The sequence below is a fragment of the Methylocystis silviterrae genome, assembly GCF_013350005.1.
GTDB classification, from domain to species: Bacteria; Pseudomonadota; Alphaproteobacteria; order Rhizobiales; family Beijerinckiaceae; genus Methylocystis; species Methylocystis silviterrae.
This window is the reverse complement of record NZ_JABVWW010000005.1, coordinates 55,061-111,476: the sequence shown is the minus strand read 5'-3', so window position 1 is coordinate 111,476 and position 56,416 is coordinate 55,061. Positions and strand designations below refer to the sequence as shown.

At 64.3% G+C, this 56,416-nt stretch carries 52 protein-coding genes and 1 tRNA gene (2 of these 53 cut by a window edge); 21 read left to right on the top strand and 32 right to left on the bottom strand.

What is annotated here, in order from left to right:
• From trpB to HUN39_RS07485, 5 genes are all read right to left on the bottom strand, one after another.
• Positions 1-629, bottom strand: partial view of a tryptophan synthase subunit beta gene (gene trpB, locus HUN39_RS07505; RefSeq protein WP_175093851.1) — the 5' portion only. Its footprint begins 610 nt before the window's first position; only the first 629 of its 1,239 coding nucleotides appear in the window; the start codon lies at positions 627-629; the stop codon falls past the left edge of the window.
• A 48-nt stretch (positions 630-677) separates the two neighbouring features.
• Complete coding sequence (locus HUN39_RS07500; protein WP_175093850.1) at positions 678-1,322, bottom strand: phosphoribosylanthranilate isomerase; 645 nt, start codon at positions 1,320-1,322, stop codon at positions 678-680.
• Between the two features lie 119 nt (positions 1,323-1,441).
• A complete protein-coding gene (locus tag HUN39_RS07495) occupies positions 1,442-2,854 on the bottom strand; it encodes a mannose-1-phosphate guanylyltransferase/mannose-6-phosphate isomerase (RefSeq protein WP_175093849.1) in 1,413 nt (470 codons plus the stop codon).
• A 103-nt stretch (positions 2,855-2,957) separates the two neighbouring features.
• The gene (locus tag HUN39_RS07490) at positions 2,958-6,119 is read right to left on the bottom strand and encodes a helicase-related protein (protein WP_175093848.1); all 3,162 of its coding nucleotides are present in this window, start codon (positions 6,117-6,119) and stop codon (positions 2,958-2,960) included.
• Positions 6,120-6,848: 729 nt separating this feature from the next.
• A tRNA-Gly gene (locus HUN39_RS07485) sits at positions 6,849-6,922 on the bottom strand.
• 163 nt (positions 6,923-7,085) lie between these two features.
• Here HUN39_RS07485 and HUN39_RS07480 point away from each other — a divergent pair.
• A complete protein-coding gene (locus HUN39_RS07480; protein WP_175093847.1) occupies positions 7,086-7,451 on the top strand; it encodes a TIGR02300 family protein in 366 nt (121 codons plus the stop codon).
• 83 nt (positions 7,452-7,534) lie between these two features.
• Here HUN39_RS07480 and HUN39_RS07475 read toward each other — a convergent pair whose 3' ends face one another.
• Positions 7,535-7,942 (bottom strand): MucR family transcriptional regulator, encoded by a 408-nt coding sequence (locus HUN39_RS07475; protein ID WP_175093846.1) that lies wholly within the window; start codon positions 7,940-7,942, stop codon positions 7,535-7,537.
• A 287-nt stretch (positions 7,943-8,229) separates the two neighbouring features.
• Between HUN39_RS07475 and acuI the strand changes: the two genes are divergently transcribed.
• Positions 8,230-9,231 carry an acrylyl-CoA reductase (NADPH) gene (acuI, locus tag HUN39_RS07470; RefSeq protein WP_175093845.1) on the top strand — a complete coding sequence of 334 codons (1,002 nt, stop codon included), beginning with the start codon at positions 8,230-8,232 and terminating at the stop codon, positions 9,229-9,231.
• Positions 9,232-9,464: 233 nt separating this feature from the next.
• Positions 9,465-9,932, top strand: coding sequence for a transcription elongation factor GreA (gene greA, locus HUN39_RS07465; protein ID WP_175093844.1), 468 nt, complete (start codon positions 9,465-9,467; stop codon positions 9,930-9,932).
• A gap of 39 nt (positions 9,933-9,971) precedes the next feature.
• On the opposite strand, the gene HUN39_RS07460 is transcribed toward greA, so the two are convergent.
• Positions 9,972-10,655, bottom strand: coding sequence for an AAA family ATPase (locus HUN39_RS07460; protein WP_175093843.1), 684 nt, complete (start codon positions 10,653-10,655; stop codon positions 9,972-9,974).
• Positions 10,656-10,969: 314 nt separating this feature from the next.
• On the opposite strand from HUN39_RS07460, the gene HUN39_RS07455 reads away from it, so the two are divergent.
• The 5 genes from HUN39_RS07455 to HUN39_RS07435 all read left to right on the top strand — a co-directional run bounded on the left by HUN39_RS07455 (position 10,970) and on the right by HUN39_RS07435 (position 19,042).
• Complete coding sequence (locus HUN39_RS07455; protein ID WP_175093842.1) at positions 10,970-12,280, top strand: replication-associated recombination protein A; 1,311 nt, start codon at positions 10,970-10,972, stop codon at positions 12,278-12,280.
• Positions 12,281-12,496: 216 nt separating this feature from the next.
• Complete coding sequence (locus HUN39_RS07450) at positions 12,497-13,696, top strand: efflux RND transporter periplasmic adaptor subunit (protein ID WP_175093841.1); 1,200 nt, start codon at positions 12,497-12,499, stop codon at positions 13,694-13,696.
• Between the two features lie 88 nt (positions 13,697-13,784).
• Complete coding sequence (locus tag HUN39_RS07445) at positions 13,785-17,000, top strand: efflux RND transporter permease subunit (protein ID WP_175093840.1); 3,216 nt, start codon at positions 13,785-13,787, stop codon at positions 16,998-17,000.
• Positions 17,001-17,009: 9 nt separating this feature from the next.
• A complete protein-coding gene (locus tag HUN39_RS07440) occupies positions 17,010-18,410 on the top strand; it encodes a TolC family outer membrane protein (RefSeq protein WP_210266900.1) in 1,401 nt (466 codons plus the stop codon).
• A 155-nt stretch (positions 18,411-18,565) separates the two neighbouring features.
• Positions 18,566-19,042: a hypothetical protein gene (locus tag HUN39_RS07435; RefSeq protein WP_175093838.1), complete on the top strand. Its 477-nt coding sequence runs from the start codon at positions 18,566-18,568 to the stop codon at positions 19,040-19,042.
• Positions 19,043-19,107: 65 nt separating this feature from the next.
• Here HUN39_RS07435 and HUN39_RS07430 read toward each other — a convergent pair whose 3' ends face one another.
• The 6 genes from HUN39_RS07430 to HUN39_RS07405 all read right to left on the bottom strand — a co-directional run bounded on the left by HUN39_RS07430 (position 19,108) and on the right by HUN39_RS07405 (position 26,295).
• Complete coding sequence (locus tag HUN39_RS07430) at positions 19,108-19,347, bottom strand: hypothetical protein (RefSeq protein ID WP_175093837.1); 240 nt, start codon at positions 19,345-19,347, stop codon at positions 19,108-19,110.
• A 331-nt stretch (positions 19,348-19,678) separates the two neighbouring features.
• Positions 19,679-19,960 carry a hypothetical protein gene (locus tag HUN39_RS07425; protein ID WP_175093836.1) on the bottom strand — a complete coding sequence of 94 codons (282 nt, stop codon included), beginning with the start codon at positions 19,958-19,960 and terminating at the stop codon, positions 19,679-19,681.
• Positions 19,961-20,112: 152 nt separating this feature from the next.
• A complete protein-coding gene (acnA, locus tag HUN39_RS07420; RefSeq protein ID WP_175093835.1) occupies positions 20,113-22,824 on the bottom strand; it encodes an aconitate hydratase AcnA in 2,712 nt (903 codons plus the stop codon).
• A gap of 92 nt (positions 22,825-22,916) precedes the next feature.
• A complete protein-coding gene (locus HUN39_RS07415) occupies positions 22,917-24,353 on the bottom strand; it encodes an MDR family MFS transporter (RefSeq protein WP_175093834.1) in 1,437 nt (478 codons plus the stop codon).
• Between the two features lie 71 nt (positions 24,354-24,424).
• Complete coding sequence (locus HUN39_RS07410) at positions 24,425-26,002, bottom strand: RecQ family ATP-dependent DNA helicase (protein ID WP_175093833.1); 1,578 nt, start codon at positions 26,000-26,002, stop codon at positions 24,425-24,427.
• On the bottom strand, positions 25,999-26,295 hold the full coding sequence (locus HUN39_RS07405; protein ID WP_175093832.1) for a hypothetical protein: 297 nt from the start codon (positions 26,293-26,295) through the stop codon (positions 25,999-26,001). Before HUN39_RS07405 ends, HUN39_RS07410 begins: the two co-directional genes overlap by 4 nt.
• A gap of 217 nt (positions 26,296-26,512) precedes the next feature.
• Here HUN39_RS07405 and ffh point away from each other — a divergent pair, with 217 nt between their 5' ends.
• The 3 genes from ffh (at position 26,513) to rimM (ending at position 29,212) form a co-directional block, all read left to right on the top strand.
• Positions 26,513-28,051, top strand: a complete 1,539-nt coding sequence (gene ffh / locus HUN39_RS07400) for a signal recognition particle protein (protein ID WP_175093831.1) — start codon at positions 26,513-26,515, stop codon at positions 28,049-28,051.
• 60 nt (positions 28,052-28,111) lie between these two features.
• The gene (gene rpsP / locus HUN39_RS07395; protein WP_175093830.1) at positions 28,112-28,471 is read left to right on the top strand and encodes a 30S ribosomal protein S16; all 360 of its coding nucleotides are present in this window, start codon (positions 28,112-28,114) and stop codon (positions 28,469-28,471) included.
• Positions 28,472-28,675: 204 nt separating this feature from the next.
• Positions 28,676-29,212: a ribosome maturation factor RimM gene (gene rimM / locus HUN39_RS07390; RefSeq protein WP_175093829.1), complete on the top strand. Its 537-nt coding sequence runs from the start codon at positions 28,676-28,678 to the stop codon at positions 29,210-29,212.
• Between the two features lie 22 nt (positions 29,213-29,234).
• Here the strand turns inward: rimM and HUN39_RS07385 are convergent, their stop codons facing one another.
• On the bottom strand, positions 29,235-29,846 hold the full coding sequence (locus tag HUN39_RS07385; RefSeq protein WP_232365972.1) for a hypothetical protein: 612 nt from the start codon (positions 29,844-29,846) through the stop codon (positions 29,235-29,237).
• Between the two features lie 106 nt (positions 29,847-29,952).
• Between HUN39_RS07385 and trmD the strand changes: the two genes are divergently transcribed.
• Together trmD and HUN39_RS07375 are read left to right on the top strand one after the other, a co-directional pair.
• A complete protein-coding gene (gene trmD / locus HUN39_RS07380) occupies positions 29,953-30,660 on the top strand; it encodes a tRNA (guanosine(37)-N1)-methyltransferase TrmD (protein ID WP_175093827.1) in 708 nt (235 codons plus the stop codon).
• Positions 30,661-30,770: 110 nt separating this feature from the next.
• Positions 30,771-31,310 carry a Dps family protein gene (locus tag HUN39_RS07375; protein ID WP_175093826.1) on the top strand — a complete coding sequence of 180 codons (540 nt, stop codon included), beginning with the start codon at positions 30,771-30,773 and terminating at the stop codon, positions 31,308-31,310.
• A gap of 25 nt (positions 31,311-31,335) precedes the next feature.
• Here HUN39_RS07375 and HUN39_RS07370 read toward each other — a convergent pair whose 3' ends face one another.
• The 12 genes from HUN39_RS07370 to HUN39_RS19625 form a co-directional block, all read right to left on the bottom strand.
• The gene (locus tag HUN39_RS07370) at positions 31,336-32,217 is read right to left on the bottom strand and encodes a 3-hydroxybutyryl-CoA dehydrogenase (protein WP_014891576.1); all 882 of its coding nucleotides are present in this window, start codon (positions 32,215-32,217) and stop codon (positions 31,336-31,338) included.
• Between the two features lie 202 nt (positions 32,218-32,419).
• The gene (locus HUN39_RS07365; RefSeq protein WP_175093825.1) at positions 32,420-33,364 is read right to left on the bottom strand and encodes an electron transfer flavoprotein subunit alpha/FixB family protein; all 945 of its coding nucleotides are present in this window, start codon (positions 33,362-33,364) and stop codon (positions 32,420-32,422) included.
• Between the two features lie 2 nt (positions 33,365-33,366).
• Entirely contained in the window at positions 33,367-34,113 is a 747-nt protein-coding gene (locus HUN39_RS07360; protein WP_175093824.1) for an electron transfer flavoprotein subunit beta/FixA family protein, read from the bottom strand.
• A gap of 144 nt (positions 34,114-34,257) precedes the next feature.
• Positions 34,258-35,076: a rhomboid family intramembrane serine protease gene (locus HUN39_RS07355; RefSeq protein ID WP_175093823.1), complete on the bottom strand. Its 819-nt coding sequence runs from the start codon at positions 35,074-35,076 to the stop codon at positions 34,258-34,260.
• 54 nt (positions 35,077-35,130) lie between these two features.
• Positions 35,131-36,558: a lipopolysaccharide biosynthesis protein gene (locus tag HUN39_RS07350; RefSeq protein WP_175093822.1), complete on the bottom strand. Its 1,428-nt coding sequence runs from the start codon at positions 36,556-36,558 to the stop codon at positions 35,131-35,133.
• Positions 36,559-36,790: 232 nt separating this feature from the next.
• Positions 36,791-39,895: an isoleucine--tRNA ligase gene (gene ileS / locus HUN39_RS07345; RefSeq protein WP_175093821.1), complete on the bottom strand. Its 3,105-nt coding sequence runs from the start codon at positions 39,893-39,895 to the stop codon at positions 36,791-36,793.
• A 329-nt stretch (positions 39,896-40,224) separates the two neighbouring features.
• Complete coding sequence (locus tag HUN39_RS07340; RefSeq protein WP_175093820.1) at positions 40,225-40,497, bottom strand: hypothetical protein; 273 nt, start codon at positions 40,495-40,497, stop codon at positions 40,225-40,227.
• A 64-nt stretch (positions 40,498-40,561) separates the two neighbouring features.
• Complete coding sequence (locus HUN39_RS07335) at positions 40,562-41,533, bottom strand: bifunctional riboflavin kinase/FAD synthetase (protein WP_175093819.1); 972 nt, start codon at positions 41,531-41,533, stop codon at positions 40,562-40,564.
• Positions 41,534-41,550: 17 nt separating this feature from the next.
• Entirely contained in the window at positions 41,551-42,036 is a 486-nt protein-coding gene (locus HUN39_RS07330; protein ID WP_175093818.1) for a MaoC family dehydratase, read from the bottom strand.
• Between the two features lie 61 nt (positions 42,037-42,097).
• Positions 42,098-43,006 carry a TIGR01459 family HAD-type hydrolase gene (locus tag HUN39_RS07325; RefSeq protein ID WP_175093817.1) on the bottom strand — a complete coding sequence of 303 codons (909 nt, stop codon included), beginning with the start codon at positions 43,004-43,006 and terminating at the stop codon, positions 42,098-42,100.
• The gene (locus HUN39_RS07320) at positions 43,003-43,647 is read right to left on the bottom strand and encodes a carbonic anhydrase (protein ID WP_408631396.1); all 645 of its coding nucleotides are present in this window, start codon (positions 43,645-43,647) and stop codon (positions 43,003-43,005) included. The genes HUN39_RS07325 and HUN39_RS07320 overlap by 4 nt, the downstream gene beginning before the upstream one ends.
• On the bottom strand, positions 43,572-43,874 hold the full coding sequence (locus tag HUN39_RS19625; protein ID WP_408631395.1) for a pentapeptide repeat-containing protein: 303 nt from the start codon (positions 43,872-43,874) through the stop codon (positions 43,572-43,574). The genes HUN39_RS07320 and HUN39_RS19625 overlap by 76 nt, the downstream gene beginning before the upstream one ends.
• A 93-nt stretch (positions 43,875-43,967) precedes the next feature.
• Here HUN39_RS19625 and HUN39_RS07315 point away from each other — a divergent pair, with 93 nt between their 5' ends.
• From HUN39_RS07315 to HUN39_RS07305, 3 genes are all read left to right on the top strand, one after another.
• Complete coding sequence (locus HUN39_RS07315) at positions 43,968-44,837, top strand: HpcH/HpaI aldolase/citrate lyase family protein (RefSeq protein ID WP_175093815.1); 870 nt, start codon at positions 43,968-43,970, stop codon at positions 44,835-44,837.
• A 66-nt stretch (positions 44,838-44,903) separates the two neighbouring features.
• Positions 44,904-46,250 (top strand): COG4223 family protein, encoded by a 1,347-nt coding sequence (locus tag HUN39_RS07310; RefSeq protein ID WP_175093814.1) that lies wholly within the window; start codon positions 44,904-44,906, stop codon positions 46,248-46,250.
• A gap of 15 nt (positions 46,251-46,265) precedes the next feature.
• Entirely contained in the window at positions 46,266-47,669 is a 1,404-nt protein-coding gene (locus HUN39_RS07305; RefSeq protein ID WP_175093813.1) for a heme biosynthesis protein HemY, read from the top strand.
• On the opposite strand, the gene HUN39_RS07300 is transcribed toward HUN39_RS07305, so the two are convergent.
• Genes HUN39_RS07300 through HUN39_RS07290 form a run of 3 tightly spaced genes read right to left on the bottom strand, consistent with a single transcriptional unit; the run spans position 47,666 to position 50,030 of the window.
• Complete coding sequence (locus tag HUN39_RS07300; protein WP_175093812.1) at positions 47,666-48,214, bottom strand: Smr/MutS family protein; 549 nt, start codon at positions 48,212-48,214, stop codon at positions 47,666-47,668. The two genes, HUN39_RS07305 and HUN39_RS07300, sit on opposite strands and share 4 nt — an antisense overlap.
• Positions 48,211-49,326, bottom strand: coding sequence for a murein transglycosylase A (gene mltA / locus HUN39_RS07295; RefSeq protein WP_175093811.1), 1,116 nt, complete (start codon positions 49,324-49,326; stop codon positions 48,211-48,213). The genes HUN39_RS07300 and mltA overlap by 4 nt, the downstream gene beginning before the upstream one ends.
• A 2-nt stretch (positions 49,327-49,328) precedes the next feature.
• Entirely contained in the window at positions 49,329-50,030 is a 702-nt protein-coding gene (locus HUN39_RS07290) for a Tim44/TimA family putative adaptor protein (protein WP_175093810.1), read from the bottom strand.
• Between the two features lie 115 nt (positions 50,031-50,145).
• Between HUN39_RS07290 and HUN39_RS07285 the strand changes: the two genes are divergently transcribed.
• Positions 50,146-50,589, top strand: coding sequence for an FxsA family protein (locus tag HUN39_RS07285; RefSeq protein ID WP_175093809.1), 444 nt, complete (start codon positions 50,146-50,148; stop codon positions 50,587-50,589).
• Between the two features lie 85 nt (positions 50,590-50,674).
• Positions 50,675-51,163, top strand: coding sequence for a protein-export chaperone SecB (gene secB, locus HUN39_RS07280; RefSeq protein ID WP_029648619.1), 489 nt, complete (start codon positions 50,675-50,677; stop codon positions 51,161-51,163).
• On the opposite strand, the gene dnaQ is transcribed toward secB, so the two are convergent.
• The 3 genes from dnaQ to HUN39_RS07265 are packed head-to-tail and all read right to left on the bottom strand — an operon-like array spanning position 51,160 to position 53,108.
• Positions 51,160-51,876 (bottom strand): DNA polymerase III subunit epsilon, encoded by a 717-nt coding sequence (gene dnaQ, locus HUN39_RS07275; RefSeq protein ID WP_175093808.1) that lies wholly within the window; start codon positions 51,874-51,876, stop codon positions 51,160-51,162. The two genes, secB and dnaQ, sit on opposite strands and share 4 nt — an antisense overlap.
• Positions 51,877-51,879: 3 nt before the next feature.
• Positions 51,880-52,470, bottom strand: coding sequence for a dephospho-CoA kinase (coaE, locus tag HUN39_RS07270; protein ID WP_175094018.1), 591 nt, complete (start codon positions 52,468-52,470; stop codon positions 51,880-51,882).
• A gap of 11 nt (positions 52,471-52,481) precedes the next feature.
• Positions 52,482-53,108, bottom strand: coding sequence for a Maf family protein (locus HUN39_RS07265; protein ID WP_175093807.1), 627 nt, complete (start codon positions 53,106-53,108; stop codon positions 52,482-52,484).
• 395 nt (positions 53,109-53,503) lie between these two features.
• Between HUN39_RS07265 and hemE the strand changes: the two genes are divergently transcribed.
• The 3 genes from hemE to rho all read left to right on the top strand — a co-directional run.
• The gene (hemE, locus tag HUN39_RS07260) at positions 53,504-54,535 is read left to right on the top strand and encodes a uroporphyrinogen decarboxylase (RefSeq protein ID WP_175093806.1); all 1,032 of its coding nucleotides are present in this window, start codon (positions 53,504-53,506) and stop codon (positions 54,533-54,535) included.
• Positions 54,536-54,537: 2 nt separating this feature from the next.
• Positions 54,538-54,957: a protoporphyrinogen oxidase HemJ gene (gene hemJ, locus HUN39_RS07255; protein WP_175093805.1), complete on the top strand. Its 420-nt coding sequence runs from the start codon at positions 54,538-54,540 to the stop codon at positions 54,955-54,957.
• Between the two features lie 341 nt (positions 54,958-55,298).
• On the top strand, positions 55,299-56,416 hold the 5' portion of the coding sequence (rho, locus tag HUN39_RS07250) for a transcription termination factor Rho (RefSeq protein WP_018406432.1). It continues 148 nt past the right edge of the window; only the first 1,118 of its 1,266 coding nucleotides appear in the window; the start codon lies at positions 55,299-55,301; the stop codon falls past the right edge of the window.

Below are 56,416 nucleotides of genomic sequence, written 5' to 3'. Positions count from 1 at the left end.
GCCGCCGTGCCGATGCAGTAGAAAGTGTCGGCGACATTCGTCACCCAGTCGCGCAGCGCCTCGTTCATCGCGTCTTTTAATGTCCGCGCGCCCGACTGCACGGGAATGACTTCGGCGCCGAGCATCTTCATGCGGAAGACGTTGGGCTTTTGCCGCTCGACGTCGACCGCGCCCATATAGACGACGCAGTCGAGTCCAAAGCGCGCGCAGGCGGTGGCGGTGGCGACGCCATGCTGGCCGGCGCCCGTCTCGGCGATGATGCGCTTCTTGCCCATGCGCCGCGCGAGCAGAATCTGCCCGAGCACATTGTTGATCTTATGCGCGCCGGTGTGGTTGAGCTCGTCGCGCTTGAAATAGACCTTGGCGCCTTTGCCCTCGCCCGCGCGCTCCCGCACATAGTCGGTGATGCGCTCGGCGAAATAGAGCGGCGAGGGGCGCCCGACATAGTGCTTGTGGAGGCTCGTGAGCTCCTCATGAAAAGCCGGATCGATCTTCGTCTTCTCGTACGCCTCTTCGAGATCAAGTACGAGCGGCATCAGCGTTTCGGCGACGAAACGCCCGCCGAAAATGCCGAAGCGGCCATTTTCATCCGGGCCGGCGCGGAAGGAATTGGGAATCGGCTTGTTCACTTGCGATCCTCGGAAGAGATTTCGGCCTTATTAGACCTTGGCGCGCCGCTATGAAAGCCGAGCAGCGGCCAGGAAGGCTGCAATCTTCGCCGCGTCCTTGACGCCGCGTTCGCGCTCGACGCCGGAAGAGACGTCCACCGCGCGGGCGCCGGTGAGGCGCATCGCTTCCGCCACATTCTCGGGAGTAAGCCCTCCCGAAAGCATCCAATGTTTCGCAGCGACGCCGCGCAGCAGAGACCAGTCGAAAGCGACGCCGGCGCCGCCGGGAACCGCTGCGTACGGCGCGGGCTTGGCGTCGAACAGAATGACGTCGGCGACGTCTTCATAGGCGCGCGCCGCCTCGACATCGCCGGACGTCGCGACGCCCGCCGCCTTGATGACCGGCAGGCCGAAGCACGCCTTCACCTCGGCGACCCGCGCCGGCGTCTCACTTCCGTGAAGCTGGAGATAGTCGGGCGCGAGCGCGTCGATGATGTCCTGGAGCGCGGCGTCGTCAGCGTCGACGGTGAGCGCGACTTTGCTGACCCGCTCGCTGGCGAGGCGCCCGAGGGTGCGGGCGGTCTCGAGGTCGATATGGCGCGGACTTTTCTCGAAAAAGACAAAGCCCGCCATGTCCGCGCCGGCTCCGATCGCCGCGAGAAGCGTCTCGGGCGAGGAAAGACCGCAGATTTTGACGATGGTTGATTGCGTCATGGCCGCGCTTGTCGCGGCCGTCCACGCCGGCCGCTACGGTTATTTTGCTAAGTTGGCGCGCGTCTTAAACGTGGATGGCCGGCACAAGGCCGGCCATGACGCGGAAGGTCGGTCGCTAACTATCCCCGATTATACGCGTCCTCGAAGCGGACAATATCGTCTTCGCCGAGATAGGAGCCGGTCTGCACTTCGATCAGCTCCAGATCGATCTTGCCGGGATTGGTCAGGCGGTGCTTGCTGCCGATCGGCAGGTAAATCGATTCGTTTTCATGGACGAGATGGATTTCCTCGTCGCGGCCGACCTCCGCCGTGCCGCGCACGACGATCCAATGTTCGGCGCGGTGGAAATGCTTCTGCAGCGACAGGCGTTGGCCCGGCTTCACCACGATGCGCTTCACCTGATAGCGCTGGCCTTCGTCGATCCCCTGATAATAGCCCCACGGCCGAAAAATGCGCTTGTGCTCTCCCGCTTCGCGCCGGTTTTCGCTGCGCAGCTGCTCGACGAGCTGTTTGACCTGATCGCCATGCTCATGGCTAAGCACCAGCACGGCGTCCTGCGTCGTCACGACGATGATGTCGTTGACGCCGACGACGGTGGTCAGCGTGTCCTCGGAGCGCACATGGACGTTGCGGGCGTTCATGACGACGCCTTGGCCGCGCACCGAATTGCCGTTTTCGTCGCGGTCCGACAATTCCCAGACGGCGCGCCAGGTGCCGACGTCGGACCAGCCGATATCGGCCGGAATCAGCGCCGCTTTGTCGGTCTTTTCCATCACGGCGTAATCGATCGATTTCTTCGGCGCGTGCGCGAAGGCCTCGGCGTTCAAAATCATGAAGCCGAGGTCCTGGCGGGCCGCTTCGATCGCCGCTTCGGCGGCGGCGAAAATGCCGGGCTCGAATTGCGCAATCTCCGACTGCATGACGTCGGCGCGAAAGATGAAGTTGCCGCTGTTCCAGAAATAGCCGGCGTCGACATAGTCCTGCGCCGTTGCGCGGTCCGGCTTTTCGACGAAAGCGTCGAGTTTGTAGACCTCGCAACACGACTCGAGCGGCGCGCCGGGGCGCAGATAGCCGTATCCCGTCGCGGGGCCGTCGGGCTTGACGCCGAGCGTGACGATATAGCCTTGGGCCGCCGCGGCGCTCGCCCGCTTGCACAGATCGACGAGGCCCTCGGTGTCGCGCACGACATGGTCGGCGGCGAGCACGACGACGACTGTGTCGGGCGCGCGGCGCGCGGCGAGGCCCGCCGCGACGGCGACCGCCGGACCCGAGTCGCGACGCGACGGCTCCAGCACGACGTCGGCTTGCGCGCCGATCTCGCGCAGCTGGTCGGCGATGAGGAACCGGTAGTCGAAATTAGAGACGACGATCGGCCGCTCGAACGCCGGGTCGGCCAGCATCGCCATCGTCGTCTGGAAGGTGGAGCGCTCGCCAATGAGCGGAATGAACTGCTTGGGAAGCGTCTCGCGCGATTCGGGCCACACCCGCGTCCCCGATCCGCCGCACATAATAACGGGCAATATCTTCTTCATAGCCCCTCTCGCACTCGGCCGCGCCCGCCCCCGGGCAGCCATAATTGTCCGCCCGACTATTGGCAATACGATGGCGAAGCTGAGGGCAGAAGCGCAAGCGCCGCTATTTGCCCTTCTTCTCAAGTTCGGCCTTGAGCGCCGCAAGCTTGGCGAAGGGCGAATCCGGATCGGGCTGGCGCTCGCGCCGCTCCGGCGCGGCGAAGCCTGCAGGGCGCCGGGGGCGGGCGTCATCGCGCGGCGGGCGGCCCTCGAAGCGCGGCTTTCCGGCCGGACGCCCCTCCTTGCCCGGAGCGTTGCCGGGCCGCTGGTCGCGGCGCGGCGGCCTCTGTTGCTTGTCCTCAGCGCCCTGACCGGACGCTTGCCGATGCGCGCCGGCCTCGCGGGGGCGCGGACCGGCATGCACGTGGCGCTGTGGACGCCAGATCTCGATGGAGTCCGGCTCGGTCGGCGCGGCTTTGGCCGACGCAGCCTCCGAGGCGGGCTCTTCCTGCGCTTGGGCCGCTGTCGCCTCTTCTTCGCGCGCCTCTGCACCCGCTTCCACGGCGACGGACGCCGGCGCCTCTGTCGTCGGCCCTTCGGCGGCGAGCTCCTCTGCCGGCGCTTCCTCCGAGGCAGAGGGCTGCGGCTCGACAGACGGCTCCGCTTCCGCGGCGGCCGGCGCCTCGGAAGCGGGGCTTTCGGCCTGAATATCCTCGCTCGCGGCTTCCGCCGGCTTGGCCCCAGCTTTTGGCGTCACAGGCTCCATCGCAGCCGCGGGCACGATCGCAACGGTAATGGCCGGCCCCGGGCGCTGCGTCGAAGCATAGCCAAGCGACTTCAGGATCGAGGAAAAAGCCTCGCCGGAACAGCCCGTGAGCGAGGTCATCGCGACGGTGACGACGAAGCCGTCCGCGTCGGCCGCGCCGGGCGGCGGCTCGCCCGCGGTGAGCCCCGGGCGGTAGGCGATCGCCGGCCGAATGAGATCGGCGAGACGTTCAAGAATATCGACACGAACGACGCGCTCGCCGCAGACTCGAAAACCGGCGGCGCGATAAAAACCTTTCGGGATCGATGCGTCGGCGGCGAAGGACGTGCGTCCCGAGGCCGCCAGATGCGGCACTTCCTCAAGCCCCTTCACGTTCTCAAGACCGCCGTGATGCAGCGCCCAAAGCAGCGCCGAAAGCGCGCGCGGCGCCGGCTTGAGAAGCGCGGGCGCATAGATGTGATAGGCCCCGAACCGCACGCCAAGCTTGCGCAGCGCGGCGCGGTCCTCCTGGGAGAACGCCTTTACGTCCTTGGCGACGCGCGCGCGGTCCAGCACGCCCAATTCTTCCGCGAGCTGGAAGGCGACGCCGCGCGTCACCCCTTCCAAACCTTCGCCCTTCTCCAGCTGCTCGAGCGGCCCGAGCAGCTTCTTGACGTGTTGCGCGAGCCAGAGGTCGAGGCGTTGTTTGACCTTCTCTAGAGCCGGTCCTGTCAGCTGCTCGTCGGCAAGCACGCGCGTCGTCGGCGCCAGCACGCCGGCGCCGGAGGCGATTTTCCCCACAGGTTCGCCGAGCCAGCGAATCAGGCCGTCATTGCCGAGCGCGAAGGCGTCGTCGACCGCGTCGAAGACGCGGGTCGCCCGCGCCTCGAATTCTCCAGCGAGCGCCTTCTGCGCCGCCGCGTTCAACGTCTTGGCCGCTTCGCCTGCCGCGCCGGGATCCGGCGTGAAGCGAAATCCCTGAAGGCTTCCGACATGCTGGCCTTCGACCAGAACGTCGCCGGCGGCGTTGATTTCGGCTTCAAGCATCGCATTCTCTCTTAAGCGGCGCGCCAGCACGCTGGTGCGGCGGTCGACGAAACGCTGCGTCAGTCGGTCGTGCAACGCGTCGGATATGCTGTCCTCTACCCGACGCGCGACGCTCTGCCAATGCTGAGTGTCGTCGAGCCAGCCGGAACGGTTGGCGATAAAACTTGCGGTACGCACTTGCGCGAGGCGGTTCGACAGCGTCGCGATGTCGCCGTCGATGCGGTCCACCGCTTCGATCTGCCCCGCCATCCAGTCCTCGGGGATCTTGCCGCGCCGGGCGATGAACGCGAATATCGCCAGCGCGAGCTCGGCGTGGGCGGCAGGCGAAGTCTTGCGGTAATCGGGGATTTGGCAGGCTTCCCAAAGCCGCGCGACATCGGCTGTCGTCTTGGCGTTGCGCCGCGCGATTTCATCACGGCTCGCGGCTTCAAGCGCCCTTTGATCGTCTGCGACCCGCGCGCGCACCAGATCCGGATGCGCCGGGACTTGGTCGAGAGAATGCATCAGCGCGTCGATCGAAGAAAAATCGAGGGCGCTGTTGCGCCATTGCAGCGTCTTCACCGGATCGAAGCGGTGGTCCTGTAAAGCGTCGATCAATTCCTCGTCGAAGGGCGGGCAGCGGCCGGTCGCGCCAAAAAAGCCGTCGCTCATATGGCGCCCCGCTCGGCCGGCGATCTGCCCGAATTCCGCCGGCGTCAGCCTGCGATGGCGCAATCCGTCGAATTTGCGATCGGAGGCGAAGGCGACATGGTCGACGTCGAGATTGAGCCCCATGCCGATGGCGTCCGTCGCGACAATGTAATCGACGTCGCCGCCCTGATAGAGTTCGATCTGCGCGTTGCGCGTGCGCGGCGACAGGACGCCGAGCACGACGGCCGCCCCGCCACGCTGGCGCTTGATCAGTTCCGCGATCGCGTAAACCTCTTCGGCGGAAAAGGCGACGATGGCGCTGCGCGGCGGCAGCCTGGAGATCTTCTTGTCGCCGGCGAAGTAAAGCTTTGAAAGCCTCGGGCGGGTAAAGATCGGCGCGCCCGGAAAAAGTTCTGTAACGAGCGGCGCCATCGTCGCCGCGCCAATCAGGAGAGTCTCCTGACGTCCGCGCCAGTGGAGTAGCCGGTCGGTGAAAATATGGCCGCGGTCGAGATCGGCGGCGAGCTGGATTTCGTCGATCGCGACGAAATCCGCCTGGACGTCGCGCGGCATGGCTTCCACCGTCGCGACCCAATAGGCCGGCGCGCGGGGCTTAATCTTTTCCTCGCCGGTGATGAGCGCGACATTGTCCGCGCCGACGCGTTCGGCGACGCGATTATAGACCTCACGGGCGAGCAGGCGCAGAGGCAGCCCAATGACGCCGGAGGGAAAGGACAACATACGCTCGATGGCGTGATGCGTCTTGCCGGTGTTGGTGGGGCCGAGCACCGCCGCCACGCCCCTGTCGAACGGCCTTGCGCGGGGGGCGGCGCGGCTCGCCGGGTAAGACGGCGCGACTGTCATGTTCTTCTTTGCTGCCTGACGCGCGCCGCGGCGCGCCTTCGTTTCATATCGAAACTTCGAGCAGGGCGCGACTTTACCTTCTGAACAGCCTGGGAACGAATCGCGCCCGAATCGCTGACTCTCGCTGAGTCACGCTCTGTTCCAACAATATATGGACGCGCGGCCAAATCGAAACGCCAGAAGTTGCGAGAACGGCTCGTCGACGGCGTCGCGCGCGGCTTTGACGAAAGAGCCGCCGGCGGACTCCTTTCGGCGCTGCTGTCAACGGCCAAGATTAGGCGGTTCGGCAGCTCGCTGTTAAGCTTTGGGATCAATCGGGAACGCAGCAGGCACGAATCAGTGTTCGATCTCAGTTGGCGTTGCGTTCCGTCGAGTTTCCGCGACCCTCGAGCGCGTCTTCCGCCGCGTCGACACGATGAGCGAGGCGCAAACAAACAAGAATGCTTAACGTCGCGTCCTTCTCTGGGACGCCTGGACGAGGCGGCGCGGCATTCGCGCGCGTGGCCTCTCGACGTTGCGGCGGCTTTGCGCGACGCGCCTCTGCGCGTAATTGGTAAACGCCAAAGCCGATTCGCGTGTTTGGCGAGCCTCTGCAGGCAGAGCGAACCGGCGATGCGCGAACGGGAATTCGGGGCCGAAGGCGGCCGCCGCTGCGGGCAAGGCGCGGCCGAACGCAAACGAACAGGCGGGCCGCAATCGCTCGCGCTGAGGAAAGCTCACCGGAAGGGCTGGAGCGGGTGAAGGGAATCGAACCCTCGTATTCAGCTTGGAAGGCTGCTGCTCTACCATTGAGCTACACCCGCATGAGGGTGATTCTATGCCAATCTGCGCGGCGCTTGGCAATGGGCGCGCAGACAATGCATTTCCCATTTGACAGCGAGGCGGGACGCCACTAACCGGAGCGCCCACACAGTCTCTCAATACAGGCGGGGCGTTCCCACGCTGCTTCTCGAGGACCAATCGACCGTGGCAAAACCCGAACTCGGCGCCAAACGCCAATGTCAGTCCTGCGGGACGAAGTTTTACGACTTTAAAAAGGACCCGATCGCCTGTCCGAAATGTGGCGCGATTTATCAGGTGGTGGCGCTGACGCGAGCGGCGGCGCGCGCGCAACAAGAAGAAGAGAGCGAACTCGAAAAGGAGAACCCTGAAACGGTGTCGCTCGAAGAAGTCGAGGAGACGGAGACCGTAGCGGAATCGATCGATGTCGAAGATGATGTGGAGATCGAGGGAGACGACGCCGAAGACGACACTTTCCTCGAGGAGGAAGAGTCCGACGACGATGTCTCCGGATTGATCGACGGCGACATTGAAACTGACGAAGAGACCTGAACCGTCGGGCGTCACGGACCTCGCGCGACAGCGCGAGCCGCGGCCTTCAGGTCAATTGGAGAAGGCGGCCGTTTGGCCGCCTTTTATTTGCCGCGACGCCGGCGCTGCTGGCCGAGGCCCATCTGCTTGGCGAGATTAGACCGCGCCTTGGCGTAGTTGGGCGCAACCATCGGATAGTCGGCCGGGAGGCCCCACTTTTCACGATAGTCTTCGGGCGACAGTCCATATTGCGTGCGCAGATGACGCTTCAGCGACTTGAACTTCTTCCCGTCCTCAAGGCAGAGGATGTAATCATTGGTCACCGAACGCTTGACGGGAATCGCCGGTTTCGGCGGCTCGGCGGGCGCCGCCGCGGAGCCCGCGCCAACGCGCAACAGGGCGCTGTAGACTTCGCTGATGAGCCCGGGCAACTCTCCGGCGGGAACGGAGTTGTTGCTCACATAGGCCGAGACGATGTCAGCCGCGAGTTCAATGTTGTTGGCTTGATTCATCGGATTGCTCACCACTTCCTGTTGAGACGGACGCCGCCCCCGCCGCCCTTGATCAATGCTTTGATGCATAGAATCGTCGCCCTGCCGTTACTTGTTGACTGACTAACAGAATAGTGCGACTGCATCAAGAAATATTATGCACTATTGGCGCCGCCCAATTCTGCATAGTTGATCAATCAGAATTTCGCGCTTTACGGCCGTGATGGCCTCATGTTTTCTTTTTTTTGTCTTTTTTTCTCCGCGAAAAAGCGCTGGTTTGGCGCAGCCAACGGCGGAGGCGCGGCCATATGACTGACTTCAGAGCCATTCGCATCGACAAGGACAATGACGGCCAACACGCCGATTACGTCATCATGCGTGAGTGCGACCTGATGGAGGGCGATGTCGACGTTGACGTCGCTTTCTCGGCGATCAACTACAAGGACGGTCTCGCCGTTGCTGGCAAGGGACCGGTGGTGCGTCGCTTCCCAATGATTCCCGGCGTCGATCTCGCGGGTCGCGTCACGCGCTCCACGCATCCGGAATTTGCGGCGGGCGACATTGTGGTTGCGACGGCGTGCGGCCTGGGCGAAGCGCATTATGGAGGCTTCGCGGAAAGGGCGCGGCTATCGGGCGATTGGCTCGCGAAACTGCCGCCGCCGCTGACGCCGGCGCGCGCCATGGCGGTTGGCACCGCGGGACTGACCGCCATGTTCTGCGTGCTTGCGCTGGAGCGCCATGGCTCCCGGCCCGAGGACGGGCTCGCGGTGGTGACGGGCGCGACGGGGGGCGTCGGCTCTTTCGCCGTCGCATTGCTCGCCAAGGCTGGCTGGCGCGTGGCCGCCGTCACCGGACATGCGAGCGAAGACGCCTATCTCAAACGCCTGGGCGCGTCCGAAATCATCAGCCGCGACGAATTGTCCGCTCCAGGAAAGCCGCTGCAAAAGCAGCGCTTCGCCGTCGGCGTCGACACTGTCGGCGGCGTCACTCTCGCCAATCTTCTTGCGCAGACGCGCTTCGATGGCGCCGTCGCCGCCTGCGGTAATGTCGCCGGCATGGAGCTTCCGGCGACTGTCGCGCCTTTCATTCTGCGCGGCGTCTCGCTGCTCGGCGTCGAAAGCGTGCGCCCGCGCATCGAGCTGCGGCGCGCCGCGTGGACCCGAATCGCGCGGGACCTCGATGCCTCCGCGATCGACGCGATAAGCGAAATCATTTCCTTCGACGCGGCGCTGGATCGCGCCCGCTCGATCGTTGGCGGAAAGATTCGCGGCCGCGTCGTCATCGATATGGGCCTGCATCTTCCGCTCTAAGATGATCGGTGGCCGCGGGCCCGCGTCCCGCAGATCACCCGGCCTTTCCGGTCTCGGCCTTTGAGCAGCCAAGCTAAGCCTTCGAAAGCGCGCGCGAATCGTCGCATTGCGGCGTCAATTTCTCGACAAGCGCGCCCGTCTCGGCTCTAATGCCCACGACGGCCCGCTTGGGCCGATTATTTTTCTTAAGGACGCTCGCCGCATCGGCGCGGCGAACCAAAGGTCAAAAACGCATGAGTTCGGCTTTTACAAAAGAACAGAACGACGACAATCCGCGCGAGGACCTGCCTGACCGGCCGGTCAGTCCACATCGCAATCTGGTTACGCCCGAGGGGCTCGAACAGATTGAAGCCGAGCTTGCGCGCCTGCAGAAGGAAATCGAACGCGCAACGGCGAGCGAAGACAATCACGCGCTCGCGTTGGCGCAACGCGATCTGCGCTATTGGTCGGCGCGTCGCGCCAGCGCCGAAGTCATTCGGGCGATCGCCGATCATTCGCATGTGCGGTTCGGTCATCGCGTCATCGTCGAACTCGAGGATGGCGAGCGCCGCAGTTTCCGGCTCGTCGGCGAAGACGAAGCCGATCCGACGAAGGGGCTTATTCCCTATGTCGCTCCGCTCGCAAAGGCGCTGATGGGCAAGTCGGTGGGCGACAAGGCGGAGGTCATCCACCACAGCGCGCGAATCGTGGAGATCGGTTAGCGCCCTGCTCTTGCACGGCGCGGTTCTCTCAGTTGACGATCAGGCGGCGTTCCTGACCGCCTTCGTCGACTTCGCTGGCGCCGTCTTGGCCGCGCTGGCCGGTTTTTTCAATCGGCGCTTGATCGAGGCCCAAAGCTCCCGCATCTCCTCCGCCGCGACGCCGTCCGGGTTATATTCGCCGACCCCTCGTCCGAGCCGCGCCGCTTCCTGGTAATCGACGCGCGACGACACGAGCGGCGCGAGAAGACCGCCCATCGCCTGCAGCGCCTTGGCGCCGAGTTCGACGCGCGCGCTCTGTTGCGCGGGCGGACATTGGTTGAGCAGAAAGGCGTAATCCTTGCCTTTCTCCTTCACGCGCATGCGCGTGATTTCCGACGCCCAGAGATCGAAGGCGTTGGGACGCGCTGGAATGACGCAAAGATCCGCCGCGCGCACGGCCGCCGAAAAATAGTCGCCCTCCTGGCCCGGCGCATCAATAATGGCGAGCGTCACGCCCTTTGCGGCGAGCGCGGCAAGCGCCTTGCTCAGCTTCGCCGGCGGCACGTGTTCGACGGCGATGTCCGCGGCGCCGCGCGCGCGCGACCAATTGACCAGGGTTTGCAGCGGGTCGAGATCGATGATGAACACGCGTTCCCCAGCTTGGCGCGCGGCGACGGCGACGCTGCTGGCGAGCGTGCTCTTGCCGGCGCCGCCCTTCTGGGTGACGAAAGCGATTTTGCGCATGTGCGACGGTCCAGTTTTTGGTTGATATCGACGCTTTGCACGCGAAGCTTAACGAATGAGATCCCCGCCCCGAATTCATTCACGGAATCGTAATACTTGCGGCAAGGTTAATCGGCGGTTAACGGCTCCGCTTCAGTCGTCGAGAATCCGATCAGGACAGTCTTCGACGCTGTGATGACTGATCATCAAACTCGGGGGCCGGGACCGTCCGAGCCATCCACGGCGCACGTTCCGCCCCGTTTGCGGCGCGCTCCCTTTTCTTCGGCTCCAGAGATTCTCGCAAGCGAGCCGCCTCGCTATGTTAATCAGTAACCATGTCCGATCTGTTCCAAGCCGCGAAGCTCGAAAACGACGCGCCGCGTCCGCTCGCCGACAGGCTGCGGCCGACGCGACTCGACGAGGTGGCGGGACAGGATCATCTGCTTGGACCGGAGGGCGCGCTGACGCGGCTCGTCCGCGCCGGCGCGCTCGGCTCGCTCATCTTCTGGGGTCCGCCCGGCACCGGCAAAACCACGGTCGCGCGGCTTCTCGCGCATGAAACCAAGCTCGCCTTCGTACAGATTTCGGCGATCTTTTCCGGCGTCGCCGATTTGAAGAAGACCTTCGAGGCGGCGCGCGCCAGGCGCGCCGCCGGCCAGGGGACCCTGCTCTTCGTCGACGAGATTCACCGCTTCAATCGCGCGCAGCAGGATTCCTTCCTGCCGGTGATGGAGGACGGCACGATCACGCTCATCGGCGCAACGACCGAAAACCCATCCTTCGAACTCAACGCCGCGCTGCTCTCACGCGCGCGCGTGATGACCTTCAAGGCGCTCGACGAAGCGGCGATCGAACAGCTGCTCAAACGCGCCGAAAACGCCGAAGCCAAGCCGCTGCCGCTCGAACCCGACGCGCGCGCCGCGCTTGTCGGCATGGCCGACGGCGACGGCCGCGCGGCCTTGACGCTCGCCGAGGAAATCTGGCGCGCCGCGAAGCCCGGCGAGATCTTCGATCGGACGGGACTCGTCGACATCGTGCAGCGTCGCGCGCCGATCTACGACAAGGCGCAGGAAGGCCACTACAATCTCATCAGCGCATTGCACAAATGCGTCCGCGGTTCGGACCCCGACGCCGCGCTCTACTACCTCGCGCGCATGCTCGCCGCCGGAGAAGATCCGCTGTTTCTCGCGCGCCGCATCGTGCGCATGGCGGTTGAAGACATCGGTCTGGCCGATCCGCAGGCGCTCGTCGTCGCCAACGCCGCCAAGGACGCCTATGATTTCCTCGGCAGCCCCGAGGGCGAACTCGCGCTGGCGCAGGCGGTGATCTATGTGGCGACCGCGCCCAAATCCAACGCCGCCTATGTCGCCTTCAAGCGCGCGCAGCGCGTCGCGGAGGAGAAGGGCTCGCTGATGCCGCCGAAGGTCATCCTCAACGCGCCGACGAAAATGATGCGCGAAGAGGGCTATGGCGCGAACTACGAATATGATCATGATTCGCCCGAGGCCTTTTCGGGCCAGAACTACTGGCCTGATTCGCTCTCGCGGCAGAAGTTCTACAGACCGGTCGAGCGCGGATTCGAGCGCGAGATCGCCAAACGCATCGACTATTGGGATCGACTGCGCAAAGAGCGCGGCGATTCATAAATGTGGTCGTGGCCGGGCTTTTCTTTTTAAAAACTGCGGCATGGACGAAAGAGCCGCGAGCCGCCGCATGGACCGGGCCAGCCAACTCCTTTAAAGAAAAATGAATCAACGCCGGACGCGCGATATCCCCCACTTGCGCCGTGGCGGCCAATGGCTCGAGCGGCGCGCCAATGCTACGCCCTTCAGACCGCTCGTGACGGAGCTGACTTCGCGATCATGACCCGTTATAGGTCCGTTCTGGTTCTTGCCGTTCTCGCGAGCCTGGCGCTTGGCGCCGCGCTGCCGTCGCTCTTTAGCGCCCTGCGCAGCCGCATCGCGCCTGACCGCCAAAGCGAGGCGATCCAGCCCGGGCCCGCCGACGGCGAAGTCCGGCTTTCCGCCGCTCAGATCGAAGCCTCCAAGATCGCGACGGCGACGGTCGGCCCTGGCGTCGTTACGCGCCGGATCACGGCGCCTGCCGCCATCAAACCCGATCCGGACAAAATCGCGCGCGTCGCCGCCAAGGTCGCAGGCGTCGTCGAAGAGATGCGCAAGCGCCTTGGAGACCAGGTCGCGCGCGGCGAAACCATCGCGATTATCGACTCCCGCGAAGTGGCCGAAGCGAAAAGCGAGTATCTCGCCGCATCGGCGAATTTCGATCTGCAGAATGTGCTCTTTCAACGCGAAAAAGGACTGTTCGAGAAGAAGATCACCGCAGAGCAGCTGTTCCTGAAAGCCAAAGCGGTCTTCATGGAAGCCAAAGTGAAGCTCGATCTTGCGCGGCAGAAACTCGCCGCGCTGGACATGAGCGAGCAGGAAATCGCCGCCCTGCCCTCTCAGCCGATCGCCGATCTTCGCCGCAAGGAGATCCGCGCGCCGATCTCCGGGCGCGTCATCGAGCGTCTGGTCAGTGTCGGACAGCCGGTCGGCGGCGAGGGTCAGGCCAAGGAGCTCTACGTCATCTCCGATCTCTCCGTTGTCGAGGCCGAGCTCGCCGTGCCCGCCGCCGATCTCGCCCTGTTGCGCGAGGGCCAGGAAGTCCGGATTTCGAACGCCGAAGGACGCGCCTTCGTGGGCAAGATCACCTACGTCAATGCGATGATCACCCGGGAGACGCGGTCGGGCCAGATTCTTGCGCGCTTCGCCAATCCGGATTTCTCGCTGCGTCCGGGCAGCCTCTTGGAGGCGGAAATTTCCCTCAAAGAGGCGCGAGTGAAACTCAAAATTCCACGCTCGGCGGTGATGGTCATCGACGGCAAGCCCAACGTCTTCGTTCGCACGCCAGAGGGCTTCACCAAGCGCGACGTCGAACTTGGACGGGGAGACGATAACTCGATTGAAGTCATCTCCGGATTGCAGCAGGGAGAGCAGATCGCCGTCTCCAATGTCTTTTTGCTGAAGGCGGAGCTCGGCAAGCAGAGCATTCCGGAGGAATGATGCGCGCCGGCGGCTTTCCTTCCTCGACGTCATGGACGACGCTTCGACTCCGCCCCCAAACTGTCGCCTTGAACGCTAGCGGCCGCCGATGATCAAGAATCTCATCGCCTTCTCGGTCCGAAGCCGTTGGCTCATCGTGTTGTTGACGGCGCTCGTCGTCCCGCTTGGCGTCTGGTCGCTGATGCGATTGCCGATCGACGCGGTGCCGGACATCACGAACAATCAGGTGCAGATCAACGCTTTCGCGCCGGCGCTTTCGGCCTTCGAGATCGAGAAACAGGTCACCTATCCAATCGAGAACGCCATCGCGGGAATTCCGGGGCTCGAATATACCCGCTCGCTTTCACGCAATGGCTTCGCGCAGGTCACCGCCGTCTTCGCCGATGGCGTCGACATCTATTTCGCGCGCCAGCAGGTCGGCGAACGCCTGACGCTCGCCAAGGAGATTTTTCCGCCTGGCGTCGAATCGCATATGGGCCCGGTCGCCACGGGCCTTTCCGAAATCTACATGTGGTCGGTCGACTACGCGCCGCGCGGCAGCGAGAAGCCGGCGCCTGATGGGAAGCCTGGCTGGCAGCGCAACGGCGATTATCTCACGCCGGAAGGGCAGAGGCTGCGCAATTTGCTCGAACGGACCGCATATCTGCGAACCGTGCAGGATTGGATCATCAAGCCGCAGCTGCGCACCGTGCCCGGAGTCGCCGGCGTCGACTCGCTTGGCGGCTACATTAAGGAATATCACGTTCAGCCGGACCCGGCGAAGATCTACGCTCTCGGACTGTCTTTCGCCGATCTCGCCGGCATTATCGAACGCAACAATATCAGCCGGGGCGCGGGCTATGTCGAACGCAACGGCGAGGGTCTCGTCGTGCGCAGCCCGGGACGGCTTGAGTCGATGGATGACATCGCCAAAGTCGTCGTGTCGACGCGCGGCGGCACGCCGGTGCGACTCGAAGACATCGCGGAGGTCGGCGTCGGACGCGAGCTGCGCATGGGCAGCGCCAGCATGAATGGCGAAGAGGTGGTGATCGGCACGGCGCTGATGCTGATCGGCGCCAACAGTCGCGAAGTCTCGAGCGCCGTCAATGCGAAGATGGACGAGATTCGCCGGCTGCTGCCGCCCGGCGTTGAAGTGCGCACGATCTTGAACCGCACCTTGCTCGTCAACGCCACGATCACGACCGTCGCCATGAATCTCGTCGAGGGCGCGGCGCTCGTCATCCTCGTGCTCTTCGTCATGCTCGGCAATTTCCGCGCGGCGCTCGTGACGGCGATGGTCATACCGCTGACGATGCTGCTGCTGGGCGTCGGCATGCATGTCGGAAAGATCAGCGCCAATCTGATGAGTCTCGGCGCGCTCGATTTCGGATTGATCGCCGATGGCGCGATCATCGTCACCGAGAATTGCTTGCGTCGCCTGACGCAGCGTCAGAACGCCCTGGGACGCACGCTCACACTGGAGGAACGGCTGACGACCGTCATCGACTCGGCGGTCGAGATGCGGCGGCCGACGGTCTACGGCCAGGCGATCATCATTCTCGTCTATGTGCCGATTCTGACCTTTTCCGGAGTGGAAGGGAAGATGTTCCATCCGATGGCGATGACCGTCATCATGGCGCTCGCTTCGGAATTCGTTCTGTCGCTAACATTCTTTCCTGCGATGATCGCCATCGCGCTTTCTGGCCGCGTGCGCGAATCCGAAAACATCGTCGTCGAAGGGCTCAAGCGCGCCTATGAGCCGATGTTGAAATCGGCGATGGCCGCGCCTTTGAAGCCGATCGCGCTCGGCGCGGGCGCCTTCGTTCTCGCGGCGGGTCTCTATATGACGTTGGGCGAGGAGTTCGTTCCGACGCTCGACGAAAAGAACCTCGCCATGCAGGCGAATCGCATCCCGAGCGCGTCGCTGACGCAAGCGCAGGCGATGCAATTCGACATCGAACGCACGCTGCGCAGCTTTCCAGAGGTCGACTACGTCTTCTCCAAAACCGGCACGGCCGAAATCGCAACCGATCCGATGCCGCCGAACCTGACCGATACTTTTATTATGCTGAAGCCGCGCGACAAATGGCCTGACCCAGGCCTCGACAAGGCGGCGCTGATCGAAAAGATGGAGGCGCGGCTCGCGAAACTGCCGGGCAACGCCTATGAGTTCTCGCAGCCCATTCAACTGCGCTTCAATGAACTGCTCGCCGGCGTGCGCGGCGACATCGCCGTCAAAGTGTTCGGCGAAAATTTCGACGTTCTTTTGAAGGCGGCCAATCAGATCGCCGGCGTTCTCAATACGGTCAAAGGCGCGAGCGATGTAAAGGTCGAACAGGTGGTTGGCCTCCCGATCCTCGACATCGCCGTCGATAAGGGCGCGATCGCGCGCCTTGGCCTGAGCGTCGCCGCGGTGCAGGACGTGATCGGCGCCGCGATCGGCGGACAAAGGGCTGGAGTGGTGTTCGAGGGCGACCGGCGCTTCCCCATCGTCGTTCGTCTGCGGGACAATTTGCGCGAGGACGCGCAGGCTTTGGAGTCGATTCCGGTCGCGCTTCCCTCGGCGGCGGGCAACACGCCAGTCGTGCTGCTGAAGCAGGTGGCGAAATTCTCCATCCTGGACGGCCAGAACCAAATTTCGCGGGAAAACGGCCATCGCCGCATCGTGGTCAGCGCCAATGTGCGCGGGCGCGACATTGCGTCGGTGGTCGAAGAGGCGCGCGCGAAGATCGAGAAAAAGGTGACGCTACCGCCCGGCTACTGGATTGCATGGGGCGGGCAATTCGAGAATCTCGCGGCGGCCCGGGCGCGGTTGATGATCGTCGTGCCGGCCTGCTTTTTCTTGATCTTTCTGCTGCTCTACTCGGCGCTCGGCGCGACGCGCGACGCGCTGCTAGTGTTCACCGCGGTGCCGCTGGCGCTATCGGGCGGCGTCGCTGCGCTATGGCTGCGCGGCATGCCCATGTCCGTCTCGGCCGCCGTCGGCTTCATCGCGCTCTCGGGCGTCGCTGTGCTCAACGGCCTCGTCATGCGCACCTATATTTCGCAGTTGATCGCGGGCGGCATGCCCGAACGCCAGGCGATCTTCAAAGGCGCGATGACGCGATTGCGTCCAGTCGTGATGACGGCCCTCGTCGCGTCGCTCGGCTTCCTGCCGATGGCGCTCGCGACTGGCACCGGCGCCGAAGTGCAAAAGCCGATCGCGACGGTCGTCATCGGCGGCCTGATCAGCGCCACGGCGCTGACTCTTGTGGTCCTGCCTGCCCTCTACGCGTTCTTCTGTCGTTCGCCAGAGTCAACGACCGTGCAGCAAAGCGGAGGTTGACCGGTGAGCATGCGCGGCGTCGCCTCGGTCCTGATCTGCTTCTTTCTGAGCGGCGGCGCGACGCATGCAGAAACACTAATGGGCGCAATGCTCCGCGCCTATAACGCCAATCCGCAGCTCAACGCCGGCAGAGCCGAACTGCGCGCCATCGACGAAAGAGTGCCGCAGGCGGAGGCCGGCATGAGGCCCCGCGTGAGCGGCGACGCCTATCTCGGCGTGCAGCATAATCGCCTCGTCACGAAGCAGCGCGACGTTGATATCAACGACCCGACCAACACCTCCATCACGAAGAACATTCAAAACGGCGACAGCATTCCCCGCTCCGCCCATCTGACATTCGAACAGCCGATATTCGACGGGTTCAAGACACAAAACCAAACGCGCGCGGCGGAATCGGGGGTCTTCGCCGGACGCGAGCGGCTGCGTCTGACCCAACAGCGCGTATTATTCGACGCCGTCACCGCCTATATGAACGTCTTGCGCGACACGGCGGCGCTCAAACTTCAGGAAAGCAATGTCGCGGTCCTGAAGGAGCAATTGCGCCAGACGCGGGAGCGCTATCAGTACGGACAGATCACCTTGACGGATGTCGCGCAGGTCGAGGCGCGGCTCGCGGGCGGCAAGTCTCTCGCCGGCGCCGCGCGCGCCACGCTTGACGCCAGCATCGGCGTCTATCGCAAGACGGTCGGCGTCGAGCCGACGAAGCTCGCGCCGGGCGCGCCGATCGACCGACTGCTGCCGAAGTCGCGCGACGAAGCGGAACGCATCGCGCAAAACGAACATCCGTTCATCCTCGCGGCCCTTCACGAGGCCGACGTCGCGGATCTCGACATCAAGGCGCTCGAAGCCGACTTCATGCCCAAACTATCAATCGTCGGCGACGTATTCACGCAGACCGATATTTCCGGCATCGGCAACCGCAACGTCGGCGCAAAAGTCCTCGGACATCTCAACGTGCCGATTTACGAGGGCGGCCTGACGTCCTCCCGCGTGCGGCAGGCGAAAGAAACCGCCGGGCAGCGACGGTTCGACGCCGATGTTGCGCGCGCCGAGGTTCTCTCGCTGGTGCGCGCCTATTGGGGCGCGCTGCAGGCCGCGAAAACTCAGATTTCAGCAGCGCAAACGCAAATCGCCGCGGCCGAGCGCGCGCTTTACGGCATAAGAGAAGAAGCCAAGGCCGGTCAGCGGACGACGCTCGAAATTCTTATCGCGCAGCAAGAGCTGCTCTACGCCCGCATCGCGCTCGTCTTCGCTCAGCGCGACCGCGTCGTCGCCTCCTATGCCGTGCTCTCTTCGCTCGGGCGGCTTTCTTCAGGCTGGCTCGATCTTACGCCCGGCGGCTATGATCCGGCGATCCACTTCGAGCAGGTGAAGGATCTCTGGGGCGACCCGACCACGCCCGACCGCTAGTGCAGGTTCCCAAAAAGTCGCATCGATCACATGATTCCATGCGATCGAAAGCGCTCTAAGATTTGAGACGCGCCGCGATGCTGCGATAAGATGCTATAGTTTAAAAAAGACGCGCCGCCGGGCGCGAAATCATAAGGGCTGAGGGAGAGGACATCATGCGAGGCGCTTTCATCACATTCGCCGTTGCGATGCTGCTGGCGTTGCTTTCGGCGATCCCGGCAAATGCTTTTTGCATGTTCGGCTGCAATCCGACTGAAGCGCATGCGCGGCAGATTTTCGAGAACTTGCTGAAGCAGCGCGTCGACAAGCCGTTCAAGATCGTCGAATTCAAACAGACGATGGCCGAGCGTCTCGAGATGCACGCCACCGGTGAAAAGGGCTACGAGATCTTCTTCAATGCGCGGGTCGAGTTCCCGGAAGGCGCCAATCTCGAATGCAAGCCCGAGGCTGGAAAATTTCCCGAAGGCTGTTCGCCGAGCAGTCATTTTGTGACTGCGCCGCGCAGTTCCGATCCGCCGGGCAAGCAATATATCGCGCCTGGGTCGACGGTTCTGTTCGACGAGGAATATCGCTTTTATGAAGCGGGCAGCGGCTGGAAAGGCCCAGACGGCAACGTCTATACGGCGGACTGACCAAAAAAACGGGCGCGCATTGAATGCGCGCCCCGTCTCAACCGACCTCACTCGCGAGGCTCGGCTTATTTATCCTTCGTGTTCTGCGGGCAGCCGCAGGCGGCATCACAGGCCTTCTTATTGGCGCGGACTTCATCCTGGTTGGCGGCATAGTTCATCTTGCGGGCGAGGTACTCGTCGTCGCATTTCTCAGCGCATTTAGCCTGCTTGTCTTCGTCCGCTTTGTGGACGTCGCAATCCGCGAATGCCGGGCTGATCATGCCGGCGACAAGGAGAGCCGCCGTCATAATGGCGTATTTGTTCATTTGGTGGTTTCCTTCACTTGCCCGTTGGGCGTCTAGACTGCGCTTGCGCTCGACCCCTCCCGCCATGGAACAGCAACGGCGTCACATAACGCAATAAGCGGCCGGACGATGTCGTATGTGGCCGCCCATGTCAATTGCGAGTCACGGGCGCGACGTCTTGAGCCGCTTCGTCGTCGGGCGGCGCGGTTCACGAAAAGCTTATTGTTTCCACGTTCTTGACGAACACGAAGACGCGGCTTGACGGCCGACTTACGTTTCATCGGCGCAACGCGAAAAAGGGCGCGCGATCACGCGCGCGCCCTTAGGTGCCGGGCTCAGACTGATGCGAGTCTTAAAGGCCCTTCGAGTTCTCGGGGCACCCGCACTTGTCGTCGCACGCTTTCTTGGCGGACTTGATCTTGCTCATGTCCGCCGTCCAGCCTTGCTGGTCCTTGAGATAGGCGTCCTCGCACTTGCTGGCGCAAACGGCCTGATCGTCCTCGGCGTGCGTGTCGCAGCTGATGCGCGTCGCCTGATTCGGAGCGCGCAGACCGACGCCGGCGTCGAAGGCGAACGACGGCGCGGTCGTCGCCAGGAACAGGGCGGCGACGGCCGTAAGGGCGTATTTATTCATATGTTGATTTCCTCTTCTTCGCGTCGTGAGTTTTTTGTTTTTGTAGAGCGCTGCGTTGAAGACATTGAGATCCGCAACGGCTCGAATTCAACGCAAAGCGCGGGCAACGCTGTCGGAGGACTCACTTTGAGTCAATGGTTTTTTGGCGAGATCTAAGGGACGAGTTGTCGCAACACGTAAGGAAGGATGCCGCCATTCTTGAAATATTCCAACTCGTCGAGCGTATCGATGCGCGCAAGCAACGGCACAGTCTTGGTGGACCCATCCGAGAACGAGATCGAAGCGACCAGAGTTTTGCGTGGCGCAAGTCCCTCGCGCAAGCCATGGATGGTTAAGGTCTCATCGCCTTTGAGTCCGAGCGTGTCCCAACCGGTCCCCTCCGCAAAAGTGAGCGGCACGACGCCCATGCCGACGAGATTGGAGCGGTGGATGCGCTCGAAACTCTTGGCGATCACGGCGCGCACGCCGAGAAGCGCCGCGCCCTTGGCCGCCCAGTCGCGTGACGAGCCGTTGCCATATTCGGCGCCGGCCAAGACGACCAGCGGCGCGCCCTCGTCCCGGTAGCGCATGGCGGCGTCATAGATCGACATGATGTCGCCGCCCGGATAATGCTTGGTCAATCCGCCTTCCGGCGTGAGGCCTTTCGCATCCCGCATGATGTGATTCTTGATGCGGATATTGGCGAAGGTCCCGCGCATCATCACTTCATGATTGCCGCGACGCGTGCCGTATTGATTGAAATCGGCCGGCGCGACGCCATGCTCCATCAGCCATTTGCCGGCGGGCGAAGCCGCCTTGATCGAGCCGGCGGGCGAGATGTGATCGGTGGTGATCTTGTCGCCAAAAAGCGCGAGGACGCGTGCGCCGACGATATCTTCCACAGGCTTGGGCTCGCGCTGCAGACCGACGAAATAGGGCGGGTCGCGCACATAGGTGGACTGACCGTCCCACGCGTAAGTCTCGCTGCTTGGCGCTTCGACGGCGCGCCAATGCGCGTCGCCCGAAAAGACGTTGGCGTAGGTCTCGCGAAACAGATTGCGCGTCACCTGATCGCGAACGAAGGTCGCGATTTCCGCATTCGGCGGCCAGATGTCGCGCAGATAAACCGGCGCCCCGGCGCTGTCGTGTCCGAGAGGCTCTTTCGTCAGATCGATCGCCATCGTGCCCGCGAGCGCATAGGCGACGACGAGCGGCGGCGAGGCGAGGTAGTTCGCCTGCACGTCGGGATTGACCCGCCCTTCGAAATTGCGATTTCCCGACAGCACCGACGCCGCGACGAGGTCATGCTCATTGATGGTTTTCGAGATCGCCGGCGGCAGCGGTCCGGAGTTGCCGATGCAGGTCGTGCAGCCAAATCCCACAAGATTGAAGCCGAGGTCGTCGAGATATTTCTGCAATCCTGACTTCGCGAGATATTGCGCGACGACCTGACTGCCCGGGGCGAGCGAGGTCTTCACCCAGGGTTTCGCCTTCAGTCCGCGCGCGGCGGCGTTGCGCGCCAGCAATCCCGCGCCGATGAGCACGCTGGGGTTGGACGTATTGGTGCAGGAGGTGATGGCGGCGATGACGACGTCGCCATGGCCGAGATCGAAATTTTCGCCTTCGACGCCATAGCGCTGCCCGAGTCCGTCTTCCTTCTTATATTCGCTCGCGAGCGCGCCGAGAAACGCCGAGCCGACGTCGGAAAGAGCCGCCCGGCTCTCGGGACGCTTTGGGCCGGCGAGCGACGGCGTCACCTCCGCAAGATCGAGGCTCAGCGTATCGGTGAATTCGGGATCGGGCGCGCCGGACTCGCGCAGCATCCCTTGCGCCCTGGCATAGGCTTCGATCAGCGCGATGCGGTCGTCGGCGCGCCCGGACATGCGCAGATAGGAAAGCGTCTCCTGATCGATGGGGAAGAAGCCGCAGGTCGCGCCATATTCGGGCGCCATATTGGCGATGGTCGCGCGATCGGCGAGGCTGAGATGATCAAGCCCTTCGCCAAAGAACTCCACGAATTTTCCGACCACGCCTTTTTTGCGCAGTATTTGCGTGACGGTCAGGACGACGTCCGTCGCCGTCACGCCTTCCTTCGGCGCGCCGGTGAGCTTGAAGCCGATCACTTCCGGCGCGAGCATCGACAAAGGTTGGCCGAGCATGGCGGCCTCGGCCTCAATGCCGCCGACGCCCCAGCCGAGAACGGCGAGGCCGTTGATCATGGTCGTGTGCGAATCGGTGCCGACCAGCGTGTCGGGATAGGCGAGTTCGACCGTCTTGCCGTCGATGCGCTCGGTGCGCGTCCAGACGGTCTGCCCGAGATATTCCAGATTCACCTGATGGCAGATGCCGGTGCCCGAAGGCACGACGCGGAAATTGTCGAACGCCGACTGGCCCCATTTCAAAAATCGGTAGCGCTCGCCATTGCGCGCATATTCGAGTTCGACGTTGCGGGCGAAGGCCTGCGGCGTACCGAAACTGTCGACGATCACCGAGTGGTCGATGACGAGATCGACGGGCACGAGCGGGTTGATCTTCTGCGCGGTCCCGCCGAGCGCGACGACGGCGTCGCGCATCGCCGCAAGATCGACGACCGCCGGCACGCCGGTAAAGTCCTGCATCAGCACGCGCGCCGGCCGAAAGGCGATTTCGCGTTCCGTCTTGCCTTTCTCCTCGAGCCATTTCGCGAAGGTTTCGATCGACTCCCTGGTGACCGAACGGCCGTCCTCGTTGCGCAGCAAATTTTCGAGAACGACCTTGAGCGAATAGGGCAGGCGAGAGACGTCTCGAAGCCCGTTTTGCTCCGCCGCCCTCAGAGAGAAATATTGATAGGACCGATTCCCGACGACGAGCGTCTGGCAGGCGTTGAAACTATTGAGAGAAGCCATGGAAGGGTCCTTGCGGCGCGGGAAGGCGGAATCTTTCTAGAAAATTCCATGCCATGGGGGCAAATAGAAAAGACGCGAGCAAAATCGACCCGTCAGCTGCGTCGCTCGCCGCGCAGCGGCCGCTCCTCCATACGCGCGAGGAAAAGCAGGGACAGGCCCACGCAAACGGCAAGCGCCAGAAAAACGAGACGAAAGCTCGAAAACAAAGCGGCGCCGTCGACGTCCGTCTTCATCTCCTCAAGCAATTGCGCGCGGCCGCCGCCAATCGCCAGGGCGGCGAAAAGCGCGACGGCCGCCCCGGCCGCGAGCTGCCGAAAAAATTGCATCGAGGCCGTCGCCGTCCCCAAATCGCGTGAATCGACCGCGTTCTGCACCGAAACGGTGGCGACAGGCAGCATCGCGCCGATCCCGAAGGTCGTAACGGTGAGCAGGGCGTTGAGCCAAAGCAGCGAGCGGCCCGAGCCCATCATCGCGGCTGCGCCCAGCGCGGCGAGAGCGCCGGCGCCGAGCCCGAGGAGCGGAGCCGTCTTATAATGCGTCAAACGCCCCATCAATCGTCCGGACACCGTGGCGCCGGCGACGGTGCCGACCATGAGGGGAATAAGCGTCAGCCCCGATTCGCTCGCATTCATCCCGCCGCAGATTTCGTAATAGATGGGCATCACGACCGAAAGTCCGACGAAGCCGCCGAGCCCAAAGGAGCTCGACAGGATGGCGTCGCGCACGATTCGAAGTCCGAGAATACGCAGCGGAATGAGCGGCTCCTCGGCGCGCGCCGTGCGCCAGGCGAAAAGCGCCCAGGCGAGAGCGGAGGCGGCAAGGATCCCGACGATCGGCGCCGACCGCCACGGATAGCGCACGCCGCCCCAGCCGAGCGCCAGCACGAGAAGGCCCGAGCCGGCGATCAGCAAAATCGCGCCCAGATAGTCGACGCGATGCGGATGGCGCCGCTCCGGCACCCGCTTCAACCTCGAATTGACGATCAGGAGCGCGGCGAGGCCCAGCGGCAGATTGATCCAGAAGATCAGCGACCAATGCCAATATTGCGCGAAAACGCCGCCGAGCGCCGGACCGGCGATGCTGGAGGTGATGAACACCGCAGCGAAATAGGACTGATATCGGCCACGCTCGCGCGGCGAGACGAGATCGGCGACGATCGTCTGCGCGAGCGAGATCAGGCCGCCGCCGCCAAGTCCCTGAACGACTCTCGCGCCGGCGAGCGCCGCCATGCTTGGGGCCAAGGCGCAAGCCACCGATCCGATCACGAAAGTGATCACCCCGATCAAAATGACCCGCCGCCGTCCGTAGACATCGGCGAATTTGCCATAGAGCGGCGTCACCACCGTCGCCGCGATGAGATAGGCGGTCACGATCCAGGGCAGATCTTGCGGGTCCCCGAGGTCCGCCGCGATGGTCGGCATGGCCGTGACCACAATCGTCTGGTCGAGGGCCGAGAGCAGCATCGCGAGGCCGAGCCCGAACATGACCTGTCGCAGTTCGGCGGCGTTTGGCGGCGGGTTAGCGGACATGGCCTCGAGGGAACAGCACGGGGAGCCCTAACTACAGTGTTGCGGCGCCGAACGAAACCCTCACGCCGGCTTTAGAGGGCTTCGCGGATCACCCGCAGCAGCGCCGCCGGCTCTTCGAGCCCCCGCAGCAGCGGGTCGTCGGCGCTTTGCGGCCTTTCGCGCGCGAGGGCGCGCAGCGCCTGTTCGGACGCCACAATTCGCGGCGCCAGCCGGCGCCGTTTTGCGATGGCGAGCCGCTCGGCCTCGAGCGCCCGCAGCAGGCGCGCCTCGGCCACCGTCAGCGGCGGCTCCTCCTGCCGCCTCGGCGCGTCGATCGGCGCTGGCGCAAGTTCAGGGAGATCAGCCTCGCCTTCCGAAATGTCGGCGCGCGCGGCGAAGCCGCTGGCGAGCGCCGCGCGCCAGCCGAGGGCGAATGATGAGAGGCGCCGGGGCCACGCCAGCGGTCCGCCGCGGCAATGGTCGCATCTCCCGCAGGGCCCGCTCTCTTCGCCGAATTCCGCGAGAAGGCGCTGAAAGCGGCAGCCCGGCGCCGCCGCGAGCCGCGCCATCGCCTGCCGCCTCGCGTAGTCGCCGGCGGCCGCGTCGTCTTCTTGCGCCGCACCCGGAATGCGCCAGCGCAGCGCCAGCTCCGCGGGCGAGAACAGCGTCAGCGCGCGGGCCGGCGCGCCATCGCGGCCGGCGCGGCCGATCTCCTGATAATAGCCCTCGACCGAGGTCGGCAGATCGGCGTGAATGATGAAGCGCACGTCTGGCTTGTCGACGCCCATGCCGAAGGCGATGGTCGCCACCATCACCGCGCCCTTGCGGGTAAAGAAAGCGTCCTGGCTCTCCGAGCGCGTGTGGGCGTCGAGCCCCGCGTGATAGGGAAGCGCATCGAAGCCGAGCCGCGAGAGCTCGCGGGCGAGCGCGTCGGTCTTGTTGCGCGAGTTGCAATAAATGATGCCGCTTTCCTTCCCGGCGCCGCGGCCTTTGCGCGCGAATTCGACGATCTGCCGCGGGCCGGCGCGCCTCCGCGCGAAATCAAGCGCAAGATTGGGCCGCGCGAAGGAGCGCTGGAAGATCTGCGGGGGCCGCGCAAACAGGGTGCGTGCGATGTCGTCGCGGGTCCGCGGGCCGGCCGTCGCCGTGACGGCGAGCACCGGCGGGGCGCCGAGCTTTCGCGCAATCTCGCCGAGCGCGCGATAGTCGGGGCGAAACTCATGGCCCCAATGCGAGACGCAATGCGCCTCATCGACCGCGAAGAGTTTTATGCGAATGCTGCGCAATAAATTCTGCATTCCGTCCTGGGCAAGACGTTCGGGGGCGGCGTAAAGCAGCTTTGCCCGGCCTGACGCGACGGCGTCGATCGCGGCCGCCGCGTCGTCATCCTCCTGCATGGAGTGGAGCGCGACGGCCCCGACCCCAGAGTCGGCGAGGGTTCGAAGCTGGTCGCGCATCAGCGCGATCAGCGGCGAGCAGACGAGAACGAGTCCGCCCCCCGGAGCGGCGGCCGGCAGCTGATAGAGGAGCGATTTGCCGGAGCCCGTCGGCATGATGGCGATGACGTCGCGCCCAGTGAGCACGGCCTCGACGACCTCCGCCTGACCCGGCAGGAAGTCCGAAAAGCCAAAATTGCTGCGCAGCAATTCTTGCGCGGACAGCTCCGTCATGGCGCCGCTTGCGACAGCAGCGCTTCGGCGATTTCGCGCCATTCGTCTTCGAGCGGGCCTTTGTGCGGCTCTCGCCCGGCGCGGCGGTACCAATAGAAGGCGTTCGAGAGATCGCCTTCCTTACGATGGAGAAAAGCGTGGACCCACATACTGTCGGGGTCGGATTTGTCGTCGACGCATTTATGCGCCGCATTCCAGTCGCCCTTGGCGTCGAACCAAAGCGCCCGCAGGGGAGGCGATAAAGCCCGCGGCTCGGATGCCGAAAGCGATTCGAGAAAAGCGTCCAGGATCATGGCCTCCAGCCTAAAATATCTCAAAGAGCGTCATGTTAGTCGCAAATGCGCTCGACGTTGACTCCCGCGCGCGCGCCGCCTAAACATCGGCGCACATCTCGAAAGAGAAACCTAGGATCCGCCGAGCCGCCCGAGAGGCGGTAGGCCAACGCCCGGCAGCGCGATGCGCCCCCGGGCGCGTTTTGCTTTGGAGCCTTCGCGCTCGCGGGAGAACAGCATGTTCGAGAGCCTTTCCGATAAGCTCTCCGGCATTTTCGACAAGCTCACACGGCGCGGCGCGCTGTCCGAGGCCGACGTCAACGAGGCGCTGCGCGAAATCCGCCGCGCGCTGCTCGAGGCCGACGTCGCGCTCGACGTCGTGCGCTCCTTCACCGACAAGGTCCGCGACCGTGCGATCGGCGCCGGCGTCATCAAATCGGTGACGCCCGGCCAGATGGTCGTCAAGATCGTCAATGACGTGCTGATCGAGACGCTCGGCCAGGACGCGGAGCCGATCGATCTCGTCGCCGCGCCGCCGCTCGCCATCATGATGGTCGGCCTGCAGGGCGCCGGCAAGACGACGACCACCGCCAAGATCGCCAAACGGCTCAAAGAGCGCCACGGCAAGCGCACGCTGATGGCCTCGCTCGACGTCAAGCGTCCGGCGGCCCAGGAACAGCTCGCCGTGCTCGGCCGGCAGGTCGAAGTCGACACGCTGCCGATCGTGCCCGGCCAGACGCCGGTGCAGATCGCCAAACGCGCGATGGAGGCGGCGCGGCTGCAAGGCTACGACGTGGTGCTGCTCGACACCGCCGGCCGCACGCATATCGACGAGCCCCTGATGGCCGAGATGGCGGAGATCAAGACCTCCTCCAAGCCGCATGAAATCCTGCTCGTCGCCGACGCCCTGACTGGCCAGGACGCCGTCAATCTCGCCCAGAATTTCGATGAACGGGTCGGGCTGACGGGCATTGTATTGACGCGTATGGACGGAGATGGCCGCGGCGGCGCGGCGCTCTCCATGCGCTATGTCACCGGCAAGCCGATCAAGCTCATCGGCGTCGGCGAAAAGATGGACGCGCTCGACGAATTCTCGCCGACGCGCATCGCCAACCGCATTCTCGGCATGGGCGACATTGTCGCGCTGGTCGAAAGGGCCGCCCAGGCGATCGACGCCGAACAGGCCCGCAAGGCCGCCGAGCGGATGGCCAAGGGCAAGTTCGATCTGCAGGACCTCTGCGATCAGCTCGCCCAGGTGGAAAAGATCGGCGGATTAGGCGGCATCATGGGCCTCCTGCCAGGCGTCGCCAAGATGAAGGATCAGATCGCCGCGTCCGGCTTCGACGACAAGATGGTCAGGCGCCAGCGCGCCATCATTCTATCGATGACGCCCAAGGAGCGGCGCAATCCCGATCTGATGAAGGCCTCGCGCAAGAAACGCATCGCCGCAGGTTCGGGCGTCAAGGTCGAGGAGGTCAACAAGCTCCTCAAGCAGCATCGGCAGATGGCCGATCTGATGAAGTCCTTTGGCGCCGGCAAGCGCGGCGGCGGCATGATGGGCAAGGCGGCGCAAATGATGGGGCTTGGCCCCGGCATGCCGACGCCCACCCAGGAAGAGCTGCAGAAGCTGCAGGAAAAGCTCGGCGTGCCGCAGCCAAAAGCGCCGCCTGGCGGCATTCCGGCGGCGCCGCCCCCCGATCTTCTCGCCAAGCCAAGCCTGCCTGGGCTCGGCGGCGGCTTGCTCAGCGGATTGAACCCCTTCGGGAAGAAGAAATAGCAAACCGGCGATTGGCGTCGCCGGTCCCCTCAGTCACCTCAACGCAACAGGAACGAAAACATGTCCCTTAAAATTCGTCTCTCCCGCGGCGGCGCCAAGAAGCGTCCCTTCTATCGCGTCGTCGTCGCCGACTCGCGCTCGCCGCGCGACGGCCGCTACATCGAGAAGATCGGTTATTTCGATCCCTTGAAGGAGAAAGACGCGGCCGACCGACTCGTGCTCGACACGGAAAAGGCGAAAGCCTGGATGGAGAAAGGCGCGCAGCCGACCGATCGCGTCGCGCGACTGCTCGATGGCCTCGGCGTGATGAAGCGCGAAGCGCGCAGCAATCCGCAGAAGGCGCAGCCCAAGAAGAAGGCGCAGGAGCGCGCCGCGGCGGCGGCGGAGGCCGCAGGCGCGGCGGAAGCGCCGGCGGCGTAAAACATGCGCGGCGCTTGCATTCGCTCTCATGCTGAGGAGGCTCCGCAAGTCGGGTGTACTCGACTTGCGCATTAGAAGCCGATCTCGGGCAAGCCCGAGATCGGGGAGCCGTCTCGAAGCACGAGAGCGGACAGCGGCGCGCGCGGCGATTTCCTCGTCCTTCGAGACGCGTGCTGCGCACGCTCCTCAGGATGAGGAAAGCGTATGAAAAGGCCCGCCAAAGGGCGCGTCCTCCTCGGCCGCTTCGGCGCGCCGCATGGCGTGCGCGGCGAAATCAGGTTGCAGAGCTTCACAAGCGATCCGCTGGCGATCGCAACCTATGACGGCCTCACCGATAAAAGCGGGACGCGCAATTTCAGGCTGCGCGCCGTGCGCCCGCAGGGCAAGGACATGCTCGTCGCGCAAGTCGAGGGCGTCGACGACCGCGCCGGCGCCGAGGCGCTAAACCGCGTCGAACTCTACGTCGCGCGCGACAAGCTCCCCGCGCCGGAAGAGGATGAATTCTACATCGCCGATCTCATAGGCCTTCGCGCTGAAACGGCGGAGGGCGTGGAAATCGGAACGATCGTCGCGGTGCGCAATTTCGGCGCGGGTGACATTCTCGAAATTGCGCCAGCCGCCGGCGGCGAATCGCTGCTTTACCCGTTCACCGGAGCCGTCGTTCCGGTCGTCGACATCGCTCAAGGGCGCGTGGTGATCACGCCGCCGGCGGAGGACTCGGCCGAGCCGGATCTACACTAGGCCCCGCCGCGCATCTCTCGGCTTATTTCGGCGCCAAAAGGCGCAAGTCCTCCTCGCCATTCTTTACGTAAAAGTCCTTAACGTCGAACCACACCGTCTGCGGCCCGTTCGGCGTGTCGTAAACGATGACGTCATAAATTCCGCCCTCTTTGACGAAACGCCGCTCCTTTTTTCGCCAGCCGGGATGCTTCAGCTGGATCCAGAAATCCTCCGCCGGAACCCCTTCGAGGGAACTGGCCGCGCCCACGATCTTCACAGCCATTTCGCGGCTGTGGCCATCGCCGCCGTCGAAACTCACGAGCGGTTTTGATTTGAGCCTTTCGGCGAAGCTCTGTTTGTAACACTGAAGGAAGGCGGCGGCGCATTCCGACGGCGCCGAGTTCGCATTGGATTGGCTGCAGCTTCGCAGTTGCAGGAAGCACTTGAAGCACGCGTTCAAGCAGGTCAAAGTCAGTGAATCGCGCAGCGACTCGGAGCCCTTCGCGCCCTCGCGCACGGCCCAACAGGTTTTCTGACAACTGCCGTGCATCTGCCCGACCGTGAGCGTTGGCGGCGCGTCAATTGGCGTCGCGCGCGCCGCGAAGAGGCCGCCGAAAGCCCACAATAGAAAGCCTATTCGAAGAAAGAATTTCATCATTGGCCCCAAGCCGTCGCAATGCTGCGACACTATGGCCGAGGCTTGATCTCAGCAAGAATGAAACTGCTTCTCGCCTCCGCGCAGGCCATGCCATAACCGGTCCATGTTCCGCGCAACGGTCCTCACCCTCTTTCCCGAAATGTTTCCCGGTCCCCTGGGCCTGTCGCTCGCCGGCGACGCGCTTTCGCGCGGCGTCTGGGCGCTCGAGCCGCGGCAGATCCGCGAGCATGGGCTCGGCCGCCATCGCGCCGTCGACGACACGCCGGCCGGCGGCGGCCCCGGCATGGTGATGCGCGCCGACGTGCTGGCGGCGGCGATCGACGCCGCCGCGCCAAAGGACGATCCCCGACCGCGCCTGCTGATGAGTCCGCGCGGCGCGCCGCTGACGCAGGCGCGCGCGCGCGCCCTCGCCCAAGGCCCCGGCGCGATCATTCTTTGCGCGCGGTTCGAAGGCGTCGACGAGCGCATCATCGACGCCCGCGGGCTCGAAGAAATGTCGATCGGCGATTTCGTGCTTTCTGGCGGCGAGATCGCGGCGCTGGCGCTCATCGACGCCTGCGTGCGGCTCATTCCCGGCGTGATGGGCGAGGAAGCGTCAGGCGTCGAGGAAAGTTTTGAGGCCGGCCTCCTCGAATATCCGCATTACACGCGGCCACGCGATTTCGAGGGACGCGACATCCCCGAGGTGCTGCTCTCCGGCGATCACGCCAGGATCGCCAAATGGCGCCATGAACAGGCGCTGGCGCTCACCTGCGCCCGACGCCCTGACCTCTTGGCGCCCCAGATAGGCGATGCCGTGCGACGCCGCTGACTCTCGGCGCGCTGCTCTATTTTTCATCTGGTCCGCCAAGGCGCGCGATCTAGCTATTGAGCAGCTCACCCGAGCTTGAGCCTGAAGCGAGGGCGCAAGGAGGTCCGCACATGCAGAAAACAAAAACGCCGATGAATCCCGACACAGAACGTTCGGCGCTGGATACGCCGACCGATCTTGAAAAGCAGTCGACGATGAAGATCGCCGCGGAAATCAACAAGCTCGTCGCCGACGCTCTGGCGCTTTATCTCAAGACCAAGAATTTCCATTGGCACATGAGCGGCCCGCATTTCCGCGACTACCATTTGCTGCTCGACGAGCAGGCGACACAGATCTACGCGACCGTCGACCCGTTGGCCGAACGGGTGCGCAAGCTTGGGCAACCGACGCTGCGCTCGATCGGGCAGATCGCGAAATTATCGCGCATCAAGGACAATAATGAGGAATTCGTTTCGCCTTTCGGCATGCTTTCCGAACTGCTGGAAGACAATAAGGCGATGGCCGAGTCCATGCGCAACGCGCATAAGGTCTGCGACGACAACGAAGACATCGCGACGGCGAGCCTTCTGGAAACTTTTCTCGATGAGACCGAGAAGCGAACCTGGTTCCTGTTCGAGGCGGCGCGCGGCGCCGGCCCCGGCGGCCACTGAGCGCGGACGCGCCTCTCTCGAGACGCTAGCGCGTCGGAACGGGCGTGCCGCTGCGATAATCATAGAAGCCGCGCTGGGTCTTTTTGCCAAGCCAGCCGGCTTCGACATATTTCACCAGCAGCGGGCAGGGGCGGTATTTCGAATCCGCCAGGCCCTCATGCAGCACCTGCATGACCGAAAGACAGGTGTCGAGGCCGATAAAATCGGCGAGCTGCAGCGGACCCATCGGGTGGTTGGCGCCGAGCTTCATCGCCGTGTCGATGGCGTCGACCGAGCCCACGCCTTCGTAGAGCGTGTAGATCGCCTCATTGATCATCGGCAGAAGAATGCGGTTGACGATGAAAGCTGGGAAGTCCTCCGAAACGCTGATCGTCTTGCCGAGCTTGGCGACAAACGCCTTCGTCTCCTCGAACGTGACGTCATCGGTCGCGATGCCGCGAATGAGTTCGACAAGCTGCATGCGCGGCACCGGATTCATGAAATGAATGCCGATGAAGCGCTCCGGCCGACCGGTGACCGCGGCAAGGCGCGTGATCGAAATCGATGACGTATTGGAGCTGATGATCGCGCCGGGCTTTGCGAACTGCGCGAGCTCGGTCAGAATCTTTCGCTTGACGTCTTCGACCTCGGTCGCCGCCTCGATCAATATGTCGGCGTCGCCAAAGTCCGCCATTGTTGGCGCGCCGGATATGCGCTCCAGCGCCGGTTCGACCGCCGCGGCGTCGATCTGGCCGCGCTCCACAGCGCGGCGCATCTGCGCGGCGACATCGGCGATGCCGGCGTCGATACGCTCCTGCGAAATGTCGTTCAGGGCGACGTCATAGCCGGCAAGCGCGCAGACATGGGCGATCCCCTTCCCCATCTGGCCCGCGCCGATGACGCCGATCTTGCGAATTTCGAAGCCCATTTTTTACCACCGTCAGCCAAGCTCGCGCCGGATAGCAAGCGGCCCGCCCGCGCTGAGTGCGTGCCGCAGTGCAATATAACTTGCGATCCTTCGCAAAGAAAACAAAGAAAAGAAACTGCGGAGCCCCGAGCGCCGACGCTCCGCCAAACTCACAGCCGCCGCGCCGGACCAAGTGGACCGAAGCGACGGCCGTTTTTCGCGGTCAGCGGCCGATCTTCGCCAGCTCGGCCTCGAGTTCCGGCAGGGCGGTGAAGAGGTCGGCGACGAGGCCATAGTCGGCGACCTGGAAAATGGGCGCCTCCTCGTCCTTGTTGATCGCCACGATCACCTTCGAATCCTTCATGCCGGCGAGATGCTGGATCGCCCCCGAAATCCCGGCGGCGATGTAGAGATCGGGCGCCACCGCCTTTCCAGTCTGGCCGACCTGCAGGTCGTTTGGCGCATAGCCGGCGTCGACCGCGGCGCGAGACGCCCCGATCGCGGCGTTAAGCCGCGTCGCGACCGGATCCAGCACCTTCTGGAAATTCTCCGCCGACCCGAGCGCGCGCCCGCCGGAGAGAATGATCCGCGCCGAGGTGAGTTCGGGCCGCTCGGACTTCGCCAGCTCTTCGCTCTTGAAGGCGGAAACGCCGGGATCGGCGGGCGCCGCAATCGCCTCGACGGGCGCCGAGCCGCCTTCCGGCGCCGCCGCGAAGGCGGTGGTGCGCACGGTGATCACTTTCTTTGCGTCCTTCGCACGTACCGTCTGGATGGCGTTGCCGGCGTAGATCGGCCGCTCAAAAGTGTCGGCCGACACGACCTTGATGATGTCCGAGACCTGCATCACGTCGAGCAGCGCCGCGACGCGCGGCAGCACGTTCTTCGTCGCCGAGGTCGACGGCGCGATAATGACGTCATAAGCGTCGGCGAGCGTGACGATCAGCGCGGCGACCGTCTCGGCCAGAACATGATCGAGCGACGCGTCTTCGGCGACGAGAACTTTCTCGACGCCGGCGAGCTTCGCCGCCTGCTCGGCCGCGCCCTTCAGTCCAGGCCCGACGATGAGGACATGAACGGGGCCGCCGATCTCCTTGGCGGCGGTGAGCGCCTTGGCGGTCGCCGGGGCGATCGCGTCGCCGGCGGTTTCGGCAAGAAGCAGAATCGTCATCTTTAAAGCACTCCCGCTTCCTTGAGCTTGCCGACGAGTTCGACGACCGAGCCGACCTTGACGCCCGCCTTGCGTTTCGCAGGCTCGGAGGTTTTCAACACTTCGAGGCGCGGCGAAATGTCGACGCCGTAATCGGCGGGCGACTTCACGACGACTTCTTTCTTTTTTGCCTTGATGATGTTGGGCAGCGAGGCGTAGCGCGGCTCGTTAAGGCGCAAATCCGTAGTGACGACAGCCGGCAGCTTCAGGCTGACGGTCTGCAGCCCGCCGTCGATCTCGCGGGTCACGTCGACGGCGCCCTCAGTCATCTCGACTTTCGACGCGAAGGCGCCCTGGCCCCAGCCGAGCAGCGCCGCGAGCATCTGGCCCGTCTGATTGCAATCGTCATCGATCGCCTGCTTGCCCATGATGACGAGCTGCGGCTGTTCCTCGGCGACGATCTTGGCGAGGATCTTGGCGATGGCGAGCGGCTCGACGGTCTCGTCGGTCTTGACCAGAATGCCCCGGTCGGCGCCCATGGCGAGGCCGGTGCGCAAGGTCTCGTCGGCCTTGGCCGGACCGATCGTGACCACAATGACTTCCGTCGCCTTGCCGGCCTCCTTGAGCCGCAGCGCCTCTTCGACGGCGATCTCGTCGAAGGGGTTCATCGACATTTTCACATTGGCGAGATCGACGCCCGAACCGTCCGCCTTCACCCTGATCTTGACGTTGTAATCGACGACCCGTTTGACGGGCACGAGAATCTTCATCGCGCGACCCCTTGGTCCTTCTGACCCTTTGGCGAGACGGTGTCGGAGCGCCGCTTGCGCGCGCGCCACTCTGGCTAAAGCCGTCGCGCGGTCTGGTAGCGGGGGCGCGCGCGCAAGTCAAACAAGGCGACCGCGGCTGCCCGACTAGGGCGCGTCGTCGCCGGCGTCCGGCGCGCGCGGCGCGGGGGCGAGCGCGCCGCCGCGGTCAAATAGCCTGTGCCGGCGGCGCTTGAAGATCGGCGTCAGCACCAGACCTGCAGCGATGCCGCCGACATGGGCCATCCAGGCGACCGCGCCGCCCTCGCCCATAGACGCGTTGATGAGCTGCATCAAAATCCAGGCGCCGACGAAAAGCCAACCGGAGGCGACAAAAGAGAACAGCGGCGCCCGCAGCCCCAGAATCGCCCTCGGCCGCGCCCCGGAGAGCCAGGCGCCGAGATAAATCGGCGCGAGCGCCAGCGAGAGCGGCGGAAAGATTCCCGCGACCGTCGCGCGCGGATGGAGCAGCAGAAAGGCCGCGCAGACGCCGGAGATCGCGCCCGACGCGCCGACGAGCGGCAAGATCGAATGCGGCGTGGCGTAGATGTAGAACACGCCGGAGGCGACGCCGCAGGAAAGATAAAACAGCAGATAGTGCAGCGACCCCATGGCGTCTTCGACATTGTCGCCAAAGACGTAAAGGAACAACATGTTCGAGCCGAGATGCACCACCGACGAATGAAAGAACAGCGCCGTGACAAGCGTCAGCGCCGCCGGCGGTCCAACGATCCAGTCGGCGAGCTGGGCCTCGCCGAAGAGCACGCGCGGGATGATCGCGAAGCCGCGCACGACGGTCAGCGGATCGCCGAAAATCTCGCTCTGCACCACCAAGAATATTACGACGTTGAGCGCAATCAGCGTCCAATTCACGATCGGCCGCCGCAAATAGCGCAGCGGCGCGTCGTCATAGATCGGCATCACCATGGCGCGCTCCTTATCAATCGCTAGCCTAACATATGGCGACGCCGACGGGCCGCGTCACGACCGGGCGAACCGCCGATCGAGCCACGTCGTCGCGAGCACGCCCAGACCGGAGATGTCGAACGCGACGGTCAGCAGCCCGTAGACGGCCGCTCCGGCCAGGACCTGAACGATGAGCGCGAGAATGCCCGGACTCATCTCGCGCAAAGGCGTGAGCGCGAGCGACATTGCGCCCGTCGCCACAAGCGCAGCGAACATGTCCCAGAACGACGGCCAGACCGGCTGCGTGCGCAGCGCGAAATAGACCGTCGCCACAAGCGCCGCGATGTAGGCGCCGGCTTGCGCGATCGCGAGATTGGAAGCGTCCTCGCCCCAGGGCAGGATCAAGAGCAGCGCCAGGCCGAAGGCGACCGCGGCAAGCGCCGCGACCATCAATGGCGCCGTCTTCTTTTCGATCTGAAAGACGGGATTGACGCCGAACAGAATGACGCCCATCGCGAAAAGTCCCGGAAGCAGCAGGCCGAGGTAATGGCCGAAGGGACCGCGATATTGCGCCGGCACGATGAGCGCTTCGATCGAGGGCATGACGAACCAGAGGCCGGCGCACGCCGGCAGCAAAAAGGCGACGACGATGCCCATGTTGCGCGCGACCTGCTGCTTGGCGCGGTCGACGCCATGGCGTTCATGCGCGGCGACGGCGATCTGAAACAAGAGCACGTCGAGCGCCGAACCGAGCGCCTGCACCGCACGCACGCCAAGATCATACGCCAGCGCGAACTGGCCGGTTTCGGCGAAACCGAAGACGCTTGCCACGATGGAGCGCGCCACAAGCGGCATCGCCTGATAGAGAAGATGCGCGGTCACGATCGGCGCGCTATAGGCCGCAAGCGCACGCGCATTCTGACTCGAGGCGGCGCGAATGTCGGCGCCGGGATCGAGCAGCGCGCGACGTCCGAGAATGACCGTGCCGAACAGGCTCGCGACGCCGCCAGCGAGCGCCACCGCAGCCGAGTGAAAAATAAAGGCGCCGCCGCCAATCAGAACAAGCGACAGCGCATTCTTGGCAAGCATGAGGCGCACATAGGCGCGGTCATGAAAGCGCGCGCGCACAAGCGCGGTGCAATAGTCGAAAAGCCCGTTGGCGACCGACGTCAGCAGCGCAAGCAGGATGAGATTGGTCTCGAAGTCGAGCGGCGGCCCGGCAAGCGCATAAATGCCTGTGGCCAATGCGAGGAAGAGCGTGACGGCGATAAAGGCCGCGTCGAGCGTCGAGCGCACCACCGGCTCTTTGTCGCGCGTGCGCTTTGAGTAAAAGCGCGTCGCCGAAAGACGCAGCCAATCATAAAGCGCCGTCTGCACGACCACCGCGATGGAGAAGGCGAGCGCGAAGCGGCCATATTCTTCGGGGCCGAGAAATTTCGCCACCGTGAGGCCGATGACGAAATTCACGATCGTATTGGCGAGAAATGCGAGAAGGACGTTCACTTAAGCGTATTCCCCTCCCCAATCCTCCCCCGCTGCGCGGGACAGGGAGTCAGGCTCGGGTCGCGACAAGGAACGCGCGCGCCGCCGATCGCTTGCGTCCCCTCCCCCATCCGAAGTCGGCTGTCGCCAACTTCGGAGTCGATGCGAAAATCGGGAAGACCCGATTTGCGAGAGCGGGAGAAGAACAGGAAGGGGGCGACGGGTCGGCGCAATGTCTCTCTTACCAGAATCACTATGCGCTCCAGCGGCCGACCGCGACAAGCTCGCGCAACGCCTGTGCGTCGCGCGGCGTCACGTCGGGATAATCCGGGTCAGCCGTCGTGAGATCGAAATATTTCCACGAGCGGGCGCATTTGACGCCCGGCGCGCGTTGCGTAACCACTGCGACGCCCGGCGCTTCCGGCAGGCGGAACGCCTCCGGCGGGCCTTCTCCCGGCGTAACGCGAATGTCGGACGCGATGCAGATTTCAGCGAGATCGACGCCCTCCAACGCCGCGCGCAACGACTCGTCCGCGATGTAGACGATCGGCGCCGCCTCTAACGAAGAGCCGATGCGCTTTTGCGCGCGCTCGATTTCGAGCGCGCCGGTGACGACCGAGCGGATCTTGCGAATCTTCTCCCATTTGGCTGCAAGCGCGTCGTCGCGCCATGCCTCGGGAATGGTTGGAAAATGCTCGAGATGCACGGACTGCGCGTTCGGAAAGCGGGAAAGCCACGCCTCCTCGGCGGTGAAGACGAGAATCGGCGCGAGCCATGTCGTGACGCTGCGGAAGATGCGATCGATGGTCGCGAGCGCCGCCTTGCGTTTGACGCTCGAGGGCGGATCGCAATAGAGCGCGTCCTTGCGCACGTCGAAGTAAAAAGCCGACAGCTCGCTCGTCATGAAATGGGTGAGCAGCGCAACGACGCGCTTGTAGTCATATGCCGCATAGGACGCGCGGATCGACTCGTCGAGCTGATGCAAACGATGCAGCATGAGACGTTCGAGCTCTCCCGCCTCGCGCATCGCCGCATCGTCATTGGGGTGATAATGCGCCAGCGCGCCGATCATCCAGCGGGTCGTGTTGCGCAGCTTGCGATAAAGCTCGACGAAGGTCTTGAGGATTTCGGGTCCGACGCGCAGATCGTCGGCATAATCCGACGCCGCGACCCAGAGGCGCATGATGTCGGCGCCGGAATCGGCGATGATTTTTTGCGGCGCGACGACATTGCCGAGCGACTTCGACATTTTGCGCCCCCGCTCGTCGAGCACGAAGCCATGCGTCAGCACCGCGTCGTAGGGCGCGCGGCCGCGCGTGCCGCAGCTTTCGAGTAGCGAGGAATGAAACCAGCCGCGATGCTGATCGGAGCCCTCAAGATACATGATCTCGTCATCGCCGCCGTCGCGCTTGCGGCGGATGCCGGCGAGCATCGGAAAATGCTGCGCGTCTTCGAGCGTGAAGGCGTGGGTCGAGCCTGAATCGAACCAGACGTCGAGAACGTCGGAGATTTTCTCGTAATCCTCCGCCTTATAGTCGGGCGAAAGAAAACGCTCGGCGGCCTTCGCTTCATACCAGGCGTCGGCGCCTTCCTTTTCGAACGCCTCGATGATGCGGGCGTTGACGCGCGCGTCGACAAGCGGCTCATGCGTCCCCTTCCTGACGAAGACCACGATCGGCACGCCCCAGGCGCGCTGGCGCGACACGACCCAATCGGGACGATTCTGAATCATCCCCCGGATACGGTTCTCTCCAGCCGCCGGAGTCCATGTCGTGCGGGCGATCTCTTCGAGCGCAATCTCGCGGAGCGTGGAGGCGTTGCCGGTCGCGCGCCTCACCTCCCCCTTGAGGGGGGAGGTCGCGTCGCGCAGCGACGCGGGTGGGGGTGACGATTCCGATCCCGCGCTGTGTTCACCCCACCCCGCGCCTTCGGCGCGACCCTCCCCCTCAAGGGGAGGGTGGGAGAGCGGTTTATCCATCGCGATGAACCATTGCGGCGTGTTGCGGAAAATCACCGGCTTCTTCGAGCGCCATGAATGCGGATATTGATGTTTCAATTTTCCGCGCGCGATGAGATTGCCGGCCTGAACCAGCGCCGCGATCACAGCTTCGTTGGCGTCGCCCTTCTCGCCCTTGTCGGTGATGACGCGCTTGCCTTCAAAGCCCGGCGCGTCCTTCGTGTAGAAGCCGTCCTCGTCGACCGTATAGGGAATGCGCGAATCGATGCCGCGCGCCTGCAACGCGCGCGCGTTCGCCATCCAGATGTCGAAGTCCTCGCGGCCGTGGCCCGGCGCGGTATGCACGAAGCCCGTGCCAGTGTCGTCGGTGACATGTTCGCCATCAAACAGCGGCACGTCGAAATCATAGCCAAGATGCGCCAGCGGATGCGCGCAAATCAGTTCGGCGAGCATCGCGGCGCGCACGTCGTGCAAACGCTCGTAGCCATCGACCTTCGCCGCCTTGAACGCCTCGCTCGCAAGCTTGTCGGCGATGACGAAGGTTGCGCCCGGAAGCGCCCAGTTGCCTGCGGGCGCATGGGTGACGTGATAGAGGCCGTAGTCGATCTTCGAGGAGAAGGAGATCGCGCGATTGCCGGGAAGCGTCCAGGGCGTCGTCGTCCAGATGATGATGCGCGCGTCGCTCAGTTCGCCCTCGGCGCCCCTCGGGATCGGAAACGCCACCCAGACCTGATCGCTGGTATAATCCTCATATTCGACTTCGGCTTCGGCGAGCGCGGTCTTTTCGACGACGCTCCACATCACCGGCTTCGAGCCGCGATAGAGCAGGCCATTCGCGGCGAATTTCATGATCTCGCGCGCGATCGTCGCTTCCGCCGGAAAAGCCATCGTCGAATAGGGATGGCCCCAATCGCCGGCGACCCCTAAGCGCTTGAACTCCTCGCGCTGAACGCCGAGCCAATGTTCCGCATAGGCGCGGCATTCGCGCCGGAAGGCGATCATCGCGTCTGGATCAGTGAAGTCCGGCTTCTGCTTGCCCTTGGCCCGATAATTCTCCTCCTCGATCTTCCATTCGATCGGCAGGCCGTGGCAGTCCCAGCCCGGCACATAGACGCAGTCCTTGCCGGTCATGCGCTGGCTGCGCGTCACGAGATCCTTGAGGATCTTATTGAGCGCATGGCCGATATGGATATTGCCGTTGGCGTAGGGCGGGCCGTCGTGGAGCGTGAATTTCGGACGACCTTCGCCCGATTCGCGCATTTTTTGCTCCAGGCCGATGGTCTGCCAGCGCTTGAGGATTTCCGGCTCGCGCTGCGGCAGGCCGGCGCGCATCGGAAAATCCGTGACCGGCAGATAGAGGCTTTTCGAATAGTCGGGCCCTTTCGGGCTGTCGTCGTTCATCGTCGTGAAAACCGGCTGGGGCGGACGCAGGCGCCATAAGCGCCGCTATTGCGCGCTGATTAGAGGATTTCTAGGAAGAGCGCCAATCGCGCCGCACCCGGACCCTGCGCGAGCCTTAGCTCAGGAGCGCGCAGCGAAAAAGTGGAACCCGGTTTTTCGCATAGTGCGCGCTCCAAACTATTCAGATCGATCACGTCATCTGCATTTGGGCGATCGCGCCCAAATGCAGCGTGATCTCGCGCAGGGTCCGGTAATTCGAAGGGCGCTCAGGAAAGGCATCTGGTCCTTAATAGCAGCGCAGACCGAACGGGAAAAGACGGCCGGCGCCCCTAGCGGGGTCGCCTCAGCCCGAGCAGTCCGGCGAGATAAGCGAAGCCTCCCGCCACAACGGCGATGACCAGCAACACCAGAAATGCGCCGGACAACAGCGTGAACCCGATGAAGAGCAACAACAGCAGCGCCGCGGTGACCATCAGGCTCTGCCATGGCGAGAGCTTGACGACCTTGACGCGACCGGCGCCCGTCGCGACCCAGATCCGCGAGGCGTCCGTCTCCTCGCCCGGCAAGATGATTTCGACCCGTCCCTTGGGCTCTTCGTTCATAACGGCTCCCTCCTGTCGAGGACGATGTCTCCAAGCTAGATCGCGCGCAACTTATGGCAACAGATCATTCGCCCTGCGTCGCCGGGCCGCTTTCGGCCAATAGTGTTCGCGCCTCTTCGACGTCGACGCGCATTCTTTCGACGAGCGCCTCGACGCTGTCGAATTTCGCTTCGGCCCGTACGAAGCCGTAGAAGGCGACTTCCACCTCCTTGCCGTAGAGGTCGCCATCGAAATCGAAGAGGAAGACTTCAAGCAGCGGCGCGCCATTGTCAAAGGTCGGCCGGCGTCCGAAGCTGGCGACGCCCTGATGAACCTTCCCATCGACCTCGATCGTCACCGCGTAGATCCCGTGCTTGAGCCGATTGGCGGGATCGAGCGCGATATTGGCGGTGGGAAAGCCCAATTCGCGTCCGCGCTTGTCGCCGTGCCGCACGACGCCGCGAATGAAATAAGGGTGGCCGAGAAGCCGGCGGGCCAGCGCCGCGTCGCCGCGTTCGAGCGCTTCCCGCGTCGCTGTCGAGGAGACGGCCTCTAAGCTGCCCTCTTCGTCCTGGGTGATGCGGTCGACGATCTCCACGATCATCCCGAGCCGTTCGCCTTCGGCGCGCAGGAACTCCGGTCCGCCTTCGCGACCGGCGCCGAAACGAAAATCATAGCCCGCGACGACCGCCGAAAGCTGCAGGCGCTTGTGCAGGATATCTTGCGTGAAGACGCGCGCCGGGCTCTGCGCGAAGTCCTTGTCGAAGGTGAGCACGACGATCCCGTCGAGCCCGAGCCGAGCCGCCTGCGCCGCCTTTGCGTCTGGCGGCGTGAGACGAAAAATCACCGTCCGCCCCGCAAAAAAATCCGCCGGATGAGGCTCGAAAGTCAGCAGAATACAGGGGCGCGAGAGTTTCACGGCGAGCGCCTGGGCCCGAGCGATGACGCCGCGATGGCCTCTGTGCAACCCGTCGAAATTGCCGACCGCCGCGACCGCGCCTTCCAGTCCAGGCGGCGGCGCTTGAGGGTCGCGCGCAAAGATGAAGGAGGCGGACACGGCCCGGGCCGGAAGAATTAAGCCGAGGCCGGTTTTTCCTCCGCTGGCGCTGGCGTTGCGGCGCGTATCGCCTGCTCGCGGCTCGGCACCATGACGAAGGCCTCGCCGTCGAGCACGACCTTGCCGTCGACGAGACATTCGCATTTGAGTTTGGCGCGCCGGCCTTTTTCGATCAGCTCCACCACTTCGACAATGACGGTGATGACGTCGCCGATCTTCACCGGCGCGCGGAAATTCAGCGTCTGCGACAGATAGACCGCGCCGGGGCCAGGCAGATACATGCCGATGACCGTCGAAATGAGCGAGGCCGTATAAAGGCCATGCACGATGCGCTCGCCAAAGCGCGTCTTCGAGGCGAAGTGATCCGAAAGATGAATCGGATTGCGGTCGCCGGAAAGATCGGCGAAGGCGATGACGTCGTCGTCCATCACCGCCTTCATCAGCGTCTCGCGCATGCCGACGCTCAGATCCTCGAAATAGTAGATTTTGAACGGCGTCGACATGGAGCCACCGGAAAGTTGTGTTGCGGATCGTGACCGCAGATGAGGCCTGTGCAGCCCCCTTTTACCAGAAAAGCTCGCGAGCCAAAGCCTTGGGACGAGCCCCGGCGCGCGCAAAGAGCGATTCGAGCGCCGCTTCGTCGAGCGCGCCGCCGCCGGGATGCAGCTCGGCGCGATGCACGCCATGGATGATGAAGAGGCAGTCGAGCCCGGCGCGGCCCGCGCCGGAAAGGTCGGTGAAGGCGCCGTCGCCGATCGCCAGCGTGCGCGCCTTGTCGACTTCGCGGCCGCGCAAATTCTTGAGCCGCTCCAGGGCGGCTGCGTAGATCGGGGCGTGGGGCTTGCCGAAGGTCAGAACGCGGCCGCCGATCGCCGCATAGCGTTCGGCGATGGCGCCGGCGCAGTAGACGAGATCATTGCCGATGGCGACGACAATATCGGGATTGGCGCACAGCATCGTCAGGTCGCGCGCCTTCAGCGCCGCGAGCTGTTCGTCATAGTCCGAGGGCGTTTCGTTGCGCTCGTCAAAGAGGCCGGTGCAGACGATGTAATCGGCGGCTTGCGGCCCGACGCGCATGATCGGCGCGCCGAGACGCCGCGCGGCCGCCCGGAACAGACCGTCGTCGCGTGCGGGGCCCAGGTGGTAGACCGCCTGTCCGGCGCGCGCGACGATCTCGCGCAGCGCAAGCTCCCCCGCCGAGAGGAGATCGTCGAAGCAGTCGTGCGGAACGCCGAGGCCCAGGAGCTGGCGGCGCACTTCTTCGTCCGGGCGCGAGGCGTTGGTGATCAGCACGACAATCCCGCCTTGCGCGCGGAAGCGCCGCAAGGCCTCAGCGGCTTCCGGGAAGTGGCGCCGGCCGTCAATCAGCACGCCCCAGCCGTCGCACAGAATCGCGTCATATCCGTTGGCGATGTCGCGCAGGCCGGCGATGAACGGAATGCGGCCGCGGTCTGCCGAGGCGCCCGCCGTCAAAAGCGCGCCTCGGCGAATGCGGCGGCGTAGGCTCCGTCGCAGACGGGATTAAAAACCCCCGTCGATTCGTCGAGCAGCAACAATCGCCCGTCCATGATTCGAAACAAGGCGCCGTGCAGCCGCAGATGCCGGTGATGTTCGAGCACCTGGATCATGGGAAAGGAGCGCAAGTTGCGCAGCGTCTGCCTCACCGACTCGAACTCCAGGCGCTCCACATAGTCGGCGTCCTTGGGATTAGGCCGAACGCCCAGGCGATCAGCCGCGGGGCCAAGCATTTTGATCCAGTCGCCGATAAAGTCGCTGTGGCTCAGCCGCGGCGCGTCGGGATCGGCGGCGATTTCCGCATAGGCGCGCACCCCGCCACATTGCCCATGGCCGAGCACCACGAGGTCTGAAACCTTTAGCGCCATAACGGCGTATTCCAGCGCCGCGGAAGCGCCGTGATAATGATCGTCGGGCTCGTAAGGCGGCACCAGCGCCGCGACGTTGCGCAAGACGAAAAGTTCGCCGGGGCCAGCGTTGAAGATGGTCTCGGGCGCGACGCGCGAATCGCAGCAACTGATGATCATCGTCTTAGGCGTCTGGCCCCTGACCGCCAACTCTTCGAATCGGTCGTGATCGGCCAGGAAACGCCCGCGAATGAAGGACTCATAGCCCTCAATGAGCGTTTCCGGCAGACCGGTCGCGCCGAACGACTGCTCGTGATCCGCCATTTAACGTTCCCTTCGCGCGCCTTGACCAGGTCCGCCTTGACCAGGTCCACCTCGGCCAGGTTCACCTCGGCCAGGTTCACCTTGGCCAGGTTCACCTTGGCCAGGTTCACCTTGGCCAGGTTCACCTTGGCTAAGTTCACCTCGGTCAAGTTCACCTTGGCCAAGCGGATGGCGGACCCTGGGGTTATTGTGTAGATCACGCGGCGGGGTCAAGAGCAGGCCGAATCGTTACGATGCTGGAGTTTTGAATGATTTCCCGACTAAAGCGCAGCGTGCTGGCGATGCCGGGCTCGAACGCCCGAGCGCTGGAGAAGGGCAAGACGCTCGCCGCCGACGTCCTGATGTTCGAACTTGAAGACGGAGTCGCGGAATCCGCCAAGGCGACGGCGCGCGCGCAGGTCGCGGCGGCGGTGGCCGGCGGCGGCTATGGCGCGCGGCAACTCGTCGTGCGCGTCAACGCCCGCGGCTCCGAATGGTATAAGCCCGACATCGCCGCCATCGCGCCGCTCGGCCCAGACGGCATCGTTATTCCCAAGGTCAGTTCACGCGACGAGATTCTCAAGGCGGCCGCCGATCTCGTCGCCGCAGGCGCCCCGTATAAGACGCGCCTCTGGGCGATGATCGAGACGCCCCGGTCCGTCCTGGACATCGAAAAAATCGCCAGCGCCGCAGACGATCGGGCTTCGCGACTCGAGGTCTTGGTGCTTGGCCCCAACGACATCGCCAAATCGACGCGCGCGCGGCTCACGCCCGGACGGCCTGCGCTGTTGTCCTGGCTTTCGGCCGGCGTGCTTGCGGCGCGAGTTCACAACATCGAGATCATCGACGGGATTTACAACGACTTCAATGATCTCGACGGCCTTCGCCGCGAGGCGGAGCAGGGGCGCGACTTCGGCTTCGACGGGAAAATGCTCATTCATCCAGGCCAGATCGGTCCGGTGAATGAAATTTTCGCGCCGAGCGCCGAGGAGGTCGATTTCGCCCGCAGGATCATCGCCGTGTTCGACGAGCCGGAAAACGCCGATAAGGGCGTGGTGCAGATCGACGGGAAGATGGTCGAACGTCTGCATCTCGACATTGCGCGCCGCACGTTGCAGCTTGTCGAGGCGTCAGGCTGAGGGCCGCCTGTTTTGCGGGCGCCGAACGCATCAACTATAAGGATGCGGGACAGCAAGGATGAGCCAATGGTCTTGCCGAACGACGAAGAACCGAAGCGCGTCGAACCTTCGGAAGCGCCCATCGATTTTGCAGAATCGCCGTCTGAACCGCCGCCTTCGCGGGCGGTCAGACCCAAGCGGCGCTCCTTCTTCGGCCCCCTGGCGGCGATGCTGCTGCTGCTCGTGCTCGTCGCGGGCGCAGCTCTTTATGCGGCGATCGCGTTCAAGGACCGGGACGAGCGGCTGAAGATCGTCGCGGACTATGCCCAGCCTTATGTGGATCAGGCGAGCGGCGCCTTAAGCGATTTGAAGGACCGCGTCCGTTCGCTCATCGGCGAGACCGAACCGACGCAGACGACGACGATCTCGTCTGAGCCTTCGCCAAGCGATTCGCCCACGAGCGGCGCGGAAGCCCCGCCGCCCTCCGCCGCGCCGGCGAAGCCTGCTGAAACCGCGGTCGAACGGGCGCCGCTGGCGCCGTCCGCGCCGGCGCAGAACGCCGCCATTGAAGCGCAGAACGCCGCCATTGAATCGCAAAAAGCGGCGGTCGCGGCGTTGCAGGGCCGCGTCGATTCGGCCGAAGAGCTGGCGCAACGCGCCTTGCGCGTCGCCGAAGCCGCCGAGGCCGCCGCCAACGCCGCGAAGACCACCGCCGAAGCGGCGGGGAAGGCGAGCCCGGCTCCCGCCGAACAGCGCGAACCCGGGGCGCTAACCGCCAACGAGCAGGTGACCGCGCTTGAAGGCCGCATCGACGAACTCGGGAATGAGACGAAGGCGCTGCGTGAGCGCCTTGAGTCTTCGAAGGGCGAGACGCGCGCGGCGCCAGAAGCCACGGCGGCCAAAACTCCGGACGGACCGGCGGCGATCGTCGTCGTCGCCTATGCGCTTCAACGCGAGTTGGAGGCGGGCCGGCCCTATGCTCTCGAGACGAAGGCGCTGACGCGGCTCGGCGCCGATCCCGCCGCGTTGGCGGCCCTCGCGCCGTTGGCGGAAAAGGGCGCGCCGACCGCGGCGCAATTGAAGGCGGACTTCGCGCCGGCCGCCAAGCGCATTCACGCGCTTGAGAGCGGCGCATCGGGCGATCTTACAGAGCATCTGATGAAGGGCGCCAGCAAGCTCGTGCGCGTTCGTCCCTCCGGTCAAGCGCCGACGACCGAGGCTCAGACGGTGGAAGAAAAAGTCGCTCACATCGAAGCGGCGCTTGCCCATGGCGATCTCGCTCAGGCGAGCGCCGTTTTCGCGGCGCTTCCCGAAGCGGCCCAGAACGAAGCCAAAGACTTCGGCGCGACCTTGCGCGCCCGCGTCGACGCAGGACGGGCGGCCGACGATCTGCTGCATGGCGCAATCGCCGCGCTCGGCGCAACGAAAGAGTAAGCGGGATCCATCGCCATGCTGTTTCTCCTGTTCTTCATCATCGCGCTCGCCGCGGTCGCCTATGGACTCGAATGGCTGATCGAACAGCCCGGGTCGCTGACGCTGGATTTCGCCGGCTATCAGTTCGAAGCGTCGATACCGGTGGCGGTTGCAGGTCTGCTGCTGGTCATCGCCGCGACGGTCGTCCTCTGGGCGATCGCCATGGCGCTGCTGCGGCTGCCTGGCCGCTGGAGCGGCGGGTCGCGGACGAAGCGCCGGGACAAGGGATTCGACGCGCTTTCGCAGGGATTGATCGCCGTCGGCTCCGGCGACGCCGCCCGCGCCCGCAAGGCCGCGCATGTCGCCGAACGGCTGCTGCCGAGCGAGCCGCTCACACAGGTTTTGAAGGCCCAGGCGGCGCAGCTCGCCGGCGATCGGCGGGTTGCGGAAGAGACCTTCCACAAAATGACGTTGAAGCCGGAGACAAAGCTGCTCGGCTTGCGCGGGCTGCATATCGAGGCGCGCCGCCGCGAGGATACGGACGCCGCGCATCATTTCGCCAAGGAGGCGCATGACATCGCGCCAGTGCCCTGGGCGGGCGCCGCGATGCTCGAACATCTCGCCGCGCAAGGCGACTGGCAGAAGGCGCGCGAAGCGATCGAGGCCAGTCTGACCGCCAAGGCGATCGACGCGCCGACGGCGCAGAACCTCCGCGCCGTCGTCGAAACCGCCATGGCGATGGAGAAGGAGCGCGACCATCCGCATGACGCGCTGCATCTCGCACGCCAGGCGTTGAAGCGCCGGCCGGGCTTTGCGCCCGCCGCCGTCGCCGCGGCGCGGGTGCTCGTCCGCCACGGTGACCAGAAGCAGGCGCTGAAGATGATTGAAACGGTCTGGGCGACGAAACCGCATCCTGACCTCGCCGCCGCCTATCTCGAGGCGCTGTCCGGCGAATCGAATACGACGAAGCTCGCGCGGGTGGAGAGGCTCGCCCGCGCCGCCCCCAACGCGCCGGAGAGCCGGCATATCGTCGCGGAGGTCGCGCTGTCGGCGCGCGACTTCGCCAAGGCCCGCGACGCGCTCGCGCCGCTGATCGCCGCCGGCCGTCATCCGACCGCGCACACCTGTCTGATGATGGCGGAGATCGAAGACGGAGAGCAGGGACCGTCAGGTCCGGTGCGCGAATGGCTCGCCCGCGGATCCCGCGCGCCGCGCGATCCCGTCTGGATCGCCGATGGCGTCGTCTCCAAGAACTGGCTGCCGATGTCGCCGGTCACCGGCCGGCTCGACGCCTTCGAATGGAAGCCGCCGCCGGACTCCGCGCAACATCTGACCGAAGAAGGCAAGCCCAACATTCCGGCCGCCTTTTTGACGCGTCCCGCCGAACCTGTGGCGCTCCCTGCGGCCGAGGTCTCGGGTGCGGCCGGGCAGCAGGCTTAGCGCCCGCGATCGGCGCGGCGGATGCGCACATAGAGCGCGCCTTCGCCGCCGTGATGGCGCGCGGCTTCGCCAAAGCCCACCACCAAGTCGCGCAAATTGGGCGCTTCGAGCCACATCGGCACGACGCGACGCAACACGCCGCCTTCGTCCCGCGTCAGCCCCTTGCCCGTCACGATGATCGCGATTCGCGCGCCATTCGCCTGACATCTGCGCAGGAAGGCCGTTAACGAGCGCTGCGCCTCCGCCTGCCGCAGCCCGTGAAGATCGAGCTTGGCGTCGACTTCAATCCTGCCGCGCTTGATCTTCACGAAGGTGCGCGGGTCGATGTCGATCGGTCGCGGCGGAGGCTTCGGCGCCCCTGGGCGATCGCAGACCGCCGAAGGCCCCGAAGTCGCCAATGGCGCAGCGTTTTCGGCGGCCGGCGGCGGCGCGGGCCTTTTTGGGCGCGCCCGAGCAGGCCGAACGTCAGCCGTCGCCACCGTCCAGAGCTCGGCTTCGGCCTGCGACAGCCGGCGCGCATATCGGCGGGAATTCTCCTCGCTCACGGATCGTCCCCAACGTCCTTCGGCAGCATCACAATCATTTCGGCGGCGTGCCGGATGTCGCCGGCGCGCCGGCCCGCCGCTTCGCCCGCGCCGAAAAAAAGATCGGCGCGCGCAGGACCAATTATGGCAGATCCGGTGTCCTGCGCGATCATCAGTCGACGAAAGGGCGTTTCCGCCTCTCCTTGCCATGGAATTCGCGCCGCAATCCAGAACGGCAGGCCGTAGCACCAGATCGAGCGGTCGACGGCGATCGACCGGAACGGCGTCAGCGGCGCGCCCTGCCCGCCGATCGGGCCGATCCGGCGCCGCTCGGACGCATCGACCTCGAAGAACACATAGGAACGATTCTGCTGCATCAACCGGCGGCCCGCTTCGCCAGGACCGGCTCCAAGCCGGCGCAACGTCTCCTTCATCAGATCGAGCGACATCTCGGCTTTCGTCACCAAGCCGCGCTCAATCATCAGCCGGCCGACGGACGTATAGGGCCAGCCGTTGCGTCCGGCATAGGTCAGCGCCATGACGCCGCCGCCCGGTAGCCGCAGCCGCGCCGAACCCTGCACCTGGATGAGGAACAATTCGACCGGGTCGCGAACATAGGCGAGAGGATGCGCGCTCGGCGCCGCGCCTTCTTCTTCGATCGCGCGGCGATCAGGATAGGGCACGAGCGCGCCATCGGCCTGCCGTCGCGCGCTGGTCAGCGTCTCGCCGGAGGGCGGCGAGAGCGGCGATTCGTTCAAAGTGACGAGATCGCGCGGACGCGACAGGACCGGGGTCGTGAAGCCCGGCTCGGGCGACAATCTGGCGTCGACCTCCACCTCGTAATAGGCGGTCACGAATCCTTGCGTCTTGATGGCGTGAGGGCGAAACCAGTCCTGAAAGAAGCGGCCAGGATGATCGATGGCGCCGAGCGCCGCGCGAGCGGCGGCGGCGAGGGCGGGGGGAGGCGCGACGGCGCTACGTTGCTCTTGCGCCTTGGCGCCGATGATCTCGGCGGAGCGTCGGAAGGCGTCGAAAGCGGCGGCGAGATCGTCGGCCGCAAAGCCGTCGATCTCTTCAAATTCTATCTCTTGCAGCAGATCGGAAGCGGAAAACTGCGGCGCATTCCGCGACATGCTCAGTCTTCGGTTTGCGTCGCGACGAGCTTCCAATTGGGATCATTCGCCTTCGCATCGCGCGCAAAGGTCCAGCGCTCGACCACCTTCCGCGTCTGCCCGCCGTCGATCGTTTCGCCGGCCTGGTCACGCCGCACGCTCATCAGCCGAACGACGAATCGCACCGTCACCTCATTGCGGCCGCCGATGGCGCGGGCGGCGTCGACCGTCGCCGAGTCGATCGCGACCACGGCGGTCTCCATGCTTTCGCCCTGCTGCTCACGCCGGGCGATCTCCGCCGAAAACCCGTCGAAGACGTCCTGCGCCAGCAGCGGCTTCAAGGTTTCCCGGTCGCCCTTGGCGAAGGCCGTGACGATGAGTTCATAGGCGCGGCGCGCCCCGCTGACGAAGGATTTGCCGTCGAAATTGGGGTCCGACGCCGCCACGGCGTCGAGACCGCTCCAGGCGGAGGCGACGCCTTTCTCGGCCACGCCCTCCCAGCGATCGGCGCCAGTTGGGCGCGACGGCGCTTCAGCGATCGGCGCGACGCCAGGCGCCGCGGCGCCTGCCGCCGGGGCCGGACCGCGCGGCGCGAAGCGCGCCGGGGGCGGCGTATCGCGATCCACCCGCATTCCGAGCACCGAGCGCAGTTTCCAGATGACGAAAACCGCGAGCGCTGCGAAAACGATAAGGCTGGGATCGAAGAGATCGCCGGAGGCCGGCATTGGCAACTCCCGAATAAATTTGTCGTCGGCTATCATGTCGCTTCGTACATGTCACGAATCAAGGGGCGGGCGTATCGCCGCGGGCGACGAAGGACCACAAAGATCGGATGATTCGGTGAAATCTAAGCTTGTCGGCGCCGTCCTCGCAACATGGATCGTGCTCGAGATTCTGTGTTTCGCGCTCGTCGTCCGCGCTGTCGGGCTTCTCGCGGCGATTGCGCTCGCCGTCGGCGCTTCGCTGCTTGGCCTCTCCGACGTGCGGCGCCTCCTCGATTTTGTCCGCGCCGGATTGGCCGCCAAGGCGAAAGGCGAAAGCTCCGCCATGCTCGACGGGGCCATGCTTGACGGGGCGTTGCAGGCGCTCGCCTCGATCCTGCTCATTCTCCCGGGCTTCGCCTCGGATTTTGTCGGGCTGGCGCTGAAGTCCCCGTCCGTGCGGCAGAGCCTGGCGCGGCGGCTGCGGGCGCGGTCCGGCGACGCAGACCCGCGAATCATCGACCTCGACCCGCGCGAATGGCGACGCGAAGCGCGCAGAGCGCGCCGAAGCGCAGCGAAGTAGAACCGGGGGCGCGCCTTGTTCGCTTCTGACAGACGTGTTAGGCGGGCGCGAATTCTCATGACAACGGCTTTGCTGGAGATCCTACATGACCGACACCAATGGCAACGGCGCGCAAGGAGCGCCGGGCGGCGCTCCGGCCCTCAATTCGCTCGCTCAATATCTGAAGGATTTCTCCTTCGAGAATCCCAATGCGCCGCGCTCGCTCGGCGCGCAGGAGAAGGCGCCGAACATCTCGATTCAGGTCAACGTCAACGCCAAACAGCTGGCGCCGACCGACTTCGAAGTCAGTCTGATGCTCGACTGTAAGGCCGGCGAGGGCGACGGACTCCTCTTCAAGCTCGATCTTGAATATGGCGGCGTGTTCCGACTGTTGAACATTCCCGAAGAGCAGGTGCATCCGATCGTGATGATCGAATGCCCGCGTATGCTGTTTCCCTTCGTGCGCCAGCTTGTGGCCGACGCGACGAGCAAGGGCGGTTATCCGCCGCTCTATATCGATCCGATCGACTTCGTCGCGCTCTATCAGCAAAAGGCCGCCGAAGCGGGCGTCCAAAGCGCTACTCAGGGCAATTAGCCAGCGACGCTCGGCGCCGCGTCTTCGTCGCTTGCGAGATATCGATCCCAAATCGGCGCTTTGATCGTCGCGACGAAGGCAAGGTGGGCCGTCTCTTCGGCCGCGCTTAACCGCGGCGGGAGCGGCTCGGGGCGATGGCGCAGCAGATCGGTCGAGGCGGCGATGCGCACCGCGTGAACCGTCTGAAGCGACAGCGCCGACTGCCGTCCGCCGCAAAGCTCGGCGTAGACCTCAGCGAGGAGATTGGCGTCGAGCAGGGCGCCATGCTTCTCGCGTCGCGAGAGGTCGATGGCGTAGCGCTGACACAAAGCGTCGAGTGAGTTGGGGCCGCCAGGATGGCGGCGGCGCGCCATGGCGAGCGTGTCGATGATGCGCGCGCCGCCGAGCGGCGGCAAATTCATGAGCGCGAATTCGGCGTTGAGAAAGCGCGTGTCGAATTCGGCGTTGTGAATAACGAGCGGCGCATCCTCGATAAAGTCGAGAAATTCGGCCGCGATTTCCTTGAAGATCTTGTGCTGCGCCAGAAATTCGCGCGAGAGGCCATGCACCCGGAAGGCCTCGTCCGGCATGTCGCGCTGTGGATCGACGTAGCAGTGGAAATGCCTGCCTGTGGGGATGAGATTGGAAATCTCGACCGCGCCGATCTCGACCACGCGATGGCCGCTCGAGGGGTCGAGCCCCGTCGTTTCAGTGTCGAGAACGATCTCCCGCATTTTTCACCCGAGCCGCGCTTCAAGCGCTTTCACGATGTTTCGCACCTCTTCGCGCGCTGCGTCCAGACCCCGGTCGGTATGGACCACGAAATCGGCGCGGGCGCGCTTTTCTGAATCAGGCGTCTGCTTCGACAGAATGGACGCGAATTTCTCAACCGTCATGCCATCCCGGGCAAGAACACGGGCTTTTTGCACATCTTCCGGCGCGGTGACGACGACAATCACGTCGAAGTCCTTTTCGGCGCCGGTTTCAAACAGCAGCGGGATGTCGAAGACGACGATGCGGTCGCCCTGATGTCGACGTTCTTCGATCAGAGCGTCGCGCGCCGCCCACACCATCGGATGCACGATCGCTTCCAGACGCTTGAGCGCCGCGGGATCGTCAAGAACGCGGGCGGCGAGCCGCGGGCGGTCGACGACGCCATTCACCACGACGCCGGGAAACACATGGTCAATCTCGGCCGCCGCCGGCCCTTTATAGAGGTCATGCACGAGCTGATCGGAATCGAGAACCGCGATGCCTTCGGCGCGAAACATGTCGGCCGTCGTCGACTTGCCCATGCCGATCGAGCCGGTCAGCCCTACGCGCAGCATCTTTGGCTGTGTCACGAAAGGAGCGCCCCCTCGCGCCGAAGCGCCTCGAGGAGCTCCAGCAGCGGAAGCCCCATGATGGTCCAGTAATCGCCTTCGACCTTCGAGAAAAGTTGCGCGCCCAGGCCTTCGATCTGATAGGCGCCGGCCGACGTCAGCGCATTCTCTCCGACGGCCGTCAGATAAGCGGCGATGAAGTCATCGCTCAGCGCGCGCATGGTGAGGTCGGCGATGCCGACCGTCGCAAAGACCACGGCGCCGTCGCGCGCGAGAGCGGTCGCCGAATGCAGGCGATGCCGCCGCCCGGAAAGAAACCGCAGAAGCGCTTCGGCGTCCCGCATATCCGCCGGCTTGCCGAATATCCTGCCTTCGCAGCTTGCGACCTGATCGGCGCCGAGCACGAGCCGGCCTTCAGCGGAAATGGCGAGCGCCTTGGCGCGCGCCAGCGCTAAAGCGATCGCGTCGGCGTCAGCGCCGTCAAGCCGCGATTCGATCGCCCGTTCGTCGACATCCGCCGGAATCGACTCGAAAGGGACGCCCGAATGCAGCAGCGCCTGCCGCCGGCCAACGCTTTTCGAGGCGAGAATCAGCGGCGCCGATTCGCGCCAGAAGGTCGATGTTGACTTGCCGGTCACGTCCACAGCCCTCCCGCGTAAGCCGAAGAGCGGGGATAAAGCGCGGTCAAAAAATGCTTCGCTTCGGTTAGCGGGCATAGAGTCCCCAAACGCTCAACAGGAGAAGCCCTGTCGAACGGATTCCCGCCGACGCCGGTACAGGAGGGATTCACAGGCCATCCACAATCACTTGCGCCGAGAAGGACCGATACGTCCATGATTCCATTCGCTGTCTGAATTTTTCCCGCTACGGCCCCCACGACCGGGTCTTCGCAGCTCGCCTGTGGGCGACTGGTTAATGAAAATTAACTTTTGTCCGCTACGCGATACAACTGAAGAATCAATTCTTATTAAAATGAATTTTGTTTTAATGGCGTTTCGCGCTACCCCGCTTGTCGAGGACGACAGACGGAGCGAATGCGATGGCGGAAGAGAAGGCGCTTCTTTCGGTTCTGCGCAGAGAAGCGCGAAGCGTTCCGCCGCTGTGGCTGATGCGTCAGGCGGGCCGTTACCTTCCCGAATATCGCGAGGTGCGGGCGACGACGAAAAGCTTTCTCGATTTTTGCTATTCGCCGCAGAAGGCGGCGGACGTGACTCTGCAGCCGATCCGGCGCTTTCACTTCGACGCGGCGATTCTCTTTTCCGACATTCTTGTGGTGCCCGACGCCATGGGCCAACGGGTTTCTTTCGAGAGCGGCGCCGGCCCGCGGCTTGAACCGATTGAAACGCCGGAGCAGGCGCAGCGACTCGGAGAATTCAAGATCGAGCATCTTTCGCCGGTGTTCGAGACGATCGATCTTGTAAAAACGGCGTTGCCTTCGGACGTGGCGTTCATCGGCTTTTGCGGGGCGCCGTTCACGGTCGTAAGCTATATGATCGCCGGGCAGGGCACGCCCGATCAGGCGCCGGCGCGTCTGTTCGCCTATCGTTATCCCGACGCTTTCGCGCAGCTGATCGATCGCGTCGTTGAGGCGTCGATCGACTATCTTGCGCGCCAGATCGAGGCCGGCGTCGAGGTCGTGCAGATCTTCGACAGCTGGGCGGGCGTATTGCCGGCGAACGAATTTCAGCGCTGGTCGGCGGAGCCGGTGCGGCGGATCGTTGAAGGCGTCAAAGCGCGCCATCCGCAAACGCCTGTGATCGCCTTCATACGCGGCGCCGACGCGCATTTGCCGAAGCTCACGCAGACGATCGGCGCCGATGCTTACGGGATCGATACGGCGCTGGATCCCGCATGGGCCGTCGCACAAACGGAACCGAACGTGCCGCTGCAAGGCAATCTCGATCCTCTCGTGCTTGTCGCCGGCGGAGAAGCGCTCGACCGCGAAGTCGATTCGATTCTCGCCGCCTTCAAAGGCCGTCCGCATATTTTTAATCTGGGTCACGGCATCTTGCAGCAGACGCCGATCGAAAACGTCGAGCGCCTTGTCGCCCGCGTGCGACGGGGAACCTGACGATGTACGTCTGGATCAAGGCGCTGCATGTGATCGCCATCATCTCGTGGATGGCGGGGCTTCTCTATCTGCCGCGTCTTTTCGTCTACCATGCCAGCGCGGGCGAGGGGACGCTTTCTGAGACGTTCAAGATCATGGAGCGCCGGCTCTATCGCTACATCATGACGCCGGCGATGCTCGTCGCCTGGATGACGGGCCTTTATCTGGCGGTCGAAGGCGGCGCGCTTTCGTCAGGATGGTTTCATGCGAAAGCGACGCTCGTGGTGCTTCTCACCGCCGCGCATATTCATGACGGCGCGCTGATGCGCCGTTTCGCGGAAAACGCCAATGTTCATTCGCCGCGCTACTATCGCATCTTCAATGAACTGCCGACCGTGCTGATGATTGGCGTCGTTATTCTGGTGATCGTCAAGCCGTTCTGACTCTCGGGGGCGATCTTCTCCCGGTCGGGCGCGATCGGCTTCGCGACGCCGTTCATCTTGCCTGTGCAGACAGCAGAGATGCGCTCCGCGCGGATCGTAAAGCTTCGCCTGGGTTCGCTGGTGGCGGGCCCTGTTTGGCGCGTTAAGGCCGCTTTAACGGAACTCTTGATTCATGTCTGGAAATTGTCTAAGTGACCTCTATCCCTCTGAGGCCCGTGTCTGCTTATAGCGGCATCGCCGGATTTTTGCCGGCGCTCCGGTAAGGCCGCCTCCCCCGCCCCACCGCTTCTCTCCGGCTCGTTTCCACTTGCGCGCCAGCTAATACCCAAGGTTCCTCCTGAATGCGGGAAATTAAACTTTCGGACTTGAAGGCCAAGTCCGCTGCCGAACTCCTCGCTTTTGCCGAAGAGCACGAAGTCGAGAACGCCTCGCTCCTGCGTAAGCAGGAACTCCTCTTCGCGATTCTGAAACAATTCGCCAGTCGCGACGTCGAAATCGTCGGCGTCGGCGTCGTCGAAGTGCTGCAGGACGGCTTTGGCTTCCTGCGGTCGCCCGACGCGAATTATCTCGCCGGTCCCGACGACATTTACGTCTCGCCCTCGCAGATCCGAAAGTTCGGCCTGCGCACCGGCGATACGGTCGAGGGCATGATCCGGAGCCCGAAAGAGGGCGAGCGCTATTTCGCGCTCTTAAAAGTCAACAGCATCAATTTCGAAGATCCCGAGAAGGTGCGCCACAAGGTGCCCTTCGACAATCTGACGCCGCTCTATCCGGACGAGCGCCTCAAGCTCGAGATTGAAGACCCGACCCGCAAGGATCTCTCGTCGCGCATCATCGATCTCGTCGCGCCGATCGGCAAAGGGCAGCGCGCGCTGGTCGTGGCGCCGCCGCGCACCGGCAAGACCGTGCTCCTGCAGAATATCGCGCAGTCGATCACAACCAATCATCCCGAGTGCTATCTCATCGTGCTGCTCATCGACGAGCGGCCTGAGGAAGTCACCGACATGCAGCGTTCGGTGAAGGGCGAGGTCGTCTCCTCGACCTTCGACGAGCCGGCGGTGCGCCACGTGCAGGTCGCGGAAATGGTGATCGAGAAGGCGAAGCGTCTCGTCGAACACGGCCGCGACGTGGTGATCCTGCTTGATTCGATCACGCGGCTCGGGCGCGCCTACAACACCGTCGTGCCGTCATCCGGCAAGGTGCTGACCGGCGGCGTCGACGCCAACGCGCTGCAGCGGCCCAAGCGCTTCTTCGGCGCGGCGCGCAATATCGAGGAAGGCGGCTCGCTGACGATCATCGCGACGGCCTTGATCGACACCGGCTCGCGCATGGACGAAGTCATCTTCGAAGAGTTCAAGGGCACCGGTAACAGCGAGATCATTCTCGACCGCAAGGTTTCCGACAAGCGGATTTTCCCGGCGCTGGATATCACCCGCTCCGGCACCCGCAAGGAAGAGCT

Bases quoted from the DNA above. Each gene is read 5' to 3' on its own strand.
- hemE (WP_175093806.1), top strand. From the start codon at position 53,504: ATGGCGGAAGAGAAGGCGCTTCTTTCGGTTCTGCGCAGAGAAGCGCGA.
- HUN39_RS07385 (WP_232365972.1), bottom strand. From the start codon at position 29,846: ATGAAATTCTTTCTTCGAATAGGCTTTCTATTGTGGGCTTTCGGCGGC.
- HUN39_RS07370 (WP_014891576.1), bottom strand. From the start codon at position 32,217: ATGGGCTTCGAAATTCGCAAGATCGGCGTCATCGGCGCGGGCCAGATG.
- rpsP (WP_175093830.1), top strand. From the start codon at position 28,112: ATGTCCCTTAAAATTCGTCTCTCCCGCGGCGGCGCCAAGAAGCGTCCC.
- hemJ (WP_175093805.1), top strand. From the start codon at position 54,538: ATGTACGTCTGGATCAAGGCGCTGCATGTGATCGCCATCATCTCGTGG.
- HUN39_RS07500 (WP_175093850.1), bottom strand. From the start codon at position 1,322: ATGACGCAATCAACCATCGTCAAAATCTGCGGTCTTTCCTCGCCCGAG.
- secB (WP_029648619.1), top strand. From the start codon at position 50,675: ATGACCGACACCAATGGCAACGGCGCGCAAGGAGCGCCGGGCGGCGCT.
- HUN39_RS07310 (WP_175093814.1), top strand. From the start codon at position 44,904: ATGGTCTTGCCGAACGACGAAGAACCGAAGCGCGTCGAACCTTCGGAA.
- HUN39_RS07490 (WP_175093848.1), bottom strand. From the start codon at position 6,119: ATGACAGTCGCGCCGTCTTACCCGGCGAGCCGCGCCGCCCCCCGCGCA.
- HUN39_RS07450 (WP_175093841.1), top strand. From the start codon at position 12,497: ATGACCCGTTATAGGTCCGTTCTGGTTCTTGCCGTTCTCGCGAGCCTG.
- dnaQ (WP_175093808.1), bottom strand. From the start codon at position 51,876: ATGCGGGAGATCGTTCTCGACACTGAAACGACGGGGCTCGACCCCTCG.
- HUN39_RS07455 (WP_175093842.1), top strand. From the start codon at position 10,970: ATGTCCGATCTGTTCCAAGCCGCGAAGCTCGAAAACGACGCGCCGCGT.
- HUN39_RS07360 (WP_175093824.1), bottom strand. From the start codon at position 34,113: ATGAAGATTCTCGTGCCCGTCAAACGGGTCGTCGATTACAACGTCAAG.
- HUN39_RS07475 (WP_175093846.1), bottom strand. From the start codon at position 7,942: ATGAATCAAGCCAACAACATTGAACTCGCGGCTGACATCGTCTCGGCC.
- ffh (WP_175093831.1), top strand. From the start codon at position 26,513: ATGTTCGAGAGCCTTTCCGATAAGCTCTCCGGCATTTTCGACAAGCTC.
- HUN39_RS07440 (WP_210266900.1), top strand. From the start codon at position 17,010: ATGCGCGGCGTCGCCTCGGTCCTGATCTGCTTCTTTCTGAGCGGCGGC.
- HUN39_RS07415 (WP_175093834.1), bottom strand. From the start codon at position 24,353: ATGTCCGCTAACCCGCCGCCAAACGCCGCCGAACTGCGACAGGTCATG.
- HUN39_RS07460 (WP_175093843.1), bottom strand. From the start codon at position 10,655: ATGCGCAAAATCGCTTTCGTCACCCAGAAGGGCGGCGCCGGCAAGAGC.
- acuI (WP_175093845.1), top strand. From the start codon at position 8,230: ATGACTGACTTCAGAGCCATTCGCATCGACAAGGACAATGACGGCCAA.
- acnA (WP_175093835.1), bottom strand. From the start codon at position 22,824: ATGGCTTCTCTCAATAGTTTCAACGCCTGCCAGACGCTCGTCGTCGGG.
- HUN39_RS07315 (WP_175093815.1), top strand. From the start codon at position 43,968: ATGATTTCCCGACTAAAGCGCAGCGTGCTGGCGATGCCGGGCTCGAAC.
- HUN39_RS07340 (WP_175093820.1), bottom strand. From the start codon at position 40,497: ATGAACGAAGAGCCCAAGGGACGGGTCGAAATCATCTTGCCGGGCGAG.
- trmD (WP_175093827.1), top strand. From the start codon at position 29,953: ATGTTCCGCGCAACGGTCCTCACCCTCTTTCCCGAAATGTTTCCCGGT.
- mltA (WP_175093811.1), bottom strand. From the start codon at position 49,326: ATGTCGCGGAATGCGCCGCAGTTTTCCGCTTCCGATCTGCTGCAAGAG.
- rimM (WP_175093829.1), top strand. From the start codon at position 28,676: ATGAAAAGGCCCGCCAAAGGGCGCGTCCTCCTCGGCCGCTTCGGCGCG.
- HUN39_RS07405 (WP_175093832.1), bottom strand. From the start codon at position 26,295: ATGATCCTGGACGCTTTTCTCGAATCGCTTTCGGCATCCGAGCCGCGG.
- greA (WP_175093844.1), top strand. From the start codon at position 9,465: ATGAGTTCGGCTTTTACAAAAGAACAGAACGACGACAATCCGCGCGAG.
- HUN39_RS07425 (WP_175093836.1), bottom strand. From the start codon at position 19,960: ATGAATAAATACGCCCTTACGGCCGTCGCCGCCCTGTTCCTGGCGACG.
- HUN39_RS07330 (WP_175093818.1), bottom strand. From the start codon at position 42,036: ATGTCGACGCCGTTCAAAATCTACTATTTCGAGGATCTGAGCGTCGGC.
- HUN39_RS07410 (WP_175093833.1), bottom strand. From the start codon at position 26,002: ATGACGGAGCTGTCCGCGCAAGAATTGCTGCGCAGCAATTTTGGCTTT.
- HUN39_RS07495 (WP_175093849.1), bottom strand. From the start codon at position 2,854: ATGAAGAAGATATTGCCCGTTATTATGTGCGGCGGATCGGGGACGCGG.
- HUN39_RS07305 (WP_175093813.1), top strand. From the start codon at position 46,266: ATGCTGTTTCTCCTGTTCTTCATCATCGCGCTCGCCGCGGTCGCCTAT.
- ileS (WP_175093821.1), bottom strand. From the start codon at position 39,895: ATGAACGACGACAGCCCGAAAGGGCCCGACTATTCGAAAAGCCTCTAT.
- HUN39_RS07375 (WP_175093826.1), top strand. From the start codon at position 30,771: ATGCAGAAAACAAAAACGCCGATGAATCCCGACACAGAACGTTCGGCG.
- HUN39_RS07445 (WP_175093840.1), top strand. From the start codon at position 13,785: ATGATCAAGAATCTCATCGCCTTCTCGGTCCGAAGCCGTTGGCTCATC.
- HUN39_RS07435 (WP_175093838.1), top strand. From the start codon at position 18,566: ATGCGAGGCGCTTTCATCACATTCGCCGTTGCGATGCTGCTGGCGTTG.
- coaE (WP_175094018.1), bottom strand. From the start codon at position 52,470: ATGCTGCGCGTAGGGCTGACCGGCTCGATCGGCATGGGCAAGTCGACG.
- HUN39_RS07355 (WP_175093823.1), bottom strand. From the start codon at position 35,076: ATGGTGATGCCGATCTATGACGACGCGCCGCTGCGCTATTTGCGGCGG.
- HUN39_RS07290 (WP_175093810.1), bottom strand. From the start codon at position 50,030: ATGCCGGCCTCCGGCGATCTCTTCGATCCCAGCCTTATCGTTTTCGCA.
- HUN39_RS07430 (WP_175093837.1), bottom strand. From the start codon at position 19,347: ATGAACAAATACGCCATTATGACGGCGGCTCTCCTTGTCGCCGGCATG.
- HUN39_RS07365 (WP_175093825.1), bottom strand. From the start codon at position 33,364: ATGACGATTCTGCTTCTTGCCGAAACCGCCGGCGACGCGATCGCCCCG.